This window comes from Pseudomonas sp. NPDC089392, from assembly GCF_044749595.1.
Lineage (GTDB): Bacteria > Pseudomonadota > Gammaproteobacteria > Pseudomonadales > Pseudomonadaceae > Aquipseudomonas.
On sequence record NZ_JBIVIF010000051.1, the window covers coordinates 1 to 40,947 of the forward strand.

Below are 40,947 nucleotides of genomic sequence, written 5' to 3' on the forward strand. Positions count from 1 at the left end.
CCGGATTGCAAATCCGTCTACGCCGGTTCGATTCCGACCTCGGCCTCCACCATTCGAAAGCCCCGCAGCCATTGAGGTTGCGGGGCTTTTTTAATGCCTGCGGATTTTGTCCCGCGCTCGGTTTGGGACAAATTTGGGACACCGAAGAAAATTGCGTGTCCCAGTTGTCCCCGGCAAAATCCGGTGCATGGCCACTTACGAGCAGCGCCCAGGCGGCGCATGGCGGGCAAAGATCCGCCGGAAAGGATACCCGTCTCTCTCCGCGACCTTCGACACCAAGGCCGAGGCCCAGCGCTGGGCAGCGGAGATCGAGGGCGACATGTCGCGCGCCCGTTTCGTCGATATGCGAGAAGCGGAGCGAACCACCCTGACTGAAGCCTTGGATCGGTACTCCAGGGAAGTCAGCTCGACCAAGAAAGGCGCGAAGCAGGAGCAGACCCGGATCAACAAGTGGAAGAAGCATCCATTTGCCGGGAAAGGCCTGGCTGCTTTGCGGTCAAGTGATTTTGCGTCGTACAGGGATGAAGAGCTCAAGGCGGGCAGGTCCACGGCCACGGTCAGGCTCGACCTGGCGATCATTAGCCACCTGTTCACGGTAGCCATCAAGGACTGGGGTATTGAGGGGCTGAGCAACCCGGTGATGAAACTTCGAATGCCCAAAGGGGCAAAGGAGAGAGATCGCCGACCGAAGAGCTTCGAGCTGGCCGGCGTCATCGAGAAGGCGGGAGCGATTCACGCCGAGATGCCGGCGATCATCCAGATTGCGGTTGAAACGGCGATGCGCCGAAGCGAGCTGCTTGGGCTGCGCCGGGAGAATGTGAAAGCGAAGCATGTGCTGCTCGAGGACACCAAGAACGGTACCCGGCGCCTGGTCCCACTTTCTACCAAGGCGCGGGCGCTCCTTGACGGGTTGCCGGCGCGCCTGGACGGCAAGGTGTTCTCTCTTGCACCCCACTCGGTGAGCCAGTACTTCCACCGGGCCTGCAAAGCGGCCAAGGTTGAAGACTTGCACTTCCATGACCTGCGCCATGAAGGTACATCCAGGCTTTTCGAGAAGGGCCTGTCGATCATGGAGGTGGCCTCGATCACTGGCCACAAAACCATGAGCATGCTCAAGCGATACACCCACCTTTGCCCGGACGCGCTGGCAGACAAGCTGGGTTAGCGGACACTGGCCAGCGTCGGTGGAGCCTGGCGCTTCCGGCCGGGCTTGGCCGGCGTGTGCAGGCCCTGTTCGAACTCCTGCAGGAACTCGCGCACTGTGCTGACCCTCCAGCAGACGCGCGCGCCTTGTTTGAAAAAAGGTGGCAGCCACGCTGCACCGGCCTGCCGGGCACTGCGTATAGCTGATTCAGACCGACCCAGCAGCTTGGCCAGTTCGGGGATGTGGATGATCTCTGGTTCCATTTAGGGCTCCTGCCGTACCCGGCGGTGATCAGTAGGATGCAACGATCTTCTTCCGCTGCTCGTGCAGCGCGTTTTCTTTGGCAAGCTGCGCGTCGCGGTCAGCCAGCCATTTCCTCGCTTTGTCCTGCGCAGCCTTGGCGCTGGTGAAAAGCTTCGGCTTCGGGTGCTTCACGCCTTGGCTGTCCAAGCAGAACAGCCCGTTGCGCACGATGGTGACCTCCCGTACGGCGAAATCCTCGCCCAGGGTGTAGGCCTTGAATGGAGTGGTCATTGGTAATCCTCAGGCCGTGAAGTGGTGCCCGACCTTCGCCGCCCGGGCGGCTTCCTCGGTGCGGAACATGAGCCGTGTTGTGCTGGTGCTGCCCCAGCTGTCGTATTCGACGTCGACCCACCAGGCGCCGAACTTGCGGTACGGCTCGCCTAGGATCTTCGTGACGTAGCAGTCAACAAGGTTCATGGATGGTCTCCTGGCTCAGTCCAAGCTGAGCTTGGCGGGTGCGGGCGGGATGGTTTCGAGCGTGGCCAGGTTCAGCAGGGTGAAGTAGCCGCCGTCCTGCGGTCGCCAGCCCATGGTGTCGATATAAATGACGTTGCCGAGCGCCGCCGGCTTGTCCAGCGGGGTGTGGCCGACCACCAGCACCCGCAGGCCGTGCACGCCTTCTGTCTCGCCCAGTTCGATCCGGCTGCGCGACCACATGCAGGTGTTCTGGGTCAGCCGCAGCTGCTTGGCGGTTTCCGGCGCCTCAAGAGCAGCCCCCAACTGATCCCAGGACGGGAATGGGCAGTCGGCGTGCACGACCCCGATCAGACCGCCTGGCGTCTCCACCTCGATGGCAATCGGAAGTTCTCTGAACTGGGCGGCGAACTCACGTTGCTCATCCCAGGACAGGCCGGCGAACCAGGCGCCGCCGTTGTAAACCCAGTTGTCTACGTCGCAGGTATCGAAGCGGCAAACGTAGTCGTCGTGGTTGCCGCGCACTGGGTGGAACCATGGCTTGGCCAGCCAGTTGAGCACGTCTCGACACTCGGGCCCGCGGTCGACCAGATCGCCGACGCTGAATAGGCGGTCAACTGCCGGGTCGAAGCCGGCAGCGTCCAGGGCAGACTGCAGTCGGGTGAAGTGCCCGTGAATGTCGCCGACCGCGAAATCGCGGCCAGCCGTGTTTGCGGCGAAGCGCTTGATGCGCATCACCTCGATGTTTTCGAGCATGCAGAATCCTCGCCCGCGCATGTCGGCGGGCTTGAGTTGTAGGGGGAGGGGTTACTTCGGCTTGGGACTGGCTTTACGCTTGCGATCGGCCATGACGAACTCTTTCGACATGCTGGCGAGGCCGCCCACCACGTCCTCGGGCAGGAGCGCGTTATTGCAGTGAGGGCAAAGCGGAGCCATCTTTGTGCTGCGCCAGGCTTCATCCATAACCTTCGCGGCGCGGCTGCGGATCTGGAATTTCTCGGCCTCGGCCAGTTCGGCCGCGCGCCGATTGATCCTGTTCGTTCCGGCACTGAACACTTCCACCAGGCCGAGGAAGGCGTCGAACGGCTCGACTTCTGCTTCGCAGTCGCTGCACCAGACGCGCCGCTCCTTGTCGTCGTAAACCAGCTTCTTGTGTCGGCAGGCGCAGGCAGGTCGACGAGTGAGCCCTCGTGCAACTCGCAGGTCCTCAATCTGGACGACCTTCACGCCGTAGATGTAATCCTGCGGTTCGATTGGTGCGTCGCTCATCGCGGCCCCCTGTAGATCAGGTAGGCCATATAGGCGAGGGCGATCATGGCTTCCACCTCTTGCCGACGCGGTACACCATCATCATGTTGTGATGGAGTGGCACTTTCAGGACGTGGTCGAAGAACTCGCCCTTTCCAGAGATGAATCCGGTAGGCACCTTGGTTCCTCCGGCGCCGAATTCACGCCAGCATTCTTCGCCGCCGTTCTTTTCCCAGTAGGCGCGATCGCGCTTGGGGATCTCATCGTAGGTTTTTTCGAACACGGAGATATCCGGGATATCGCAGATCCGGCGCCATGCGGGATTGCGTTTGCACCATTCAGCAGCATGCTGAGAGGCTTGATCGACAGAGTAGAATTCCTTTGTGCTTTTTTCGGTCATGGCATCAGCTCCTGCGGCACTTTGACGGTCTGCCCGAACTTCGCATGGACCAGCGCTCGGCAGAAGGCGATAAGTGGAGTTGGGCCTGAAAGCCAGGTCGAGTTGAGTGGGCCCGCGCTCCAGCCACATGGCCCGCCTGACAAATACCGGTCATGGCTCAACCCTGCCTGGTGCTTTTCGAGCAGCGGCCCGCCGTGCTCCCAGTTGCTGGATGGGCGATAGCCGAAGCCATCAGCAGCGCCGCGGATGCTGACGGTGGTAGGGTCGGTCCGGGTGCGCCATATTGTGGTCCTGCACTCTGGGTCTGTGCCGAAGCCCTCGGCCATGGCCACCGCCCAGTCCAGAGGTGCGCCGATCAGGTTGGATACCCTCACTTCGATCAGGTCGGTCATGCCCGGCGCCTCTCTGGGTTGCCATAGATGTCGTACTCCGGGCGCTCTGGCGGGTATGCCTCTGCCGTCAGCGCCTGGTCGATGGCCGCGCGCAGGTTCTCGTTGTAGTTTTCACCGAGCACACGCCGGTTTGGCTTGCCCATGTAATGGCCGATGATCTCGATGCCGATGGTGTAGTCGCCGTCCATGCCATTCAAATGGCTTTCGAAGCTGACGTCCCAGCAGCAGGATTCCAGCGCGCTGAGGCGAGCCCGGTCTTGTCGCAGCTCATCCAGCTCGGCGCTGGATACGATGGTGAAGTGAGTTTTCTTCTTGCTCACAGCTGATACCTCTCATCAATCCAGCGCCCAGGCGCCAGTGCGGGTGTAGGTTCGGGTTGTGTTTCGTGCGTGGAGAGCTGGCGCTGGTTGCCGGCCTGCAGCTGGCTGTCGGGGATGCAGCTGATGCCGCCCTTGTAGTAGTAGCCGCTGTAGACCCAGCAGGTGACGGCGCGCTTGTCGTCGTGGATGACCTCGACATTGGGGGTGACCTGTTCTGCGTTGGCGCCGGTGGCCAGCAGCAGGAGGCAGAGGGCGAGGCGGATCATGGCTTGTACTCGACTGCTGGCGCGACCTGGCGGGCAAAGTCGAGCAGATCCCCTGACCACGACTTGCCTACGCCGTCGTCGAAAGCGAACAGCATGCCGCCCAGTGCTCGTCGCAGGGCTGTGCACTGGTCCTGCACCTCAGCCACATGGCCGTATTCGAAGTCTTCACGCTGGTTGTCGATGAGGCGCAAGTCGATGTGGACGCTGTCCGTCCAGCACCCCTCGTCATGGTCGAACCGATCGCACCAGAAGGTGCCTTGCTCATCACGTTGGGCGAGGGTGAAGCTGTCGTACGGCCCGCCGTAGGTTGGGACTTGGCCGCCATCGGAGCGCTCGATCCACATGAAGAACTTCCGCCCGGTGATCGGGCATTCATCCGGGCACCACGGTGCCGCCTGCTTTGACTTGGGCATAGCGCTTCCTTGGCCGCCATATCGCGGCAGTGAATAGAGGGGAGAGGGGTTACAGCTTGGGGGTACAGATGTTCTCTTTCGGGTCGCGGCCTTCCTCGCGCATGAAGGCCGCCATGTCGCCCATCTGTTCGACTATGGCGAGCTCCTCGGCGGCTGCGGATTTGGTGATCGTTTCCTTGCGCGCCTGGCACAGCCGGCAATCGACCCTGGCCCAGTCTCCTGACAGCTCGGAGGATTCCCCTAGCCAGGTGCCGCAGGGCGCTTGCTCAAGGTCATCCAGGTCGGTGAATGGTGCGAAGTGCGTCTTCACGACTTCGCCTCCGGCTCTGCACTGGCTTTGCGGCAATGCTCGTCGTAAATCCGCTGCGATTCTTCATCGCCCCTGAGGCATCCGCACCGGTATGGATGGGCCGTGTAGTCGATATGGCAAAGGCGATTCGGGTATGGGGCGGCAGGCGCGCTCGGATCTGCGCTGGCGGTGAGCATGTCGCGAAGCTCGGCGCGAGTTTTGGCGCGCTCTTCTGGATCAACCTTTGCCCAGTGATAGCCTTCAATCTTGCGCAGCAGCGCATCACGCTCGTTCAGTTGGCCGGAAAGCTCCATGGTACGAGCGATCATTCGGTCACGCTCGCCCTTCACCTGCTCCAATAGCTCTTCGCGCAGGCCATATGACCTCTCAATGGACTTCAGCCGCTCAACCTCTCCATGATCTGCGTGGGTGTAGAGCGGCGTTTCAACCTTGCAGCAAATGTCGAAGACATCGCCGCATTCTGCCTTGGTCAGCACGGTACCATTGGCGTACAGCACCGCCACCGGCTCGCCCTGGTGCTGCTCGGCTGGAGTGTAAGTGCCCGTCATCGGGCCGAACGGCGTCATAGGCTTACCAGTAGCCGCCGCATCCCGCTCTGCCTCTTCTTTGGTCCACCAGAAGGCAGTACCAACCATCCAGGCTATCGGCTCGGCGCGGGGCTGCGGGGCTGGCTTCCCGGTAACCCGCGCCTCGATGGCCGCCCAGGTTGGCTCGTATTCGGGCCAGTCGCGCTCGACCACCACGCAATCGACCAAGGCATCTTCATGTTCACGCTTGAGCGCGCTGAGGTGCTTTGCCCGGAAGGTTGGGTGAGGATGCATCTTGCTGATCTTGATGACGACATAGCGCTCTTCTCGCTGTAAGGGAGCGCTGACCATCTCTGTGTTGCTGGATCGATTTTCTGTGGGCATGGGGATATCTCGCTTCATGCGGCTTTCGACTCCGGCTGCCATTCGGTCCAGCCGATTCGCGGCATCTTGGTCTTTGGGTTCAGGATGGGATTGCCCTTCGCGTCAGTCATCGCGCAGCGGGCCCGAATTCGCAGGTCCCGGCAATCACCAGAGCGCTTGGCCAGATCCATGAACTGCTGGGCGTACTGGGGGGCGTCGAACATGTTGCTGAGTTGCTTCACCTTCTCGCCGCCCATGAGCTTGTCGACGTACTTGGCGACCGCTTCCTCCCACTGCGCCGGGGCCAGTTGAATCGAAGGGCCGCCCGGCTTGCCAGGTTTGCTGGTTTTGACGCGCTTCTTGGCCTCGGCCAGCGCTACATCACGGGTCATGCCGAACACTGCGAATGTGCTCATGGTGATCTCCAGGCAGGCGCCGCCCTCGCAGGGAGGCGATTCTCGAATCAAGAAGAGGTTAGGCGGCCAGTTCGACCAGGGGGATGCGGTTCATGTGCATGGTGTAGCCGGTGCGCTTCTCTAGCGCGTCGTACTTGGCAAGCAGTGCTGGATTGTTCGCCGCGCCATTCACCAGGTCGTTCTTGCTGGCCATGATGCAAAACACGCAGCTGAGTCGCTCATTGCCGAGTGCGTAGGCGTAGTGAGGCTTCTGGCCTGCCGCTTCGATAATGTCGAACACCTCGATCGTCGAAAGGTCGTGCACGGGTAGCCACTCGAACCAGGTATTCACGCTGTTGCTGATCCTCATGCGACTGAATGACTGCCGCTTGGCTCTGCCTGGGGATTCCTGCGCGCGCAGGCCCAGGCAGTTGACGATCACCTTGAAGCCATTTGCCTTTGCGTAGCGGCGAACCTCGCGCTGGATAGGCCCTCGCTTGAGGTCGCTGGTACACTGGCGATGGCTCGCCGATGGCCAGCTCGGAACCTCAGGGCGATTCTCGAAGCGCCGCTCGACCATGTCGAACAGGGTCTTGCTGGCCTTGGCCACAACGAAGGTCAGGCCGGCGTCGGCAGCCTGATCGCGGGCCAGCTCCAGCGCGCCAGGCCACTCGAGCTCGCCAAGTGAGGCGTGAACGACGACGATCTGCGCAGGCGGAATCACCTCAAGTAGCTTGATCAGCTGGGCCTGGGAGTCTTTGCCGCCCGAATGGTTGGCGACAAACAGCGCGCCGGAGGCTACCAAGGCCTCAACGTCTTTGGGGATCTGCATGGATTCTCCACGCGCCGCCCTCGCCGGGGAGGCGTTATCGTTGAATAGGGGAAGGCGCTGGCGGGCAGCGCTGGAGTGTCAGGCCGCGCGGCGAATCTTTTCGGCGCGGCGCTCAGCCAGCTTGATACGAAGCGCTTCTTTGTAGCTGGCTTTGGCCGCTTTCATGGTTGGAGCCCATTCACCTGCGACCTCAAGAGTCTCGTAGGGCGACCAGTGCGCGAAACGGGTAGGCCGGCGATGCTCGCAGTAGGCGCTGCCGCGTGGGTAGCGCACCATCCGGTATTCATAGTCTCCCCAGGTGCCGCGCTGCTGGATCTGAGGCTGGTTGATCCCCAGGAAGTGAGCAAAGCCGTCATAGCACTCGCACTCGTCGAGATATGCATCGAACCTGGTGTACTTTCGCGGAGGCGGCGGCGGGGGCAGCTTGTCCAGCGCAAACTGCTTACCTTCAGGCGTTGCCCTGTACACCACGTCATTCGCGTCACAGAAGGCCGGCGCCTTGCCGCGCGTCATCAGGCCGGCCTCCACCAGAACATCAAGGTTGTTGGAGTCGTCATAGCCTGGGCTGGTGAGGAAATGGTTTCTACCGCCAGTTCGGCAGCCTGGATTTAGGCCCAGGGTGTGCCAGAGCAGGTTGAGCTGCTTCTCTGTGGCTTCGATCATGGCTTTCTCCATGCATGCGCCGCCCTCCGTGGCCGGATGCGGCATGGTGTAAGGTGGGTTAAAGGTCGGGCGGTAGGATTTCGTCGCCGGGGTCTCGGCGGATGTCGCGCAAGCTCTGTTCTTCGAACTGACGCGCTAGTTTTGGTGAGATGTAAAAAGCTGGCGCGTCAGGTCGTTCAAGACGACGCGCCCGCTCCTCAGGATCCTGCGCAATCCACGACAAGGCCAGGTCCTGCCAGAGCTCCTGCACCTGGTCGTACCCGTGGTGCTCGATCTCGACAGCCATGGCAGCCTTGATCCCGGCGGGCATATTGAAGAACACCTTCTCGATGCCCAGCTTCTCGGCCATAGCCTTCTTCCGGGCCCGGTAGTCCGCAGAGTGCTTTGCGACACCGGTCTTTTCCTCGGCCATCGCTGGTACCTCCCAAGCCGCTGGGCGGCAGATTGATGTGCTGCTGGCGCCGCCGATGCTGTGTGAGTTTTCGGATCGTTCTCACGGGTTGCAGGTCTCGATGGGCTTTTTCTTGGTCGAATCCGACGGCATGATCACCAGCAGGTGCCGGGTGCCGCGGTACACGCCCCAAGGCTTACCGGTTGACCTGGCCATGGCCGCTGCATACTTCACGGCAGCGACAGGCTGCGACATGGTTGCGATCATGGCTACGCACCGGCCAGGTGGTGGAGGGGCGCGAACGGTATGTCGTCGTCGAAGCTGTCGTGATCAGGTGGCGCCGCCTGCTGGTTCTGCTGCTGCCGCGCCGGGCGCTGTTGTTGCCTTGGCTGCCGATCTGGCACTTGCCCGGGCTGCTGACCTTGCGGCCGGCTGCCGAGCAGCTGCATCGTTCCGTTGATGTCGACCACGATTTCCGTGGTGTAGCGCTTGATACCGTCCTTCTCCCACTCGCGGGTCTGCAGCTTGCCCTCGATGTAGCACTGGGCGCCCTTGCGCAGGTACTCGCCGGCGATTTCTGCGACCTTCCCGAACAGCGACACCCGGTGCCACTCGGTGCGCTCGACCTTCTCGCCCGAGCGCTTGTCCGTCCACTGCTCGCTGGTGGCCAGGCTGAGGTTGGTGACGGCATTGCCATTGGGCAAGTAGCGCACCTCCGGGTCTTGGCCGCAGGTGCCGACCAGGATGACCTTGTTTACCCCGCGGCTCATGACGACGCCGCTCCGGCCAACAAGATCAGTGCCAAGGCAAAGAGCGCCATCCAGCGTGTGGCGCTTTCCCCGACCTGACGGACCTTCACCACAGCGACCACCGGAAGGGTCTTGGCATCGATAGCGCGCTCCAGGCTCTGCGCATAGCGAACCGCCTGGGCGTAGCTGGTATTGCGGCCGTACACGCGGTTGTTGCTGGCCGAGACGACGGCCCAGCCGTTGCCGCTTTGGGTGACAAAGAAGCGAGATTTGGCGCGGAATGCCTCGGTGGCCGTGATCACTTCCTGGCGCAGGGCTTCGAGCTTGTCCTGGCTTTGTTGGATGGCTGCTTGCATGGGTTGGTCCTCAGTGGGTCAGGCGTGGAGCTCGAAGGCCTCGGCCTTGCGAACGATTCGAACTTGGGCGGTGCGGCGCTCCGGCGCGCGGCGGTCGCGGCGCATTGGGTCGCTGTCGTCGATCACCGCGTGCATGGTGATGAGGGCAGCCAGGGCGATGCAGATGGGGCTGATGATCTGGCGGCGCATGGCTTCGGCCACGGCCGCAGCCCGCCGGGCAACACCCAGCTTCAACATGGCGTCGCCGATGCGCTTCTCGACACCGCTTTCGCTGATGCCGAAGTGCCGTGCGATTTCCTTGGTGGTGAAGCCCTGGGCGACATCGAGGATGCATTGCAATTCGCGAGGCGCCAGGCCACGGCCGAGGTGGCCGATCCATGCGCCGATGGTGATCGTGTCCATGATTTGCTCTTGCGGGGTGGCTGCATTGGTGTGCGATCTGGGGGACCGTCCAGGCGAGGCCAACAAGGCCCTGTAATCATTCCCCATTTACTCGGGGCGGCCTGCCATTCAGTTTCAGATCACACACCGATTCAGCCTGGTGATGGGGAGCCAGGTGAACCGGGCAGTTAAAGTCAGGCTGACTTGGAATAGGCTTCAAAGGCGGCTCGTTCCAGCTCGAGACATTGCTCGTAATGAGCCATCGCGATTGGCATGTGATAGCTATCCAGCGGCCATTTACTCACCTTGCAGCCTTGACCTGCCGGGCAGTGGAATACGAAGAGTTCGCCTTCGTTCTTGTCCATCTCCAGGCTGACCTGGGCACCGCTATCGAAGCGGTCTTGGATAATCGTGGTCATTCGAATTGCTCCAGTGGATTCCCCCTGATGCGCCCCGCTTGAGGCGCACCGGGGAATCGTCTGGCGTCACCGCCTCAGATGGCAGCTCTGCGCTCAATGCGTTGGCCTTGGGCTTCCCTCGCAACACCTTCAATCTGAATACGGCGATGGTCGTTGGGGATCATTTTGCTCCGCGCTTGAGTGCAGCCCTTTGGCCGGCTGAGTAGGGCACGTATGCGCGGATTGCCGACCCGTTTTGTCGGCTGGGCTTAATGCTTCATTGGCAGGTTCCTCCTATGGTTTTTGATCCTCACCATGCTCGTCGCCGGGTTTCCCCACCACTGCCTGCTGCAGCTACTGGCTACGCATCAGGTGGCTCGCATGGTTTGGCGTCCTCCCATGGGGGAGTCCGGCAGCTATCCAGAGGCTGCGTGGTCGACGACTTAGCTTGTCCCGACCCAGGTGATGGCCTGGGTGCGTCGAGGTGGTCACGTCTGGTTGTGTAAAGAGCGGTGGCTGCCGGAGCTGCCAGCTCGATGCAAATGCAAGCGAACTTGCATTTATAAAAGCATGCTTGTTTTTTAAATGCAAGCACGCTTGTGTAATTTTCTCTTACTGTATGGATGTCCAGTTTGTAGGAGCTTTCGGATGTCGGCGCAGGAAAGAGCAGTTCGTATGGAAGAGTTAACGAGCCTTGAGCGGCTGGGCTTGAGGGTTTCAGCGATGATCAACTCGCCGCTCGCGCAGCACGGCAGAAGGGTTCTCGTCCATCGCCTGGACACGGACAAGGATCAGGACTGGTGCGCGATCATGGACTTGCTAGCCGAGTCTGATGGGCTGGATATGAGTTTTTGCGATGATGGGTCGGTGCTTCTTCAGTGGGATGCGCCGACGGATGACGACCGAGTGATCGAAAGCGAAGAGGATGTGAGCCTGGTTGATAGCGAGGGGGAGGAGCCCCCCTTTTAGAAGTTAATCCAGCCCGCTGCGGTGGGCCGGTCAAGGTCTGGACTGGTCGCAAGCTTGCGATCAGTCAGACCTTGCGAGCATTCCAAACAAGTAGAACTTTTGCGTGAATGGTCACATCATCAATCCTGGCCTGTTGATCCTTGTTGTGAGGGTTGTCGGAGATCAGCCAGATGTGATCTTCATCTTTCCGCTGCAGGCGCTTAATCAGAAGGTCACCATGCCAGGTGAGCACGTAAACGCCTTCCCCCGCATAGTCATTCACACCTCGGTCAACGATCACAGGATCCTTATCATTGATCGTGCCTTCCATGCTCTGACCCCATCCTGTGATGATGGCCAAAGACTGGGCTGCCGTGTAGTTCACCCCTTTGTCACGCAGCAAATCCTCACTGATCACCACGTTCCTAATGATCTCGCTGTATTCAGCTGGAACCTGGCCGTGCCCCATCGCCGCACGAATATCGTACTGGGGTATGGAGATATCTCCCCTGGTAACAGGGTTGGCAGCAATCAAAAAGCCGCTTTCCTTCTCGCCCTGAGGATCATCCTCCACCGCACTAACAATCCGCTGCCTGGCCTCTGCGGTCAGCCCCTTTCCGTGCTTCTCGAGCATTTTTCGGACTGCGTCTGCGGCGGAGCTTGGAGCGCTGACTTCTTTAGGTTGCTCCTGCTTTGCGGCCCCTTTGCGCGGTGGCTCGCCCTTCCCCGACAAAAGCCAATCAACGGTCGTGTCGTAGCCTTCGGCTAGCGCGACAAGATTTTCGTTCTTGATGTTTTCGGTATCACCAGCGAACCACTGGCGGACAGCCTCATAGCTGATTCCGCAGGTGTTCGCGATGTCGCGTTTGACATTGCGAACGCCCAGTTCCGGGCGACGGGTCAAGACGAGTTTGGTGATTCGATCAGTAGTTTTCATTCGCGCAATCTACAAGGTTGCTTGTCAAGCATGCTTGTTTTGCATATGCAAGCATGCTTGAATGTCGAGACGAGCAGAGGAGGTCGCCATGACCAAAAGCCAGGCAATCCAACATTTCGGGTCTATTTCTGCCCTGGCGAAGGCGCTAGGGGTGACCTATGAGGCCGTCCGCCAATGGGCAGACGTTCCTGAGTTGCGCCAGTACCAAATCGAGCGTTTGACCAAGGGTGCGCTGAAGGCAGGAAAAGCGGATGCCGCTGCGTGACCTTGTAGAAATTCTCCCCTATCTGGCCTTGCGCCAGTAGTGGGGCCGTCCAGCTGTTCAGGCATCCAGTAGCCGATCAGCAGACGAAAAAAAACCGCCTGGCAGGGCGGCTTTCTCTACAGCTTCATAACGGGTTAAAGCATGACAAACATAGTCCCACTTGACAAGTCCAGGGGGTTCACCCGGATGGACAACCAGCTCATGGATGGCCTGCTGGCTATCGATCTCCCTGCTCGGGAGATGAAGATTGTGCTGTACGTGGCCAAGGCCACCATCAACTTCGGGGCGGGCGCTCAACGCATCCCGGCTACCGACATCGCGAAAGCCATCCACGCTCACCCTGACACCGTGTCGAAAGCGATCTCCAGCCTGTTGCGTCGTCGCGTGCTGTTCCGCGAAGGCGGTGCTCGAGGTGACATCGGCGTGAACGACCCCAAAGACTGGGCCTACGTCACTGAGCCGAAACAGACCAAAACAGCCGACTCGGCTCAAGTGGTCCGAATCGGCGAAGAGTCGAAACAGACCAAAACAGCCGACTCCCTTCTTTATTCTAAGAATCTAACCCCCTATGTAAATCTTCCTACGGAAGATATTACATGCCCCCCCAGCGACGAAGAGACGGCCCCAGCCAAGGTTGACCGCAAGGCGCCATTCGGGAAGGCCGCCATGCTGGCCGACAACCCGCACGACCTGGATGAGTCGCTGATCGCTGACTACCTGGTTGTCCGGAAGGCCGCCAAGGCCCCGGTGACTGCCCGTATCTGGTCCGCCCTGAACACCAAGCTGGAGCAGTGCAAGGCATTCGGTATCCAGCCAGCACAGGCCCTGGAGATCGCCGTCGAGAACGGATGGCGCGGCTTCGAGGTGGATTGGGTGACCAAGCGTATCGCCGCCCAGATTCCTGCCAAAGCTAACCCCAACAGCCGCCACCACGGTTTCAGTGACCGCGACTACACCGGCGGCCTGACCGAGCGCGAGGACGGTACCTATGCGATCTGAATCGGTGATCACCATGTCCGAGGTGCGAAACGCTGCCGGCTTCCGCGTCCAGCCTGCGCACTGCGAGCATCACGGCGACTTCGAGCAGCGGGTGACCATGCTCATGGGCCGTGAAATCGTTGGCCGCTGCCCAGAGTGCGAAAAGGCGGGCATTGCCGAGCGCCAGGCCAAGCAGCAGGCCGAGGAAATCCGGCTGAAGCGCGAGGCCATGACCCGCAAGCTGGGTTCTGCGTTGATTCCAAAGCGCTTCGTCGATCGCACCCTGGCCAACTACCGCGCCGAGCACGAAGGCCAGCGCAAGGCCTTGGCCTACTGCACGCGATACGTGGCTGCGTTCGAGGAGATCGAGCGCACCGGGCGTTGCCTGATGCTGCTGGGCAAGGTCGGCACCGGCAAGACCCATCTGGGTGCCGCCATGGCAAACGAGCTGATGCGCAACACCCCGGCCACCGCCGTCTACCGGACGGTTGGCGCGATCCTGCAATCCATCCGGGCGACCTACGACCGCCACAGCGAGCAGTCCGAGGCCGACATCCTGGCCAGCCTGATCGAGCCGTCATTGCTGGTGCTGGACGAGGTCGGGGTCAGCAAGGAGCAGCCGAGCGAGTTCGAACTGACCACCCTGTTTTCGATCATCAACGGGCGCTACGAGCAGATGCGCCCCACGGTGGTGATCTCCAACCTGGAGGCCGGCCAATTGCGCCACGCCATGGGCGAGCGGTGCTACGACCGCCTGCGCGAGGGCGGTGGGGTGGTGGTGCCCTTCGAGTGGGAATCTCACCGCGGCAAGGAGTCCTGACCATGCGGCAGACGAAGTTGACCAAGGCCGCGCGCGGCCGGGAGTGCCAGGTGCGCATTCCCGGCGTGTGCAACGGCAACCCCGAGACCACCGTCCTTGCGCACTACCGCCTGGCGGGCACCTGCGGCGTCGGCAAGAAACCGCACGACCTGCAAGGCGCCTGGTCCTGCAGCGATTGCCACGACGCCTGTGACGGTCGCAGTCGGGCAGTGGATCGCGCCACCGCGCGCCAGTACCACGCCGAGGGCGTGATGCGCACCCAGGCCATCCTGATCAGCGAGGGGGTGCTGGTCGCATGACTATCGAAATTCTAAAGGCTTGCGCGCCAGTCTTATTTTTACTGGTCGCATGTCTGGCTATTCGAGCGGCAGGCCGACGTCGGCAGGCCTATTACGACGATGCCAGGCGCCGTTTTCGCGATCATCGCGAGCAGGTAGAGCGTGATGCGAGGAAGCGCCTGTGAAGCCCTTTGTTGCCAAGCCGGCCCGCGCCAAGCCAGTCGACCGTGAAGGGCAGGAGCAGGCTGCGTTGATGCGGGAAATCCAGCTGCGCCGCCCCGATGTGTACGAGCTGATCTATCACGTCCCAAACGGTGGGCATCGCGTGAAAGCGGTAGCGGCGAAGCTCAAGGCCCAGGGCGTGAAGGCCGGTATTCCCGACCTGGTCCTGCCGATGGCGCGCGGCGGGTACTTCGGCCTGTACATCGAGTTCAAGGCGACCATTGACCCAGCGCCTGTTTCGTCGAGCCAGCAGGCCTGCATCAAGCGCCTGAACGCCCAAGGCTATCTGGCCGTGGTGTGCCGTGGGCATTTCGATGCCATGGAGTGCCTGCGGGCGTACTTGGCCCTGCCAAAAACGGAGGTCGCCGCGTGAGCAAAACCCTACTGACTACCTTCTCCGACGCCGAAATCAAGCGGCAGGCTTCGGCCGGCACTGCTCGCGACCTGCGAGATGCGCGTTTTCCAGGCGTGTACTTCCGGTTCGGCCAGCGCCGCGAGCGCGGCACCTGGTACCTTGTCACCGGCTCCAAGTGGAGCAAGATCGCCGGTTATCCCGAGCTGCCAGTGAAGAACCTGATCAGCGCCTTGCCCGGTATCCGCGAGCGCTTGGCCGTCGACCCCGAAGCATCGACTGCCGCTGGCACCCTGCACACCGTGGGGCAAGTGCTTGATTGGTTTGCTGAGCGCCACGCTCGTGACCGCAGTCTGTCGGCCAAGCGCAAAGCCACCGCCGCCTCGGCGATCAGCTGCCACCTGAAGCCGCGCCTGGAGGGCCTGGCCGTGGCCGAGGTGTCCCGCTCGACACTGGACAAGTTGCTGATGTGGCCGGCCCAAGCCGAGGTGTCGCTTTCCTATGTGCGCCTGATGTGGGGCGTTCTGGTTGTGGCCTTTCGCCAGGCCGCCAAGTTGCGACTGATCACCAGCAATCCGATCGCGGGATTCAAGTTCACTGACTTCACCACTGCCCGAGTGGTGCCCAAGGCAGCCCGGCTGCGCGCGGTCCAGCTGGGAGAGGTGCTCGAGCAGTTGCGCGCTCGGTTTGATGAGTCGCCCGTGGACTGCACTCTGGCACTGCTGATGCTTTGCCATGGCACGCGGGTCGGCGAAACCCGGCAGGCGCGCTGGGCTCACCTGACCCAAGGCGCACAGGCCGAGTGGTTCATCCCGGCCGAGAACACCAAAACCCGCTGCGAGCACCGGCTACCGCTGACTCGTCAGGCCCTGGCGTTGCTGGAGCGGTATCGAGCCTGGCAGCAGGGCAGGGGCTACCAGGGTGCGTTCATCTTCCCGGCCAAGAACGGTCGACCCATGACCGAGAGCCAGGCCTGCGCCGTGTTCACCCGCTTGGGCCAGGGCGAATGGACCAGCCACGACCTGCGCAAGGTGGCCCGTACTGGGTGGACTGACCTCGGAGTGGACTACCTCATCGGCGAGATGCTGGTTAACCACACCCTGACCCGCAACGTGCAGACCTACATCCACACCTCCGCCGAGCAGCTGAAGCGTGATGCCCTGGAGAAGTGGCACGCGTGGCTTGATAGCAAGGGCTTCGCCGCCATTCACGGCTCGACAGAGGCAGGAATCGCAATTTCGCATATTACTCCCGAGGCCAATGGCGGCGCGGCCTGCGGGGCAAATTCGGAATCCGTAAAAAGCGAGGATTCGAAATGAACAACGGCGACAAGGTGCGCTCCGACCTTCCTTCGGTGCTCAAGCAGTCGATCACCGACCATCCTGGCTATCCGGACTTCGCTGCGTGGTGCGAGAGCCAGCTGATTCACCCTTACCCGATCTATTTCCTGATCTGGCAGGCCTCTCGCGAATCGCTGCGCATCAGGAACCCTTTCGAACTGATCATGGGTGACCCTGATGGGCAGTGGGCGCACGAGGTGGCTGAAAAGTCGCTGCGCGACCAAGGGCTGAAGGTGGTCGGCTGATGAAGAAGCACGGCCCAGCCTTCAAGAAGGCCGTGATTGAGCTGGATAAGTGCCCTTTGTGCCGTGGGAGAGCGGTCACTCAGGGTGTGTTTCACGAACTGCCATGCGACCACTGCAACGCCTCGGGCTTTGTGGCGGCCGCAACCGGCGAGGCTCTGCCCCTGGAGGAACTGGTTACCCAGCTCAGCATGAGACTCCGGGCAGCGCTCCGGCAGATCGAGCAGTTGAAGAACCCTCAGGCATCCGGGCCTGAGGCGGCATATCAGGGAAGCAACCGGCGCGGCGCCGGCGGCACCAACTACACCGGTGATTGAGGGGGAAGGACATGATCTACAACAGCGTATCGGGTGCAGTAGTTGCCGCTCTGGCGGCAGGAGAGAAAGGCGCTGCGAAAGGCCAGGCATGGCAGAAGCTCTACAAGTCGGCGGAAGAGGAGGGCGGCTGCCTGGCTTCGCTGGGGGGCCATTCAGGCGGCTTTGATCGGGCTCAGGTTGATTACTGGCTGGCTGCGCGCCTCCACCACCTGCTCATTCCCCGCCACTGGAACGCCCTTAATGCGAAGTACGCCACCAACAAGGCAAAGCGGCTGCAGGGGATCACGGCCATCGCGCCGCTGATTGCCAGCCCTGCGCCTCAGCTGTTCATCTACAAGGCCGTGACCACTTGGGCGATCCCGAAGCTCAAGGGCGCACGCCGCAAGGGGCCTCGCTCGGTTGCGGTTGATATCCCGCTGGATGCGCCTGAATGGCGCCGCGAGAACTTGGTCAACGCTGCCTTGGCCGCTGGCCAGGCAGAACGCAAAAAGGCAGAGGCGCTGGCCGAGGATCTCATCATTCTTCCGGACAGCTTTTACGACATGAACACCTGGGATCTGGATGCCACATCGGAGCCTACGCGCTACCGCTGGCGTTCCGGGATCAAGGAGAAGCTGGACGGCATGATCAACGATTCCTTGGCAGAGGTCCGGACGATTCTTGAGGCGGAAGGCCTTCTGATCAAAGACGCCGCTTAATTGCCTATTGACAGCAGTGAGAGAGTGAGAGAAATTAACGCCATCCTGTCATTCCTGCGCACGTTGAGGACTGACGATAAAAACCCGGCCCGAGAGCCGGGTTTTTTTATGGCCGGTACCCCTTCAGCGCGTCCAAAGATTTCGAGACATTCGCAGTCGATCGCGCTTTATACGCATCGCGAATTTTCTCTTGCGCCTCTTCGATGGCTTCGATGCCGGAAAGGCAGTCGTCCAAGTCGAACTTGATGGTTCCGTTTGCTACCAAGGCCATCGCGATGTGCCAAGATTTTTCTTTTAATTCCATGGGCGTGTCTCCTATTAATGGGAGGCAGATTCTAGCCCGCGTGGGAAGGAAGGGAAACGCCATAAATCACCGTCCAAGGGCCTCAGCAAGTGCTGGGGCTTTTTCGTATTCAGCTCCCCGCAACGGGAGGAACCGAGATGCCAAACATGCCCGAGAAGGATCCTGGCCTGTGGGCCGCTGTGCTCACCTGGGTGCTGGCCCATCAGCCTCAGCTGTATGCGGCTGGCTTGTCAGTCGCCATCGCCGTCCTCCGGGTGATTTATGGCGGTGGCACCCGCCGTCAGATGTTCTTGGAGGGCGCGCTGTGCGGCCTCATCACCCTGGCCCTGGTGCCTCTGCTCGAATGGATGGGCTTGCCGCAGGGCATGGCCACCTTCGTGGGCGGTATGGTCGGGTTCATGGGTGTTGAGAAGCTTCGAGGCTACTCCGACCTGTTCTTGTCTCGTAAGGCGCAGGGGTGATCAATGAATCGAAACCAGATTGCCACCGCCTACAGCCTGTTCTTCAAGCGTGACCAGGTGCAACGGCGCTTGGATACGGTGCTGAGTGGATCCGGGGTTGCATTGATGGTGACCGGTGATTATCAGGAGCCGGCTGTGCTGGCTGCTGTTGTTGATCCACTTGCAGATCACTTCCGGAAAGAGCTCGAGCACATTGATGCTCAGCTCAAGTTGATGGGGTGGAGCGGCGAGTAACTCAGCCGCGCCCCAAAGCCTAGATGCGCCGTTTCGTGGCGCGCCCACATGAGGATTCACCATGGACAACCAGCACAAGAAGATCACCGGCTACCGCGACCTCACTCAGAGTGAGATCGACGGCATGAACTCCATCAAGTCTCTGGAGGCCGATGCAGGCGAACTGTTCAAGCAGATCGGCCAGATCGAAGGCGTGGACCAGCGCACCCTGGCCCTGGCCAAGACCAACCTGCAGCAGGGCTTCATGTGGTTCGTACGCTCGATTGCCAAGCCCGCTGACCCCTTCGCCTAATGGCCTGCGGTGGGTGCGCCCAGCGGCGCGAGTGGATCAACAAGTGGATGAGGGTAGCCCGTGAACGAGCAAGCAATCTCTTTGCTCCAGCAGATCCTGGATCAGCAGCAGAAGCAGACCAGCCTTCTCGAACAGATCGCGACCCAGAACCTGGCGTTGATCGAAGTCCTGGCGGATGAAGGTGGAGTAGATCCTGATGCGCCGCCCCAGACTTACCTGAGTGGTGCGCCATGCCGTTGAGACCTCAGCGGCCATGCCGGGCCCAAGGCTGTCGAACCCTGCACCGGAATGCCAATGGCTACTGCGATGACCATGCTGACAAGGTCAAGAGCTACGTGCGTGAGAAGCCGCGAGAGAGCTCAACGGCGCGCGGCTATGGCTACAAGTGGCAGCAAGCCCGCGCTGGATATCTTGCTAAGCACCCGCTGTGCGTCAAGTGCCAGGCCCGCGGCCTTGTGGTGATAGCCACAGATGTCGACCACATCCAGGCGCACAAGGGCGACATGACTCTGTTCTGGGATCGGAACAATTGGCAGGCGCTATGCGCGCCGTGCCACTCCGCCAAGACCGCATCTGAAGACGGCGGGTTCGGCAATGCCCGGCGCGAGATCTTATAGCGCTATAAAAATCTTGTTTTTCTAAGATTTTTTTCATGACGAGGGCTGTAGCGACCCTCGATCTCAGGGTGATGCACCGGTTTGGTGCCAATTCGCAGTCGAGTTATGAGAAATCGGCCAGAAACGGCGTAAATGAGACGAATTCTCGGCTATGGGGAGGGGGAGGGTCAAAAGTTCAGGCCCTTTCGTTTCTAGACCGCGCCCTCAGTCATTTTTTTACACCCGCGAAATATAAAGTTTAGTGGAGGCGCCGATGCCAGGGGTTGCCGGGCGCTCCGGCCGTCGCCCAAAACCCACGGCCCAGAAGGCGTTGGCCGGCAACCCCGGCAAGCGCAAGCTGAACAAGGACGAACCAGATTTTGCCCTCGTGACCAACGTCGACGCGCCCGAATGGCTGTGCGAACACGCCACCCGGGTATGGGAAATGCTGGTTCCGGAACTGCTCCGGGCAAAGGTTCTTGCCCTGACCGACATGCACAACGTCGAGGCGTTCTGCTCTGCTTACGGCAACTGGCGAAGGGCACAAGAATCGGTTATCGCCCACGGCATCGTGGTGGCAGGAGCCACTGGCGGGCCGGTGAAAAATCCGGCGCTCACTGCAGCTAACGAAGCTATGCGCCAGATGGTCACCTTCGGTTCGATGCTGGGCCTGGACCCGGCCAGCCGCACGCGGATCATCGGCGGCAACAAGCAGAAATCCACCAACGAGTTCGCAGCCCTACTGAGTTCCTGATGGCCAGAGCCAAGTACACCAACGTCGACAAGGCGATGGCGTGGGCGAAGTCCGTCCTGAAGGGAAAGTTTCCCGCTTGCCGCTTCATCCACCAGGCGATCGAGCGCCACTTCGATGATGTAGCGTCCAGCCGCTCGAAGGACTACCCGTACAAGTTCGACCCGGCCAAGGCCGAGAAAAAGCTGCGCCTCATGCAGCTGCTGCCCCACACCAAGGGTGAATGGGCGTTCAAGCGGCAGCTGATAACGCTCGAGCCGTGGCAGCTTTTCGGCTTGGCCTGCACGTTTGGCTGGGTCAGGAAGAAGGGCGGGTACCGGCGCTTTCGCGAGAGCTACTGGGAGGTGCCGCGCAAGAACGGAAAATCGGTGATCGCCGCTGGCGTCGGCATCAGCATGTTCACCGCCGACAACGAGTTCGGCGCTGAGGTCTACTCCGGTGCGACCACCGAGAAGCAGGCGTGGGAGGTGTTCCGGCCAGCAAGGCTGATGGTCAGCCGGTCGCCCATGCTGATCGAGGCGGCGGGGATCGAGGTCAACGCCTCGAACCTGAACATCCCGTCGAACGGCAGCCGATTCGAGCCGCTGATTGGCAACCCAGGTGATGGTGCGTCGCCGTCCTGCGCGATCATCGACGAATACCACGAGCACGACAGCGCGGCCCAATACGACACGATGCTCACCGGCATGGGCGCTCGCCGCCAGCCGTTGATGTTTATCATCACCACGGCCGGCGCGAACATCGAGGGGCCGTGCTACGACAAGCGCCGCCAGGTCATCGAGATGCTGAATGGCACCGTCCCTGACGACGAACTGTTCGGTTACATCTGGACCCTGGACGAGGGCGATGACTGGACCGATCCGAAGAACCTGGCCAAGGCCAACCCCTGCATGGGCGTGTCCGTGTTTCAGGAGTACCTGGAGAGCCAGCTGGCCCGGGCGATCCGCTCGGCGCGCTTCACCAACACTTTCAAGACCAAGCACTTGAACCTGTGGGTGAGCGCCAAGTCCGGCTTCTTCAACATGGAAAGCTGGAAGGCCTGCGAGGACAAGACGCTCACGCTTGAGCAGTTCGAGGGGCAAGAGTGGATGGCGGGGTTCGACTTGGCGCGAAAGCTCGACATGAACTCCAGGGCCAGGCTGTTCTGGCGAGAAATCGATGGGAAGGTCCATTACTACAGCGTGGCTCCGGCGTTCTGGGTTCCCGAGGACACCGCGAACGACGTGGACAACAAGCGCATGGCCGAGCGCTTCCAGGCTTGGGTCAATACCGGTCACCTGACCGCCACACCTGGCGCCGAAGTGGACTACCGCGAAATCCTCGAGGACACCAAGGAAGCCAACAAGCTGGCTCCGATCAGGGAGAGCCCGATCGACCCGCACGGCGCCACGGGCCTGAGCCATGACCTGGACGACGAGGGTTTCAACCCGATCACCATCACCCAGAACTACACCAACATGTCCGACGGCATGAAGGAGTTGGAGGCCGCAATCGAGGCGGGCCGTTTCCACCACGACGGCAATCCGATCATGACTTGGTGTATCGGCAACGTCATCGGCAAGAACCTGCCCGGCAACGATGACGTTGTGCGACCAATTAAGCAGGGCGAAGACAACAAGATCGACGGGGCAGTGGCGTTGATCATGACGGTTGGCCGGGTGCTGGCCAACGCAAACCCGGAGGAAACGCTCTCCGACCACATCTCCAAGCACGGAATCAGAACTCTATGACCTCTCACAACGAGGCGCCCCGCATAGGTGGGGCGTCCGCGCTCGCTCGCCTGCGCGAATCCTTGCCGGATGCGGTAGGCCTGGCTGGGTTTGCGCTGCTTGCACGGGGCCTGTGGATCGGCATGGGCGAGGCCGTGGCACTATCGGTGTGCGGCGTGATCCTCATGGCACTTTCGGCCTATGCCGTCGTGCGGGGAGGGCGCTGATGTTCAAGGCCCTTCTAGGAAGAAAAAGCAATCCGCTGATCATCGATACGCCTGAGAAACTGGCGCAGGCGCTTGGCTCCGGCTACGAAAGTGCATCAGGTCAGCGCGTGACCACGACCAGCGCCTTGCAGCAACTGGTGGTGTTCAACTGCGTTCGGGTCTTGGCGGAATCCATCGGCATGCTGCCCTGTCGGCTGTTCAAGCAAGAAGGGAAAAACCGACTGCCTGCCACAGCGCACCGCCTCTACCCCCTGCTGACGATGGCGCCGAATGGCTACATGACGGCACAGGAGTTCTGGGAGCTGCTGGTAGCCTGCCTGTGCCTACGCGGTAATTTCTATGCGTACAAGGTCAAGGCTCTAGGTAACGTCGTTGAGCTGCTTCCAATCAGCCCGGACCGCGTCCAGCCAAAGCTGAAGGACGATTGGTCTGTCGAGTACAACGTCACGTTCAACAGCGGGCAGGAGACGCTGACCCAGGACGAAATCTGGCACGTTCGGCTATTCACCCTCGATGGGCTCATCGGATTGAATCCGATCGCATATGCCCGTCAGGCTCTCGGCCTGGGTCAGGCCATGGACGCTCATGCGGCCAAGCTGTTCACGAACGGAGCTGTTGCTAGCGGCGTGCTTTCAACGACAGAGCAGCTCACCGAAGCAGCATTTGATCGGCTCAAAACCCAATTCCAGGGTGAGCACATGGGGGTGGCCAATGCCTACAAACCCATGATTCTGGAGATGGGGTTGGACTGGAAGCCAATCAGTCTAAATGCCCAGGACACCCAGTTCATCGAGTCCAAGCGCTTGACCAACGATCAGATCTGCGGCTTGTACCGCGTTCCGCCACACCTGGTCGCGAACATGGAGAAGATGACACTCAACAACGTCGAGCAGTTGGGCATGAGCTTCGTCAACTACTCGCTCGTGCCGTACCTGACCCGCATCGAGCACCGCATCCAGGTTGGGCTGTTGAACGAGAAAGACCGACTTATCCACTACGCCAAGTTCAACGCTGGCGCGCTGATGCGTGGCGACCTCAAGGGGCGTTACGACTCCTACGGCAAGGGAATCCAGTGGGGGATTCTCAGCCCCAACGACTGCCGGGAGCTGGAGGATCTGAATCCGCGCGAAGGCGGTGATATCTACCTGACCCCAATGAACATGACCACCAAGCCGGAGGGCGGCAACAGTGCTTAAGAAAATGCGTGTCCCTTTTGAGCTCAAGGCGCTTTCCGAGGCCGGTGAGTTCGAGGGGTATGGCTCCGTGTTCGGGGTCAAGGATCACGGCTCCGATATCGTCATGCCAGGAGCTTTCACTGACTCACTGATTGAGTGGCGGGGCAAGAACAAATTGCCTCCGGTTCTTTGGCAGCACAAGACGCATGAGCCAATCGGCCCTCATACCGACATGAAGGAGGACGACAAGGGCTTGTATGTGAAAGGCCAGCTGCTGATCGATGACGATCCTCTCGCTCGCCGCGCCTACGCCCACATGAAGGCCGGCAGCGTTACTGGGCTGTCGATCGGATACACGCTCGACGACTGGGAGTGGGACAGCGTCAAAGGCGCCTACCTGCTCAAAAAGATCACCCTTTGGGAGGTGTCGGTGGTCACGTTCGCCATGAACGAGGCGGCCTACGTCACCGATGTGAAATCTCTGCTGGAGCGCGGCGAAACCCCGCCACCCAGCAAAGTGGAGCGGGCCCTGCGCGAGGTAGGGTTTTCCGGCTCACAAGCCAAGGCCTTCATGGCCAAGGGCTACGGCGCAGTGTCACCGCGAGAGGCGGGTGCCGACGAAGCACTTCAATCCCTGAAATCCCTTTTGGAAAAAATGTAAGGAGCCTCTCATGGCTGTGGAAAAGAAAGACATCGAAGACGTCGCAGAAGCCCTGGGCAAGAAATTCGACGAGTTCAAGAAAACAAACGACAAGCGTATCGACGGCCTGGAAGAGGAGAAAGGCAAGCTCTCCGGTCAGGTCGACACCCTGAACGAGAAGCTGGGAGAGCTCGACGAACTCAAGTCGGCGCTCGAGAAGGAATTGGCCGACCTGAAGCGCCCTGACGGTAGCGGCACCAAGGCTGCTAGCGAACACAAGACTGCCTTCATGCAGTTCGTCCGCAAAGGGGTCGATTCCGGACTGGGTGACCTGCAGGCCAAGGCCTTGCAGATCGGCACCGATGCTGATGGTGGGTACGCTGTTCCTGAGGAGCTGGACCGCAGCATCATCGAGCTGCTGAAGGACACTTCCCCGATGCGCCAAGTGTGCAACCAGATCTCTGTTGGATCGCCGGATTACAAGCGCCTGGTCAGCCTAGGTGGTGCCGGCTCTGGCTGGGTCGGCGAAACTGACGCGCGCCCGGCTACTGGTACCCCGACTCTCGGTCAGGTCTCCGCTTTCATGGGCGAGATTTACGCCAATCCGCAGGCAACCCAGACCAGCTTGGACGACATCTTCTTCGACGCCGAAGGCTGGCTGAACAGTGAAGTCGCCCGCGAATTCGCCGAGCGTGAAGGCAATGCGTTCCTGCTGGGCAACGGCGACAAGAAGCCGAAGGGTATCCTGGCCTATGCGCTGAGCACGGCCAAAGACTCGACCCGCCCGTTCGGCACGCTGCAGAAGCTGATCACCGGCGCGGCGGGTGGTTTCACCGGCGACAACCTGATCGATTTGGTCCATTCACTGAAGGCCGGGTATCGAGCAAATGCCCGCTTCATGATGAACAACCTGACCGTGGCCTACGCGCGCAAGCTGAAGGACAGCGACGGCAACTACCTGTGGCGCCCTGGTCTGGAGCTCGGTCAGCCGTCGACCCTGTTGAGCTACGGCATCACTGAGAACGAGGACATGCCGGATGTCGCGGCCGACGCCAACGCAGTCACCTTTGGCGACTACAAGCGCGGCTACACCATCGTGGATCGCATCGGTACTCGCGTGCTGCGCGACCCTTACACCAACAAGCCGTTCGTTGGCTTCTACGCCACCAAGCGCGTTGGCGGCATGCTCGTCGACTCCCAGGCAATCAAGGTCATGACCCTGAGCGCTGCGTGATCCTGTGGGCGCCTGCGGGCGCCCATGCATCGGAGGATTTATGCCAATCATTATCGTGAAGAAGCCGTTCCCGTTCGCTGTGGACGGCAACCAGGTGGTTGAGGTTCAGGTCGGTGAGCAGGACGTGTCGGAGCGCTGCGCACTGGTGGCGGTCGATCACCTTGGCGTTGCCGAGTATCTCAATCGCCAGAGCGCGCCCGTGCTCCGTGAAGATGGCCCGACTGTTGCCGAATGGGTGGAAGCAGGCTATCTGGCGGCGAACTATCCACCGGATGGTTATGTCTCGCGCAGTTCGCAGGAGGAGATCGACGCGGCCATCGAGCAGCAGAAGGCAGCCGAGAACGAAACCGACCCGCTGAAAATGAGCGCTCCCAAGCTGAAGGAATGGCTAACCGCTCAAGGCATCGAGTTCGCGGCTGACGCGAAAAAGCCTGCGTTGCAGGCCCTGGTGCCGAAAAATGATTGACCTCGACACCGTGAAATCGCATCTGCGGGTTGACGGTGACGAGGAGGACAGCCTGATCCAGGGGTACACCGACGCTGCGTTCAGCACTTTCGAGCAGTGGACCAACCGCAAGCTGATCGCCGAGGGTGAGCCGCTACCTGATCCCGTTGGGAGCACGCTCGTTATCACCAAGGCAATTCGCCAGGGCGCGTTGTTGCTGGTCGGTCACTGGTACGCGGGGCGGGAAGCTGTAGTCACCGGAACTATCGCGACCGAGATGCCGATGGCCACCCAAGCTCTCTGGGGGCCTCACCGCTGGGTGAATCTATGAAAGCTGGTGACCTGAGGCACCGCGTTGAACTGCAGCATAAGGTCACATCTCGCGACCCTGATTCAGGCGAATACGGTGAGCCGGAGTGGCAGAAGCTGGTTGCGGTATGGGCTCAAGTCTCGCCCCTGTCAGCTCGCGACCTGATCGCCGCCCAGGCAGCCCAGTCGGAGGCCACAGCCCGGGTTGTCATTCGGTATCGGCCTGACGTGCTCTCCACCATGCGCATTGTTCATCGCGGCCAGATCTACAGCATCGAAGGGCCGCCCCTGGAGGACGACAAGTCTGGCCAGGAGTACCTGACCATCCTCGTATCGAAAGGGGTGAAAGATGGATGACGGCGTCGAGTTCAGCATCACCGGCTTGGATAGCCTGCTAGGGAAGCTGGACTCGGTCAGCTATGACGTTCGCCGAAAGGGTGGCCGGGCTGCGTTGCGCAAGGCTGCCCAAGTGGTCATGCAGAAGGCAAAGGACGGCGCCGAGCGGATCGACGACAAGGCAACCGGTCGCTCGATCTCGGACAACATCGCCCTGCGCTGGAACGGCAAGTTGTTCAAGCAGACTGGTGACCTCGGCTTCCGGATCGGTGTGCTGCACGGCGCCGTGCTCAAGGATGGCGGTGACCTCAGCCCGAACTCACCAACGCCGCACTGGCGCCTGATCGAGTTCGGTACCGAGAACATGGCAGCTGTTCCTTTCATGCGTCCAGCCCTGGCCAACAGCATCAGTGAGGTGACGGCCACCTTTGTCAGTGAATACGAAAAGGCTATCGACCGCGCCATCCGGCGCGCTGCGAAGAAGGCTGCATACTCATGACACCACCTATTTTTCAGATCTGCTCCCAGGCCACAGGCGTCACTGCGCTGCTCGGTGCTGGCGCGAATCTGCGGCTCTACTCATTTGGCGAGGCCCCGCAGGATGTGGCCAAGCCCTACGCAGTGTGGCAGCTGGTCAATGGAGAACCGGAGAACTACCTGGCCGGCCGGCCAGATGCTGACGGTGTAACGCTGCAGATCGACATTTACGGCACTACCGGCACTTCAGTGCGACAGGTGCGCGATGCCATACGAGACGCCATCGAGTTGCGTGCCTACGTCACCCGGTGGGGCGGCGAGGGTCGCGACCCAACCACAAAGAATTACCGAGCCAGCTTCGATGTGGACTGGATCGTCCACCGGTAGCTGATCAATACCCCAATAGCCCGCCCAGTGCGGGTTTTCTTTTGCCCGCAATTGGAGAAACCCATGGCGATTCTCGCTCAAGGCACCCAGATCTATGCCCTGGTGCCCAAGGTAGGTACCCCATCCCAGTTTGAAGTCATGGAAGTGGAGTGCGCGACCGCCTTCAACCCGGGCGGTAACCCTGCTGACCAAGTCGAGGTTACCTGCCTCAGCGACCGCGTTCGCAAGTACCTGCGCGGTCTGCGCACCCCAGGCCAGGCTTCGCTGACCCTGAACGTCGACCCGCGTAACGCCTCTCACGTGCGCCTCCACCAAATCTCGGAAGATGACTCGATCGAAAGCATCCGATGGGTTGTGGGCTGGTCGGACGGCACCGACATTGCTCCGACTGTTGGCGTTGCCGGCGCACTGGCTGCGATCGAGTTGACCAATGGCGGTACCGGCTATACCACGGCCCCGACCGTCGCGTTCTCGGGGGGTGGAGGCACTGGCGCCGCAGCAACCGCAATCATCGAGGATGGCAAGGTGGTCGGCTTCAACATCACCAATGCCGGCTCCGGCTACACCAGCGCGCCGAGCATCACCCTGACCGGTGGCGCTGGATCTGGCGCGGCGGCCTCCGCAGTCCTGGGCGATGCGGATGATTTCGTCCTGCCCCCGACCCGCACCTGGTTCCTGTTCGACGGCTACGTCTCCGACTTCCCGTTCGACTTCGCGGCCAACGCGGCGGTTACCACCGCGGCGACCATTCAACGTTCGGGCGGTTCTGCCTGGATCCGTAAAACCACCAGCGCCTGAGGCAAGTGATGAAGCTGACGCTCGATTCGTTGAAGAAAACCGGCTCGTTCACTGGCCGGCCCGTGGCAAAGGAAATCACTTGGCGGCAAGGCGACGAGACCTTTACCGCGACGGTGTATGTGCGTCCGTTGGGCTACCAGGCAGCGGTGAGCGATGTTCTGGCGGCTGGCGGCAAGCAAGACAACATTGCCGGCCGCATCGCCGCGGCCATCTGCGACGAGGAAGGCAACACTGTCTTCACTGTGCTCGACATCACCCATGGGCCGCTTGATCCGGTGGAGCTCGCCAAGGATCCAGATAGCACCAAGCGCCTGGGGGCCTTGGACGGCAATCTCACTGTCGCCCTGATGGTGGCGATCAATGAGGTGACCAACATGGGAAAGACACCGAGCTCAGCGACCTCGACGAGTTCTGGCACGAGTTAGTCCTATGCGGCGTCGGGGGCAGGACGATCGCCGAGGCGAAAGAGCGGATCAGCATCCACGAGTTTCGCTCCTGGATGAAGTACCGCAGCCGCCGCGGATCCCTGCACTTGGGAATGCGCTTCGAGCGTGGCACGGCTCTGTTGGCCACGCTTTACGCGAACACCCACACAAAGGACGGCGGCTACACCGTTTACGACTTTATGCCTCACGAGTCCGCGCCTGCGTTGACGCTTGAGGAGGCCATGAAGACATGGGCGTAGTCGAACTCTGAGCCAGCGATCAGCAGGAGAAAGGCATGGCAAGTAAATCGCTGGGTACGCTGACCCTGGACTTGATCGCCAAGATTGGCGGTTTCACAGGGCCGCTTGACCAGGCCAGCCGTGAATCGCAAAAGCGCATGGCTGAGATCAAGAAGTCGGCTGAGAACCTCGGCAAAGGCATCGGTACCGCCTTCGCCGCGGTGCCGGCCATTGTTGCTGGCCTGGTCACCAGTTCGGCCATGGCGGCGAAGGAAATCACCAACCTTTCGAACCTGGCAGGCCTCACCACCACCGAGTTCCAGCGTTACGCTGCCGGCGCTGCTTCAGTCGGAGTAGAGCAGGACAAGCTGTCCGACATCTTCAAGGACACCAACGACAAGATTGGCGACTTTCTGGCTACTGGTGGCGGCGAGCTCAAGAACTTCTTCGAGACCGTCGCGCCAAAGGTCGGCGTGACCGCTGAGCAGTTCCGCAACCTGAACAGCGCCGACGCGCTGCAGCTGTATGTGACCAGCCTGCAGAAGGCGAACGTGAGCCAGGCTCAAATGACCTTCTTCATGGAGGCGATCGCCGACGAAGCCACGGCTTTGGTGCCGCTCCTGGCTGATGGGGGCAAGAAGTTCAAGGAGTACGGGGATGCCGCGCAGCAGGCCGGCATGATCATGGACGAGCAGACCATCGGCGCTGCTCAGCAATTCAGCACAGAGCTTACGGTTATCGGCCAGTACGCCAATTCTGCGAAGACAGCCCTGGCGGCCGAGTTCATGCCGGTACTGGCCCAACTCGCAAAAGACCTTGCCGGCACCACGAAGGAGGCCGGCGGGCTTCGGAAAGTTGTTGGCGAATTCGCCAACGATTTCATTGAGGTGACCGCCGTTACTGCCAGCTTGGCTGACGGCATCGGCCGGACCTTCAAGGTGGTGGCCGCCGGTATTGTGAGTGGGTTCTCCACCACCATGGCCTATCTGCAGAGCATCGGCGCAACGGCCAACACTTTGCTCGGTGCTGTGACCTTCGGCGACATGTCGAAGGACTTCAAGGCCAACGCTGACAAACTGACAGCGGATGCCATTGACCATGCTCGCACAGCCAGCACCGTCATGGAGGAGGTTGCTGAGGCGTTCAACAAGCCTTGGTCTGGCGACACGATCCGCGCCTATGTGAAGGAAGCCCGAAAGGCTGCCTCCGAGCTTCCCAAGATCGTTCCACCTGGTGGGCAAGGCGCCGGCTTCGTCGGCCAAACGGACGAGCAGAAGGCAGCTCAGAAGGCGGCTGAAGCAGCAGCCAAGAAGCTGAATCAGTCCTTCGAGACCGCTGAGGAGAACCTGAAGCGGCAGATTACGCTGATCAATACCAGCACTGACGCCCGGAAAAACGCTACTGAGGTGGCAAAGCTGCAGTTCGAAATCGAATCTGGGAAGCTGGTCGGGATCAACGCCAAGCAGCAGGAGCGCCTGAACGGTTTAGCGGCTGAGCTTGACCGATTGCAGCAGCTAAAGAAGGCGAACGAGGACGCAGCGAAGGCCCAGGCCTTCGCCGATACGCTGTCTCAAGCGAACAGGACCGCCCGTGAAGGGTTCGACCTCGAGTTAGCGGGCGCTGGGAGCGGTGACAAGCTGAAGGAGCGGCTGAAGGCTGACCTGGCTATCCAGCAGGATTACCAGAGCCAGCTGGCGGACCTGCAGAAGCAGTACAACGGCGGCGATATCAGCGAGGAGCTATACAAGCAGGAAACCGAACTGCTGCGCCAGGCGCTTGAAGAGCGCATGGAGATCCAGCAGGACTATTACGCTCGGCAAGACGAGGCGCAGAACAATTGGCTGGACGGTGTCTCATCTGCCTGGGAGAACTACCGAGATGCCGCGGTAGATTACCAGCAGCAAGCCGCTGATTTCACGGCCAGCACTCTGGATACCATGACCAGTTCGGTTGGCGACGGCATAGCCTCGATGATCTTGGAGTCGCAGAGCCTGGGAGACGCTTTCGTCAATGTCGCTTCGACCATGGCCAATAGCATTATCAATGCCTTAGCGCAAATGGCCGCGGAATGGCTGGTTTATCAAGCGGTTCAGATGGTGGTAGGCAAAGCAACTCAAGCCAGCGCGGTGCCCACCTTGATTGCGAACGCTCAGGCCACGTCTTTCCAGGCTCAGCTGGCTGCGTTCGCAAGTACTGCGGCCATCCCAATTGTCGGTCCAGCGCTTGCGCCTGGCGCGGCATTTGCAGCCGCTGCGGCCACAGCGCCGATGGTCGCGGGCGTGGCCAGCGCAGCGCTGGCAGGTATGGCGCACGACGGTATCGATTCCATTCCGGAGGATGGCACCTGGTTCCTGCAGAAGGGCGAGCGTGTAACTACCGCCGAAACCAGCGCCAAGCTCGACAAAACCCTTGAGGACGTACGATCCAAGCAGGGCGGCAGTGGAACAGTGGTTAACCTGATCGGAGATCGCAGCAAGGCAGGATCCGTAGAGACCCGGACGCGCCCTGATGGCCGCGAGCAGGTCGACGTGTTTGTGGCAGATATCTGGGGCGGCGGTGAGCGGGCCCAAGCCATTGAAGAAGCCTATGGGCTGACAAGGCGAGGCAGTTGATCAATGGCTTCCATCGACTATCCGAAACAACTGCCGATTCCGCTACAGGATGGCTATGCACTTGACACTCAGGACCCGGTGTCCAGAACGCCCATGGTTACTGGTCGTGTCAGGTCACGGATCATGCACCGCAGCGTTCCGCTGTATGTCAATGCGACGCTGATTTTCAATGCGAAACAGAAGGCTTTCTTCGAGGCCTGGTATTCGAGGGTGCTTAATGAAGGCATTGAGTGGTTCAACTGCCCACTGCAGATCGACGGCACGGTCGAGATGCATGAAGTCCAGTTTGGTCAGATCTACAGCGGGCCGACCCTGGTGCAGCTGTCATTCTGGCGTTATTCGTTCCGGCTGATGCTGAAGCGTAAGCCGCTTATTCCAGAAGGATGGGAGTTGTTCCCGGAGCTCTGGTTCGGGATGAATATCATCGACCTGGCCGTGAACAAGGAGTGGCCTGAAGTATGAGCCTGATCGAGGAGTGCTACGCCTCGGGCAGGGGTGAATTGGTCGTTACCGTAGAGGGTCGCGAGGAGGGAAGCCCCACCTCGCACCTTTATTGCTCTGGCTACGAGGATCGGATCTGCACAACAGAGGATGGTCGCACACTCCTGTTTATCGCCATGGCAATGGATCTGGCTCTGCCCCGGAACGACAACAGCGCGTTTCAGAGTCTGGTTCTCGGCCTGGACAATGTCACTGGAGAGGTGCAGGAAGTCGTCGAGGCCGCCAAGGCGGCTGACAATCGCTTCATCATCACCGTCCGCATCTACCTGGCTGAAGATCTCTCATTCCCGCAAGAGCGTTATCGCATGACGCTGCTGAGCCGTGAATACGACGGCGGAGTGGCAAAACTAACCGCCGGATTCTTCGACCTGCTCAACACCAACGGTCTGCGCACCATCCTGACCACCACGCTGGCACCTGGCCTGAAGTACGTCTGACTATGATCGAAAAATTTATGCGCGCCCCGTATCGCGAGGGTGCACGGGGTCCTATTGCCTTTGATTGCTGGGGGCTGTGCAGGGCGATCCGTCACGACCTATTTGGCCTGCCATGGCTCCCGTCCTTGGGGGCGGTTGGAAAGGACAAGATCCGCGAAAACACCAAGGCTTACCGCAGCCTCCGCAGCGCAATGGAGGAGTGCCCTCCTGAGCCGGGTGCCATTGCTGCGGTGCTGCGAGGAACAGCGCTTCTGCATGTTGGCACGGTCCTGGTGAGCGAAGGACGGCTGAAGGTGCTGGACACAAATCCCGGAGGCGCCTGCCTCCGGACAACCGGCGAGTTTGAAGCCGCTCACCCTAAGGTGGTGTATTACCGTGACCGTCGAGTTCTATCCGAACAAGCTTTCTGATACGGCGCCGATCTGCACCTGGACGACCGACCGCCGCATGACGATCGAGGAGTGGCTAAAGTCGCAGGCCCCGTCCTACGAACGCCGGGAAAGCCCGCCGATCAGTGTTGTGCTCAACGATGAGGTAATCGAGCAGGCGGACTGGCACAGGGTGACGTTCAAACCCTCGCACCTGGTGCAGATCTACCGGGAGCCCAAAGGGACGGACCCAGTGTCCATAACCTTCGCGCTGTTCAAGGGGGGGCAGGCCGCGCTCAAGGCCATGATGCCGAAGATGCCAGGTATGCCGTCCACTGCTGGATCGCAGCAGGGTGATCCATTGATGGAGGCCAGCGCTAAGGGCAACAAGGTGAAACTTGGCGACCCGGTTCGTCAGATCGCCGGTCATCAGCGGGTATATCCAGCCTACCTGTCTCAGCCTCGGCGATACTTCGCCGGCCCTCGTGACCAGCGCGTGGAAATGCTGCTGTACGTAGGCGAGGGCGAGTACGACTTGCCGGCGGCCAAGCGGAAGGTCGGCGAGACGCCTCTGATCTCGCTTGGGGCTGATGCTGTTGTGCGCGTGTATGGTCCCGGGGCTGATATCTCTGGCGACCCTGCCCACATCAACTGGTTCAACGCACCAGAAGTTGGGGCAAGTTCGAGCGGATCGTCGGGCCTCGAATTGACTATGGCCACGGACCTCACTAGGTCCGCCACCGCTTCTGCGTATCAGTTCGTGGGTGACACGATCAGCGTTCCTGCGGGTGCCGGGCAATTCCCGGAAGACTGGGCCAGTGGAGTCATCATTCGCGCTGTGGCGCCGTACACCTACGAGGTGGTCGACGGCGGCTCGGACCGTGACATCGTCCGTGGCCCGTTGGAAATGCTGAACCCAAGCCCTGGCATGTTGATCGAGGTGGCAGGTGCGAACGCCGGCATGTATGTGGTGCACAGCTTCACGCCGGCCGTTCCTGCTGTTCCAGCTGACCCGGGTTCAGCGTCGACGTTGACGGGCTCTGCAGCACCCAGCCGTTACGACTTCAACGTCACGCCTCTCGGCTTCACGATTTCGCATGCAGGTACGACCTACCCAGTGACGCTGAACACCGCTACGACGGATTTGGCTGGCCTGGTGACCGCACTGAATGTGCAGCTCACTGGGGTCCCGATACTAGCTCAGCAATCGTCGGGTGTGGTTCGTTTCGTAGAGCTCACACCGTTCTTCGGCATGCCTATAACGGCATCCGGGGCCTCGACTGTTCTTGGGTCTGCGCCAGTTGGGGTGACGGGAACGCCTACGACTGGTGGCACGCCGGCTCAACCAGCGGAGATGACGCTGAACTACGACGGCGGATCCCCCGTGGTAGGACTCGCGCTTGGGCAGGGCATGGCTACTATCGGCCCGCGCGGCCTTCGGTACCGTATCACCACATTCAGCAGCACCTTAGTAGAGGTCGAACGCCTGACTTCTTCAGGCGCCGCCGACACTGCTTGGCCTGGCTTTGACAGCATGCAGACCGTCAATGGCCTGATTACGCTGGATGCCTCAAACCTGCAGGGTGGTTACCGAGGGCCGATCGCATGCTGCCCGGAAGGCGAAAAGATCACCGAAATCGAGTGGTCTGTGACCTACTCGAGCGGCCTTTGTGGCATCGGTCGAGAGGGGCAGATCTACGAAATTCCGACCTACTACGTCTTCGAGTATCGAGATATGGACGTGGCCGGGGCGTGGACGGTCATCGAGAAGATGAACGTCGGTGGCTCCTTGGATGCCCAGGGCTTTACCGAACGGGTGACTCTTCCATACCCAATGCGCGCCGAAGCACGGATTCGCAAGCAGTATGTTGACCGTCCCGGACGAATCAACGATGAGGCCCGAGACGATGCGACCTGGACCGATCTGCGCGGGAAGATGCAGAACTCTCCCACAAGCTATCCAGGCTTGACTGTCATGACTTGCGTGATTCGGGGTGGTGACAGGCTGTCGGCTCAGTCAGAGAGCCAGGTCAGCGTCGAAGCAACTCGCATTCTGCCGCTTATGGAGGGCGGTACCGGGCCAACCCGTGACATCGTGCCATGGTGCATTTACCAGTTAAAGCAGCGCGGCTACACCGACGATGACCTGGATCTGCCCGAGTGGCAGGCCTTCCACAGTATCTGCGTGGCCCGTGGCGACACCTACGACGAGACACTGGATTCGACGATCACCGTCAAGGACATGATCAACAATGCCCTGGCGTGCGGTTTTGGTGAGCTGGTGACCTTCCGGGGCCTACTGCGCCCCGTGCGTGACCAGGCCAGGCCGATGTATGAGGGCATTCGCTACGGTCCTAAAACTCAGACTTACTCCCCGCAAAACATGACCAAGATGATCAGGATCAGCGGCCCTATGCCGTCGATCAACGACTTCGACGGCGTGGATGTGGAGTATTTCTCTCGCGAGACTTGGGCCTGGGAGACAGTACCGTGCCGGTGGCCTGGAGACCTTGGCCTCAAGATCGAGAAGGTCAAGATGCCCGGCTTCAGTGATGAAACCAGGGCTTGGCGTTTCGGCATGCGCCGGCGTGGCCACCAGAAGTTCCGCACCGACACATACACTTGGGAAACCGAGATGGATGGCCGGAATAGCGGATACCTTGGGTTCGCGGTGGTGGCGGATGACGCTCCAAAGCGATGCCAGAGCGCGATCCTAGTGGATTTCCAGGTAACTGGCACCGGGACATACCTGCACTCATCCGAACCGCTCGACTTCAGCGCAGGCGGAGAGCATTGGCTTGGCCTGCGGATGCTTGACGGCGAACTGTCTGGACCTTGGGTTGCTACGCAAATCGACGACTACACCGCCAGGGTCGACGCAATCGACTTCACGCCACTGGTCAACGGCCCGCTTGAACCGCCGCACATCCTGTTTGGACCGGCAGTGCGCTGGGCGTACCCGGTGCTGATCACCAGCTCTGATCCAGCCAGCGGCAATGTGGCGATGAAGGGCATGCCCTACGACGCCCGCGTCTACACCTACGATGACCAATTCCCGGACTGACCGGAACTTATCGAGCATGCCCGCCTAGCGCGGGCTTTTTTGTGCCCGGAGAAACTATGCCTTACAACACTCGAAATCCGGTCGGCCCGAACGGCTCGAGCGATCCGCGCGATCTCTTTGACAACTCTGCGGTGGTCGACGTCTGGGCCACAGATCGCGACAAGAAGAGCCATCCCGACCGGATGGGTGTACCCAGGAAGACCTGGGCCGGCATGGAGCAGGCATTTGATGCCAGTCAAATTGAGCGCGATCTTCGGTTTCTTGCTGCTCAGGGTGACCGCACTGAACGCTTCAATGCGCTCATGCTATCCACCGGCTACCAGTATATGGGGCCATTCGCAGCCGGACTGACCTTCACCGAGCCGAACCAGTTCACTCTTGAGTCCGGGGTGTACTGGCGCCCGGCTCCTGGCGTTGCTAGACCATTCACGACTACCGGCGTGTGGGCGACAGATTCTGCGAAGTTCACTCCGTTGGGTGACGACATTCTGCGCTCTGACCTTGGTAGCACGATTGACCCCGCTTTGGGGGCTTCACTGGTCTTCGCCAAGTCCGCGCTGGCGGGTGCCGTCGCCCGTAATGTTGCAGTAATGTCGCTTGAAGTGCTCAACATCAAAAACTATGGTGCTATCGGGGATGGTAACAGCCACCAGCTCGGTGAATACTACTCAACGCTTGCCGCAGCACAGTTGCACTACTCGAATATCACCATCACGTCGCTAACCGAGGAGGTGGACTGGGCAGCCACGCAATGCGCTTTTGAGCATGCTAGGGCGGGAGGCCGGTATGTGTTTGGGCCTGCAGGTACCTATATCTCGACCACTACCGTAGTGCAGCCGCAGGGCGTGAAGTACGTGGGCGAGGGTCCGCTGAAGAACCCTTCAACCCCGCAGGACCCAATTCGCGAGTTCCGCCTTATAGGCACCAACTATCTATTCAAGGGCACTGGGCCTCGCGTTCATGTTGCCAATCTAGCCGCCTGCGCCGGTGCGACCGATGGTGACCAACGCACCAACGTGTCGACGTTTGAGCCAGGGTATGACAGCACGTACCGCAAAACTTCGTTCTGGAACAACGATGCGAACCCTGTGACCGGTGCACCTGCCACGCAGAAGCTATTTTCGTGCGGCTGGAAAGTAGAGCAAGGCGGTTTCGCTCAGCTGCGCGATGTCGGCTTGTTGCCCTACTACGACGGTATTAACGGTTACAACACAGATGCGGCGACTTGGGCTGATGACTGGGATATCGGTCTGTGGGTCGACAACCACCACGATTTCACGGCAGTCAACGTTTCCGTGGTTGGCTTCTGGCGCATGGCTGGGTGTTTTGGGCGAACCGCCCTAACAGGTGGCGATACGCTTTCGCCGGACTGGGAACGCAACAAGTTCTTGCACTGTAACTTCCAAGGGTTCGCATCGTTCTTGGTGCGCGGCTCGGACCTCTACGACATTAAGGCGGTCGGCGCAGACTGGATCGAAATTGAATGGTTCGACTCACACCCGTTCGACCCGTCATTTGACAACACTTTCCGCACTCAAGAGTACGGTGGTCTGTTCTGTACTTACACGGGCACGCAGAAAGTTGGCGCTAATCTGCGCATCACCGGTGTCACCCCATCACCTGCCTCGATCGATCCAGCCAATACCGCCAACAAGGTAATCCTGGGTGAACGCACAAATGGCGTGGCGGATGCAAACTGGGATAACTGCTACTTCTATGGCATGAACCACCGGAAGTACCGTGCGACCTCGGCTGCATTCAGTGTGCATCGCTATTCCACGCCGTCGCGCTGCATTGAGATCAGCGGGGCAAATATCCGTGGCCTGAAGTTTAACGATTCGTGCAAGATCATGAGCTGTGATGACATCGCCCTATATTTGGGTAACGTCCTGCAATTGGAGTACAACGGGTCATTCGAGAGCAAAGACGTCGAAGGTCGCGGCACTGGCATACGCAACGTTGCCGGTTCAAGCTCTTACCAGATTAGACTGGGCCAGAGAGTTCGTGGTACGTCGGGCTTGGACAACCGTCCAGCGTATCCTACTACTGACGGAAGATTTACGACTCCGGGTGATCCGGGCATGTTCAGCCCTAACCAAGTCATGTGGGACGGTTGGTCCTACGGTCTGAGCGGTCACGTCGACATTCGACCAGGTGCAGGTCAGAGAGTTGGGTTCACGGATGCCACAGGTGTTCCTGTTCTTTATCGGACTTCCGCAGGTGAATATGGATATCTGGATGGCAACGGAGTTCGCATTAAGCGGTACAATCCTTCGTTGGATCAGTGGACCACCACAGGAGACGTTCATACCTATGTGAACCGAGCAGGCGTAAAGCGAGCCGAGTTCACGCTCAATGATGCAGCCCTTTATGGCGCTGTGACTCGCCTATATAACGCGGATGGTTCCGTTGTTATGTGGCGGAACGACTACTCGTCAGCTACCTGCGATCACTATGGTCGCTTGCGCCCCGACACCGATGGCACGCGTAACCTGGCGGATGTAGCGAAACGGTACAACGTGGTATTTGCCGTCACCGGCACCATCAACACCTCCGATGGCCGCGAGAAGACCCCGATGCGCACCTTCACGGACGCGGAGCTGGCGGCGTCCCGGGACATCGCGGCAGAGATCGGTGCCTATAAGTTCCTGACCGCAGTGGAGGAAAAGGGGGATCAAGCCCGGGAGCACATCGGCATGTACGTGCAAACGGCTATCGAGATCATGCAGCGTCATGGTCTTGACCCATTCAACTACAGCTTCATCTGTTACGACCAGTGGCCGGATGAGTACCAAGAAATTCCGGCCGAATACGCTGAAATTGACGGCGAGATAGTTGAGGTGGCTCCGGCCTATCAGCAGCTGGTGACAAAAGCCGGTGACCGATACAGCTTCAGGTATGACGGGCTGAGCCTATTTATTTCGGCGGGGCAAGAACAAAGACTTAGAAAGCTTGAAGATCTTCTTTCACAGTAGTTTTTTCGAACCCTTTCAGAACACCTACATAGCCCGCCAAGCGCGGGCTTCTTTTTGTCTGGAGAAAGCCCATGACCCAATCCCAGCCACGCGGCATACGCAACCGGAACCCCGGAAACATCGATTTCAATCCCCGCAACGCCTGGCAGGGCCAGCTCGGCCTGGAGGTTGGCGTGACCAGCCCGCGCTTCGCCCGCTTCGATCAAGCAGAGAATGGCATCCGAGCCTTGGGCAAGCTGCTGCTCAACTACCGAGGCAAGGACGGCATGCCCGGCGTGGGCCGCCCTGGCATCGACACCCCACTGGAGTTCATCAGCCGCTGGGCGCCGTCCAGCGAGAACAACACCTTGGCCTATGCGCAGGCCATCGCCAAGCGCCTCGGCGTGGGCGTGCGCGAATCCATCGACATTTCCAAGCCGCAGGTCCTGCGTGAGGCCGTGCTGGGCATCATCATCCACGAGAACGGCGGCAACCCCTACAAAGCCGAAGTGATCGACGAGGGTGTGCGTCGAGCCCTGGCATCATGAGCCCGTGGGTTGTGGCTGCTGCTGGGTTGGTGCTGCTGGTTTCCCATTGGGCGGCCTACGAGCACGGTCGCTCGGTGGAGCTTGCCCAGGCCGGCCAGCAATCAGCGAAGCGGGACAGCGGCGATCGACTCGCCGAAGTGATTGGCGAACGTGCGGCGCGTAAAGAAGAACACCGGAGCGCAAATGCGCAGCAAGAGGCGAGGCTAAAGGCCCATGAAGAAAGAACGATTGCTGATGCTGGCGCTGCTGACGCCGATGCTGCTGGCCAGCGGCTGCGCACTGACGCCAGCCAGCTCGCTGCCGCCGTCAGTTGCCCCAGCACGGATACCGCCGCTGTCGCCCGAGGCGAGACAGCCACCCGCGCCGCCATGGTGCTCTCCGACCTGCTCGCACGGGCTGATGCTCGAGCGGGAGAACTGGCGAAAGCTTATGACCAAGCTACGATTGCCGGTCAGCAATGCGAGCGCGAGTACGACGCCTTGAGAGGTCCAACTGAATGGAGTCATAGATCGGGGGAGGTAGCGTCGTTTTGAGCCTTGGCGTGATAGTGGTAGATTTCCGGCATTCACAAGGAGGTCTGCATGACTACCACGGCAACTGTCACATCATTCATCTCCCTCGGCGTTTGCGCCATCCTGTATCTGCTGCCAGCGATCAACGCCAAAAGCCGGAAACACCCCAGCACTGGCGCAATATTCCTCCTGAATCTTTTTTTGGGATGGACGGTGATCGGATGGCTGGCCGCTCTGATTTGGTCGGCTACAGCCACATCTACACATGTCACCACCGTAACAAACCCGAGCGTTGTTAATCCAGGTGAAGACAAGTACCAGAAGCTTGAGCGGCTTGGAGGGCTAAAAGATAAAGGCCTCATCACGGCGGCGGAGTACGAGGCTGAAAAGAGCAAAATTCTCGGAAGCTGACCCGACGAGTCTTGACAGGTCATCAGCAGCTGGTTGCTAAAATCATTCGGCACGGACTACGATACTGTATCGATATACAGTATTGGTGCCTTATGTATTTCCTCCTTGTGCGCCGCCGCGCGAATGGCGTGGCCATCCCTTCGAGTCAGCTTGGGAAGATCACCCCTCTGCGGGCCGACATTCACATCGGCGACCACCACAGCGAGCCGCTGGGCCGGGTATCGACACAGGCTTGGGTGTTCAACCCTTCGCCTGGGCCGGACATCATCCCGCGGCTGCACGATGCCAAGGTCAACGGAATGGCTCAGCTCGGCATCAACATCAACGGGGTGGAGGAGGTCGACGGCGTGCTGTACGCGCAGTCTTGGTGGTGCAGGGCAGAATGATGGTGGGAATACCACAGGCCTGGGTGGCGGAACTGGACGACCAGACGGCCCTGATAACTGACCCAGATGGGCGAGCGGCTGTGCTCAGTGAAATGGCCTATGCCGCGCACCGACGGCAGGAAGTCGACGATGGCGACCTGGTCGACATGCTGGAGATCGTCGAGTCGGCCAGGCTGTGGGCGCTGGATGGGGCAGCCCTATGAGTAGCTATATAAAGGAAGGGAAACGGTCGGCAGAACGCCGGTAGAGGGGAGCAGGAGGCGTGGGACAAAACTGGGACATTGAATGTCCCAAATGATGATGAATCAAGATGCAGGAAAATGACGCTAAACCCAATAGATACAGGGGCTTGAGCGATTGCACCTAGCAAAATAGCAGGTTCGTACCGGATTGCAAATCCGTCTACGCCGGTTCGATTCCGACCTCGGCCTCCACCATTCGAAAGCCCCGCAG

At 60.4% G+C, this 40,947-nt stretch carries 62 protein-coding genes and 1 pseudogene; 40 read left to right on the forward strand and 23 right to left on the reverse strand.

The features are described from left to right. The first annotated feature begins 187 nt into the window (after nt 1–187). Complete coding sequence (locus tag ACIP1G_RS27815; protein WP_400742871.1) at nt 188–1,165, forward strand: tyrosine-type recombinase/integrase; 978 nt, start codon at nt 188–190, stop codon at nt 1,163–1,165. On the opposite strand, the gene ACIP1G_RS27820 is transcribed toward ACIP1G_RS27815, so the two are convergent. From ACIP1G_RS27820 to ACIP1G_RS27920, 21 genes are all read right to left on the reverse strand, one after another. Further along, nucleotides 1,162–1,407: an AlpA family transcriptional regulator gene (locus ACIP1G_RS27820; RefSeq protein ID WP_064590544.1), complete on the reverse strand. Its 246-nt coding sequence runs from the start codon at nt 1,405–1,407 to the stop codon at nt 1,162–1,164. The two genes, ACIP1G_RS27815 and ACIP1G_RS27820, sit on opposite strands and share 4 nt — an antisense overlap. A 28-nt stretch (nt 1,408–1,435) precedes the next feature. After that, nucleotides 1,436–1,678, reverse strand: a complete 243-nt coding sequence (locus tag ACIP1G_RS27825; protein WP_400742873.1) for a hypothetical protein — start codon at nt 1,676–1,678, stop codon at nt 1,436–1,438. A 9-nt stretch (nt 1,679–1,687) separates the two neighbouring features. Further along, nucleotides 1,688–1,864: a hypothetical protein gene (locus ACIP1G_RS27830; RefSeq protein ID WP_400742875.1), complete on the reverse strand. Its 177-nt coding sequence runs from the start codon at nt 1,862–1,864 to the stop codon at nt 1,688–1,690. Nucleotides 1,865–1,879: 15 nt separating this feature from the next. Then, nucleotides 1,880–2,617 (reverse strand): metallophosphoesterase, encoded by a 738-nt coding sequence (locus tag ACIP1G_RS27835; protein WP_400742877.1) that lies wholly within the window; start codon nt 2,615–2,617, stop codon nt 1,880–1,882. A 51-nt stretch (nt 2,618–2,668) separates the two neighbouring features. After that, complete coding sequence (locus ACIP1G_RS27840; protein WP_400742879.1) at nt 2,669–3,130, reverse strand: hypothetical protein; 462 nt, start codon at nt 3,128–3,130, stop codon at nt 2,669–2,671. A 43-nt stretch (nt 3,131–3,173) separates the two neighbouring features. After that, a complete protein-coding gene (locus ACIP1G_RS27845) occupies nt 3,174–3,509 on the reverse strand; it encodes a hypothetical protein (protein WP_400742881.1) in 336 nt (111 codons plus the stop codon). Further along, nucleotides 3,506–3,901, reverse strand: a complete 396-nt coding sequence (locus ACIP1G_RS27850) for a phage protein NinX family protein (RefSeq protein ID WP_400742883.1) — start codon at nt 3,899–3,901, stop codon at nt 3,506–3,508. Before ACIP1G_RS27850 ends, ACIP1G_RS27845 begins: the two co-directional genes overlap by 4 nt. Further along, nucleotides 3,898–4,221, reverse strand: coding sequence for a hypothetical protein (locus ACIP1G_RS27855; RefSeq protein WP_400742885.1), 324 nt, complete (start codon nt 4,219–4,221; stop codon nt 3,898–3,900). Before ACIP1G_RS27855 ends, ACIP1G_RS27850 begins: the two co-directional genes overlap by 4 nt. Continuing rightward, a complete protein-coding gene (locus ACIP1G_RS27860; RefSeq protein WP_400742886.1) occupies nt 4,218–4,487 on the reverse strand; it encodes a hypothetical protein in 270 nt (89 codons plus the stop codon). Before ACIP1G_RS27860 ends, ACIP1G_RS27855 begins: the two co-directional genes overlap by 4 nt. Then, a complete protein-coding gene (locus ACIP1G_RS27865; RefSeq protein ID WP_400742888.1) occupies nt 4,484–4,900 on the reverse strand; it encodes a hypothetical protein in 417 nt (138 codons plus the stop codon). The genes ACIP1G_RS27860 and ACIP1G_RS27865 overlap by 4 nt, the downstream gene beginning before the upstream one ends. A gap of 49 nt (nt 4,901–4,949) precedes the next feature. Next, complete coding sequence (locus ACIP1G_RS27870) at nt 4,950–5,210, reverse strand: hypothetical protein (RefSeq protein ID WP_400742890.1); 261 nt, start codon at nt 5,208–5,210, stop codon at nt 4,950–4,952. Beyond that, the gene (locus ACIP1G_RS27875; protein ID WP_400742892.1) at nt 5,207–6,139 is read right to left on the reverse strand and encodes a hypothetical protein; all 933 of its coding nucleotides are present in this window, start codon (nt 6,137–6,139) and stop codon (nt 5,207–5,209) included. Before ACIP1G_RS27875 ends, ACIP1G_RS27870 begins: the two co-directional genes overlap by 4 nt. Then, the gene (locus ACIP1G_RS27880; protein ID WP_400742893.1) at nt 6,136–6,516 is read right to left on the reverse strand and encodes a hypothetical protein; all 381 of its coding nucleotides are present in this window, start codon (nt 6,514–6,516) and stop codon (nt 6,136–6,138) included. The genes ACIP1G_RS27875 and ACIP1G_RS27880 overlap by 4 nt, the downstream gene beginning before the upstream one ends. 58 nt (nt 6,517–6,574) lie before the next feature. Further along, nucleotides 6,575–7,327 (reverse strand): phosphoadenosine phosphosulfate reductase family protein, encoded by a 753-nt coding sequence (locus ACIP1G_RS27885; protein WP_400742895.1) that lies wholly within the window; start codon nt 7,325–7,327, stop codon nt 6,575–6,577. Between the two features lie 78 nt (nt 7,328–7,405). Continuing rightward, nucleotides 7,406–7,990: a hypothetical protein gene (locus tag ACIP1G_RS27890; RefSeq protein ID WP_400742898.1), complete on the reverse strand. Its 585-nt coding sequence runs from the start codon at nt 7,988–7,990 to the stop codon at nt 7,406–7,408. A 58-nt stretch (nt 7,991–8,048) separates the two neighbouring features. Continuing rightward, nucleotides 8,049–8,402 carry a hypothetical protein gene (locus ACIP1G_RS27895; RefSeq protein ID WP_400742901.1) on the reverse strand — a complete coding sequence of 118 codons (354 nt, stop codon included), beginning with the start codon at nt 8,400–8,402 and terminating at the stop codon, nt 8,049–8,051. A gap of 81 nt (nt 8,403–8,483) precedes the next feature. Further along, nucleotides 8,484–8,636 carry a hypothetical protein gene (locus ACIP1G_RS27900; RefSeq protein ID WP_400742904.1) on the reverse strand — a complete coding sequence of 51 codons (153 nt, stop codon included), beginning with the start codon at nt 8,634–8,636 and terminating at the stop codon, nt 8,484–8,486. Between the two features lie 14 nt (nt 8,637–8,650). Continuing rightward, nucleotides 8,651–9,151: a single-stranded DNA-binding protein gene (locus ACIP1G_RS27905; RefSeq protein WP_400742906.1), complete on the reverse strand. Its 501-nt coding sequence runs from the start codon at nt 9,149–9,151 to the stop codon at nt 8,651–8,653. Continuing rightward, nucleotides 9,148–9,486: a hypothetical protein gene (locus ACIP1G_RS27910; RefSeq protein ID WP_400742909.1), complete on the reverse strand. Its 339-nt coding sequence runs from the start codon at nt 9,484–9,486 to the stop codon at nt 9,148–9,150. The genes ACIP1G_RS27905 and ACIP1G_RS27910 overlap by 4 nt, the downstream gene beginning before the upstream one ends. Nucleotides 9,487–9,504: 18 nt before the next feature. Beyond that, nucleotides 9,505–9,888 (reverse strand): LuxR C-terminal-related transcriptional regulator, encoded by a 384-nt coding sequence (locus ACIP1G_RS27915; RefSeq protein ID WP_400742912.1) that lies wholly within the window; start codon nt 9,886–9,888, stop codon nt 9,505–9,507. 173 nt (nt 9,889–10,061) lie between these two features. Beyond that, entirely contained in the window at nt 10,062–10,286 is a 225-nt protein-coding gene (locus ACIP1G_RS27920) for a hypothetical protein (protein ID WP_400742915.1), read from the reverse strand. Between the two features lie 654 nt (nt 10,287–10,940). Here ACIP1G_RS27920 and ACIP1G_RS27925 point away from each other — a divergent pair. Beyond that, nucleotides 10,941–11,234 (forward strand): DUF1654 domain-containing protein, encoded by a 294-nt coding sequence (locus ACIP1G_RS27925; RefSeq protein ID WP_400742918.1) that lies wholly within the window; start codon nt 10,941–10,943, stop codon nt 11,232–11,234. A gap of 64 nt (nt 11,235–11,298) precedes the next feature. Here the strand turns inward: ACIP1G_RS27925 and ACIP1G_RS27930 are convergent, their stop codons facing one another. After that, complete coding sequence (locus ACIP1G_RS27930; protein WP_400742921.1) at nt 11,299–12,150, reverse strand: XRE family transcriptional regulator; 852 nt, start codon at nt 12,148–12,150, stop codon at nt 11,299–11,301. 88 nt (nt 12,151–12,238) lie between these two features. Here ACIP1G_RS27930 and ACIP1G_RS27935 point away from each other — a divergent pair, with 88 nt between their 5' ends. The 9 genes from ACIP1G_RS27935 to ACIP1G_RS27975 all read left to right on the forward strand — a co-directional run bounded on the left by ACIP1G_RS27935 (nt 12,239) and on the right by ACIP1G_RS27975 (nt 17,662). Then, on the forward strand, nt 12,239–12,415 hold the full coding sequence (locus tag ACIP1G_RS27935; protein WP_279855947.1) for a Cro/CI family transcriptional regulator: 177 nt from the start codon (nt 12,239–12,241) through the stop codon (nt 12,413–12,415). A gap of 141 nt (nt 12,416–12,556) precedes the next feature. Continuing rightward, entirely contained in the window at nt 12,557–13,414 is an 858-nt protein-coding gene (locus ACIP1G_RS27940; RefSeq protein WP_400742925.1) for a replication protein, read from the forward strand. After that, a complete protein-coding gene (locus ACIP1G_RS27945; RefSeq protein ID WP_400742928.1) occupies nt 13,404–14,213 on the forward strand; it encodes an ATP-binding protein in 810 nt (269 codons plus the stop codon). Before ACIP1G_RS27940 ends, ACIP1G_RS27945 begins: the two co-directional genes overlap by 11 nt. A gap of 2 nt (nt 14,214–14,215) precedes the next feature. After that, nucleotides 14,216–14,512: a DUF1364 domain-containing protein gene (locus tag ACIP1G_RS27950; protein WP_400742931.1), complete on the forward strand. Its 297-nt coding sequence runs from the start codon at nt 14,216–14,218 to the stop codon at nt 14,510–14,512. A gap of 160 nt (nt 14,513–14,672) precedes the next feature. Further along, nucleotides 14,673–15,086, forward strand: coding sequence for a VRR-NUC domain-containing protein (locus ACIP1G_RS27955; protein ID WP_400742934.1), 414 nt, complete (start codon nt 14,673–14,675; stop codon nt 15,084–15,086). Further along, nucleotides 15,083–16,384, forward strand: coding sequence for a tyrosine-type recombinase/integrase (locus tag ACIP1G_RS27960; protein WP_400742937.1), 1,302 nt, complete (start codon nt 15,083–15,085; stop codon nt 16,382–16,384). The genes ACIP1G_RS27955 and ACIP1G_RS27960 overlap by 4 nt, the downstream gene beginning before the upstream one ends. Continuing rightward, nucleotides 16,381–16,650, forward strand: coding sequence for a hypothetical protein (locus tag ACIP1G_RS27965; protein ID WP_400742940.1), 270 nt, complete (start codon nt 16,381–16,383; stop codon nt 16,648–16,650). The genes ACIP1G_RS27960 and ACIP1G_RS27965 overlap by 4 nt, the downstream gene beginning before the upstream one ends. Next, nucleotides 16,647–16,964: a hypothetical protein gene (locus ACIP1G_RS27970; RefSeq protein WP_400742994.1), complete on the forward strand. Its 318-nt coding sequence runs from the start codon at nt 16,647–16,649 to the stop codon at nt 16,962–16,964. Before ACIP1G_RS27965 ends, ACIP1G_RS27970 begins: the two co-directional genes overlap by 4 nt. 11 nt (nt 16,965–16,975) lie before the next feature. Then, nucleotides 16,976–17,662, forward strand: coding sequence for a hypothetical protein (locus ACIP1G_RS27975; RefSeq protein WP_003251001.1), 687 nt, complete (start codon nt 16,976–16,978; stop codon nt 17,660–17,662). Between the two features lie 106 nt (nt 17,663–17,768). Here the strand turns inward: ACIP1G_RS27975 and ACIP1G_RS27980 are convergent, their stop codons facing one another. Continuing rightward, on the reverse strand, nt 17,769–17,966 hold the full coding sequence (locus tag ACIP1G_RS27980) for a hypothetical protein (RefSeq protein ID WP_003250998.1): 198 nt from the start codon (nt 17,964–17,966) through the stop codon (nt 17,769–17,771). Between the two features lie 137 nt (nt 17,967–18,103). Here ACIP1G_RS27980 and ACIP1G_RS27985 point away from each other — a divergent pair, with 137 nt between their 5' ends. From ACIP1G_RS27985 to ACIP1G_RS28125, 29 genes and pseudogenes are all read left to right on the forward strand, one after another. Beyond that, the gene (locus ACIP1G_RS27985) at nt 18,104–18,427 is read left to right on the forward strand and encodes a phage holin, lambda family (RefSeq protein ID WP_400742943.1); all 324 of its coding nucleotides are present in this window, start codon (nt 18,104–18,106) and stop codon (nt 18,425–18,427) included. A gap of 3 nt (nt 18,428–18,430) precedes the next feature. Next, on the forward strand, nt 18,431–18,661 hold the full coding sequence (locus tag ACIP1G_RS27990) for a hypothetical protein (RefSeq protein ID WP_400742946.1): 231 nt from the start codon (nt 18,431–18,433) through the stop codon (nt 18,659–18,661). 61 nt (nt 18,662–18,722) lie between these two features. Further along, a complete protein-coding gene (locus ACIP1G_RS27995) occupies nt 18,723–18,953 on the forward strand; it encodes a hypothetical protein (RefSeq protein WP_400742948.1) in 231 nt (76 codons plus the stop codon). Between the two features lie 60 nt (nt 18,954–19,013). After that, complete coding sequence (locus ACIP1G_RS28000; RefSeq protein WP_400742951.1) at nt 19,014–19,193, forward strand: hypothetical protein; 180 nt, start codon at nt 19,014–19,016, stop codon at nt 19,191–19,193. Between the two features lie 95 nt (nt 19,194–19,288). After that, complete coding sequence (locus ACIP1G_RS28005) at nt 19,289–19,570, forward strand: HNH endonuclease (RefSeq protein WP_400742954.1); 282 nt, start codon at nt 19,289–19,291, stop codon at nt 19,568–19,570. A gap of 253 nt (nt 19,571–19,823) precedes the next feature. Continuing rightward, nucleotides 19,824–20,303 carry a phage terminase small subunit P27 family gene (locus ACIP1G_RS28010; RefSeq protein WP_108078152.1) on the forward strand — a complete coding sequence of 160 codons (480 nt, stop codon included), beginning with the start codon at nt 19,824–19,826 and terminating at the stop codon, nt 20,301–20,303. Then, entirely contained in the window at nt 20,303–22,030 is a 1,728-nt protein-coding gene (locus tag ACIP1G_RS28015; protein ID WP_400742957.1) for a terminase large subunit, read from the forward strand. The genes ACIP1G_RS28010 and ACIP1G_RS28015 overlap by 1 nt, the downstream gene beginning before the upstream one ends. A 205-nt stretch (nt 22,031–22,235) precedes the next feature. Beyond that, on the forward strand, nt 22,236–23,432 hold the full coding sequence (locus ACIP1G_RS28020) for a phage portal protein (protein ID WP_400742958.1): 1,197 nt from the start codon (nt 22,236–22,238) through the stop codon (nt 23,430–23,432). Beyond that, on the forward strand, nt 23,425–24,072 hold the full coding sequence (locus ACIP1G_RS28025) for an HK97 family phage prohead protease (RefSeq protein ID WP_400742961.1): 648 nt from the start codon (nt 23,425–23,427) through the stop codon (nt 24,070–24,072). The genes ACIP1G_RS28020 and ACIP1G_RS28025 overlap by 8 nt, the downstream gene beginning before the upstream one ends. A 10-nt stretch (nt 24,073–24,082) precedes the next feature. After that, nucleotides 24,083–25,285 carry a phage major capsid protein gene (locus tag ACIP1G_RS28030; protein WP_400742963.1) on the forward strand — a complete coding sequence of 401 codons (1,203 nt, stop codon included), beginning with the start codon at nt 24,083–24,085 and terminating at the stop codon, nt 25,283–25,285. 40 nt (nt 25,286–25,325) lie between these two features. Beyond that, a complete protein-coding gene (locus ACIP1G_RS28035; RefSeq protein ID WP_400742966.1) occupies nt 25,326–25,751 on the forward strand; it encodes a HeH/LEM domain-containing protein in 426 nt (141 codons plus the stop codon). Further along, nucleotides 25,744–26,061: a head-tail connector protein gene (locus ACIP1G_RS28040; RefSeq protein ID WP_400742968.1), complete on the forward strand. Its 318-nt coding sequence runs from the start codon at nt 25,744–25,746 to the stop codon at nt 26,059–26,061. Before ACIP1G_RS28035 ends, ACIP1G_RS28040 begins: the two co-directional genes overlap by 8 nt. Beyond that, nucleotides 26,058–26,396, forward strand: a complete 339-nt coding sequence (locus ACIP1G_RS28045; protein ID WP_400742971.1) for a phage head closure protein — start codon at nt 26,058–26,060, stop codon at nt 26,394–26,396. Before ACIP1G_RS28040 ends, ACIP1G_RS28045 begins: the two co-directional genes overlap by 4 nt. Next, nucleotides 26,389–26,874 carry an HK97-gp10 family putative phage morphogenesis protein gene (locus tag ACIP1G_RS28050; protein ID WP_400742973.1) on the forward strand — a complete coding sequence of 162 codons (486 nt, stop codon included), beginning with the start codon at nt 26,389–26,391 and terminating at the stop codon, nt 26,872–26,874. The genes ACIP1G_RS28045 and ACIP1G_RS28050 overlap by 8 nt, the downstream gene beginning before the upstream one ends. Next, the gene (locus tag ACIP1G_RS28055; RefSeq protein WP_274139305.1) at nt 26,871–27,239 is read left to right on the forward strand and encodes a DUF3168 domain-containing protein; all 369 of its coding nucleotides are present in this window, start codon (nt 26,871–26,873) and stop codon (nt 27,237–27,239) included. The genes ACIP1G_RS28050 and ACIP1G_RS28055 overlap by 4 nt, the downstream gene beginning before the upstream one ends. Nucleotides 27,240–27,302: 63 nt before the next feature. Beyond that, nucleotides 27,303–27,644: pseudogene (locus ACIP1G_RS28060) on the forward strand (phage tail tube protein); the annotation flags it as partial. 120 nt (nt 27,645–27,764) lie between these two features. Further along, entirely contained in the window at nt 27,765–28,037 is a 273-nt protein-coding gene (locus ACIP1G_RS28065) for a phage tail tube protein (RefSeq protein WP_274139337.1), read from the forward strand. An 8-nt stretch (nt 28,038–28,045) separates the two neighbouring features. Then, complete coding sequence (locus ACIP1G_RS28070; protein WP_392510431.1) at nt 28,046–28,462, forward strand: phage tail assembly chaperone family protein, TAC; 417 nt, start codon at nt 28,046–28,048, stop codon at nt 28,460–28,462. Nucleotides 28,463–28,757: 295 nt separating this feature from the next. Further along, entirely contained in the window at nt 28,758–31,313 is a 2,556-nt protein-coding gene (locus ACIP1G_RS28075; RefSeq protein ID WP_400742977.1) for a phage tail tape measure protein, read from the forward strand. 3 nt (nt 31,314–31,316) lie between these two features. Continuing rightward, complete coding sequence (locus ACIP1G_RS28080; protein WP_274139308.1) at nt 31,317–31,775, forward strand: transposase; 459 nt, start codon at nt 31,317–31,319, stop codon at nt 31,773–31,775. Continuing rightward, nucleotides 31,772–32,251, forward strand: a complete 480-nt coding sequence (locus ACIP1G_RS28085; RefSeq protein ID WP_274139309.1) for a DUF1833 family protein — start codon at nt 31,772–31,774, stop codon at nt 32,249–32,251. Before ACIP1G_RS28080 ends, ACIP1G_RS28085 begins: the two co-directional genes overlap by 4 nt. Nucleotides 32,252–32,253: 2 nt before the next feature. Beyond that, complete coding sequence (locus ACIP1G_RS28090) at nt 32,254–32,661, forward strand: hypothetical protein (protein WP_400742980.1); 408 nt, start codon at nt 32,254–32,256, stop codon at nt 32,659–32,661. Nucleotides 32,662–32,698: 37 nt separating this feature from the next. Continuing rightward, nucleotides 32,699–35,683, forward strand: coding sequence for a host specificity factor TipJ family phage tail protein (locus ACIP1G_RS28095; RefSeq protein ID WP_400742997.1), 2,985 nt, complete (start codon nt 32,699–32,701; stop codon nt 35,681–35,683). 56 nt (nt 35,684–35,739) lie between these two features. Beyond that, nucleotides 35,740–38,658, forward strand: a complete 2,919-nt coding sequence (locus ACIP1G_RS28100) for a tail fiber domain-containing protein (RefSeq protein WP_400742983.1) — start codon at nt 35,740–35,742, stop codon at nt 38,656–38,658. A gap of 71 nt (nt 38,659–38,729) precedes the next feature. Beyond that, entirely contained in the window at nt 38,730–39,185 is a 456-nt protein-coding gene (locus ACIP1G_RS28105) for a structural protein P5 (RefSeq protein WP_400742985.1), read from the forward strand. Further along, nucleotides 39,182–39,718 (forward strand): DUF2514 domain-containing protein, encoded by a 537-nt coding sequence (locus tag ACIP1G_RS28110; protein WP_400742988.1) that lies wholly within the window; start codon nt 39,182–39,184, stop codon nt 39,716–39,718. Before ACIP1G_RS28105 ends, ACIP1G_RS28110 begins: the two co-directional genes overlap by 4 nt. 48 nt (nt 39,719–39,766) lie before the next feature. Next, nucleotides 39,767–40,108: a superinfection immunity protein gene (locus ACIP1G_RS28115; protein ID WP_234547466.1), complete on the forward strand. Its 342-nt coding sequence runs from the start codon at nt 39,767–39,769 to the stop codon at nt 40,106–40,108. A 92-nt stretch (nt 40,109–40,200) separates the two neighbouring features. Then, nucleotides 40,201–40,494, forward strand: a complete 294-nt coding sequence (locus ACIP1G_RS28120; RefSeq protein WP_400742991.1) for a hypothetical protein — start codon at nt 40,201–40,203, stop codon at nt 40,492–40,494. Further along, nucleotides 40,491–40,697 carry a hypothetical protein gene (locus tag ACIP1G_RS28125; RefSeq protein WP_041166533.1) on the forward strand — a complete coding sequence of 69 codons (207 nt, stop codon included), beginning with the start codon at nt 40,491–40,493 and terminating at the stop codon, nt 40,695–40,697. Before ACIP1G_RS28120 ends, ACIP1G_RS28125 begins: the two co-directional genes overlap by 4 nt. Nucleotides 40,698–40,947: the final 250 nt, after the last annotated feature.

What these genes read in the sequence shown, in the direction of transcription:
- ACIP1G_RS27815 (WP_400742871.1), top strand. Translation starts at nt 188, where the DNA reads ATGGCCACTTACGAGCAGCGCCCAGGCGGCGCATGGCGGGCAAAGATC.
- ACIP1G_RS27820 (WP_064590544.1), bottom strand. Translation starts at nt 1,407, where the DNA reads ATGGAACCAGAGATCATCCACATCCCCGAACTGGCCAAGCTGCTGGGT.
- ACIP1G_RS27825 (WP_400742873.1), bottom strand. Translation starts at nt 1,678, where the DNA reads ATGACCACTCCATTCAAGGCCTACACCCTGGGCGAGGATTTCGCCGTA.
- ACIP1G_RS27830 (WP_400742875.1), bottom strand. Translation starts at nt 1,864, where the DNA reads ATGAACCTTGTTGACTGCTACGTCACGAAGATCCTAGGCGAGCCGTAC.
- ACIP1G_RS27835 (WP_400742877.1), bottom strand. Translation starts at nt 2,617, where the DNA reads ATGCTCGAAAACATCGAGGTGATGCGCATCAAGCGCTTCGCCGCAAAC.
- ACIP1G_RS27840 (WP_400742879.1), bottom strand. Translation starts at nt 3,130, where the DNA reads ATGAGCGACGCACCAATCGAACCGCAGGATTACATCTACGGCGTGAAG.
- ACIP1G_RS27845 (WP_400742881.1), bottom strand. Translation starts at nt 3,509, where the DNA reads ATGACCGAAAAAAGCACAAAGGAATTCTACTCTGTCGATCAAGCCTCT.
- ACIP1G_RS27850 (WP_400742883.1), bottom strand. Translation starts at nt 3,901, where the DNA reads ATGACCGACCTGATCGAAGTGAGGGTATCCAACCTGATCGGCGCACCT.
- ACIP1G_RS27860 (WP_400742886.1), bottom strand. Translation starts at nt 4,487, where the DNA reads ATGATCCGCCTCGCCCTCTGCCTCCTGCTGCTGGCCACCGGCGCCAAC.
- ACIP1G_RS27865 (WP_400742888.1), bottom strand. Translation starts at nt 4,900, where the DNA reads ATGCCCAAGTCAAAGCAGGCGGCACCGTGGTGCCCGGATGAATGCCCG.
- ACIP1G_RS27875 (WP_400742892.1), bottom strand. Translation starts at nt 6,139, where the DNA reads ATGAAGCGAGATATCCCCATGCCCACAGAAAATCGATCCAGCAACACA.
- ACIP1G_RS27880 (WP_400742893.1), bottom strand. Translation starts at nt 6,516, where the DNA reads ATGAGCACATTCGCAGTGTTCGGCATGACCCGTGATGTAGCGCTGGCC.
- ACIP1G_RS27885 (WP_400742895.1), bottom strand. Translation starts at nt 7,327, where the DNA reads ATGCAGATCCCCAAAGACGTTGAGGCCTTGGTAGCCTCCGGCGCGCTG.
- ACIP1G_RS27890 (WP_400742898.1), bottom strand. Translation starts at nt 7,990, where the DNA reads ATGATCGAAGCCACAGAGAAGCAGCTCAACCTGCTCTGGCACACCCTG.
- ACIP1G_RS27895 (WP_400742901.1), bottom strand. Translation starts at nt 8,402, where the DNA reads ATGGCCGAGGAAAAGACCGGTGTCGCAAAGCACTCTGCGGACTACCGG.
- ACIP1G_RS27900 (WP_400742904.1), bottom strand. Translation starts at nt 8,636, where the DNA reads ATGTCGCAGCCTGTCGCTGCCGTGAAGTATGCAGCGGCCATGGCCAGG.
- ACIP1G_RS27905 (WP_400742906.1), bottom strand. Translation starts at nt 9,151, where the DNA reads ATGAGCCGCGGGGTAAACAAGGTCATCCTGGTCGGCACCTGCGGCCAA.
- ACIP1G_RS27910 (WP_400742909.1), bottom strand. Translation starts at nt 9,486, where the DNA reads ATGCAAGCAGCCATCCAACAAAGCCAGGACAAGCTCGAAGCCCTGCGC.
- ACIP1G_RS27915 (WP_400742912.1), bottom strand. Translation starts at nt 9,888, where the DNA reads ATGGACACGATCACCATCGGCGCATGGATCGGCCACCTCGGCCGTGGC.
- ACIP1G_RS27920 (WP_400742915.1), bottom strand. Translation starts at nt 10,286, where the DNA reads ATGACCACGATTATCCAAGACCGCTTCGATAGCGGTGCCCAGGTCAGC.
- ACIP1G_RS27925 (WP_400742918.1), top strand. Translation starts at nt 10,941, where the DNA reads ATGGAAGAGTTAACGAGCCTTGAGCGGCTGGGCTTGAGGGTTTCAGCG.
- ACIP1G_RS27930 (WP_400742921.1), bottom strand. Translation starts at nt 12,150, where the DNA reads ATGAAAACTACTGATCGAATCACCAAACTCGTCTTGACCCGTCGCCCG.
- ACIP1G_RS27935 (WP_279855947.1), top strand. Translation starts at nt 12,239, where the DNA reads ATGACCAAAAGCCAGGCAATCCAACATTTCGGGTCTATTTCTGCCCTG.
- ACIP1G_RS27940 (WP_400742925.1), top strand. Translation starts at nt 12,557, where the DNA reads ATGACAAACATAGTCCCACTTGACAAGTCCAGGGGGTTCACCCGGATG.
- ACIP1G_RS27945 (WP_400742928.1), top strand. Translation starts at nt 13,404, where the DNA reads ATGCGATCTGAATCGGTGATCACCATGTCCGAGGTGCGAAACGCTGCC.
- ACIP1G_RS27950 (WP_400742931.1), top strand. Translation starts at nt 14,216, where the DNA reads ATGCGGCAGACGAAGTTGACCAAGGCCGCGCGCGGCCGGGAGTGCCAG.
- ACIP1G_RS27965 (WP_400742940.1), top strand. Translation starts at nt 16,381, where the DNA reads ATGAACAACGGCGACAAGGTGCGCTCCGACCTTCCTTCGGTGCTCAAG.
- ACIP1G_RS27975 (WP_003251001.1), top strand. Translation starts at nt 16,976, where the DNA reads ATGATCTACAACAGCGTATCGGGTGCAGTAGTTGCCGCTCTGGCGGCA.
- ACIP1G_RS27980 (WP_003250998.1), bottom strand. Translation starts at nt 17,966, where the DNA reads ATGGAATTAAAAGAAAAATCTTGGCACATCGCGATGGCCTTGGTAGCA.
- ACIP1G_RS27985 (WP_400742943.1), top strand. Translation starts at nt 18,104, where the DNA reads ATGCCAAACATGCCCGAGAAGGATCCTGGCCTGTGGGCCGCTGTGCTC.
- ACIP1G_RS27990 (WP_400742946.1), top strand. Translation starts at nt 18,431, where the DNA reads ATGAATCGAAACCAGATTGCCACCGCCTACAGCCTGTTCTTCAAGCGT.
- ACIP1G_RS27995 (WP_400742948.1), top strand. Translation starts at nt 18,723, where the DNA reads ATGGACAACCAGCACAAGAAGATCACCGGCTACCGCGACCTCACTCAG.
- ACIP1G_RS28010 (WP_108078152.1), top strand. Translation starts at nt 19,824, where the DNA reads ATGCCAGGGGTTGCCGGGCGCTCCGGCCGTCGCCCAAAACCCACGGCC.
- ACIP1G_RS28015 (WP_400742957.1), top strand. Translation starts at nt 20,303, where the DNA reads ATGGCCAGAGCCAAGTACACCAACGTCGACAAGGCGATGGCGTGGGCG.
- ACIP1G_RS28020 (WP_400742958.1), top strand. Translation starts at nt 22,236, where the DNA reads ATGTTCAAGGCCCTTCTAGGAAGAAAAAGCAATCCGCTGATCATCGAT.
- ACIP1G_RS28030 (WP_400742963.1), top strand. Translation starts at nt 24,083, where the DNA reads ATGGCTGTGGAAAAGAAAGACATCGAAGACGTCGCAGAAGCCCTGGGC.
- ACIP1G_RS28035 (WP_400742966.1), top strand. Translation starts at nt 25,326, where the DNA reads ATGCCAATCATTATCGTGAAGAAGCCGTTCCCGTTCGCTGTGGACGGC.
- ACIP1G_RS28040 (WP_400742968.1), top strand. Translation starts at nt 25,744, where the DNA reads ATGATTGACCTCGACACCGTGAAATCGCATCTGCGGGTTGACGGTGAC.
- ACIP1G_RS28045 (WP_400742971.1), top strand. Translation starts at nt 26,058, where the DNA reads ATGAAAGCTGGTGACCTGAGGCACCGCGTTGAACTGCAGCATAAGGTC.
- ACIP1G_RS28050 (WP_400742973.1), top strand. Translation starts at nt 26,389, where the DNA reads ATGGATGACGGCGTCGAGTTCAGCATCACCGGCTTGGATAGCCTGCTA.
- ACIP1G_RS28055 (WP_274139305.1), top strand. Translation starts at nt 26,871, where the DNA reads ATGACACCACCTATTTTTCAGATCTGCTCCCAGGCCACAGGCGTCACT.
- ACIP1G_RS28070 (WP_392510431.1), top strand. Translation starts at nt 28,046, where the DNA reads ATGAAGCTGACGCTCGATTCGTTGAAGAAAACCGGCTCGTTCACTGGC.
- ACIP1G_RS28075 (WP_400742977.1), top strand. Translation starts at nt 28,758, where the DNA reads ATGGCAAGTAAATCGCTGGGTACGCTGACCCTGGACTTGATCGCCAAG.
- ACIP1G_RS28080 (WP_274139308.1), top strand. Translation starts at nt 31,317, where the DNA reads ATGGCTTCCATCGACTATCCGAAACAACTGCCGATTCCGCTACAGGAT.
- ACIP1G_RS28085 (WP_274139309.1), top strand. Translation starts at nt 31,772, where the DNA reads ATGAGCCTGATCGAGGAGTGCTACGCCTCGGGCAGGGGTGAATTGGTC.
- ACIP1G_RS28090 (WP_400742980.1), top strand. Translation starts at nt 32,254, where the DNA reads ATGATCGAAAAATTTATGCGCGCCCCGTATCGCGAGGGTGCACGGGGT.
- ACIP1G_RS28095 (WP_400742997.1), top strand. Translation starts at nt 32,699, where the DNA reads ATGACGATCGAGGAGTGGCTAAAGTCGCAGGCCCCGTCCTACGAACGC.
- ACIP1G_RS28100 (WP_400742983.1), top strand. Translation starts at nt 35,740, where the DNA reads ATGCCTTACAACACTCGAAATCCGGTCGGCCCGAACGGCTCGAGCGAT.
- ACIP1G_RS28105 (WP_400742985.1), top strand. Translation starts at nt 38,730, where the DNA reads ATGACCCAATCCCAGCCACGCGGCATACGCAACCGGAACCCCGGAAAC.
- ACIP1G_RS28110 (WP_400742988.1), top strand. Translation starts at nt 39,182, where the DNA reads ATGAGCCCGTGGGTTGTGGCTGCTGCTGGGTTGGTGCTGCTGGTTTCC.
- ACIP1G_RS28115 (WP_234547466.1), top strand. Translation starts at nt 39,767, where the DNA reads ATGACTACCACGGCAACTGTCACATCATTCATCTCCCTCGGCGTTTGC.
- ACIP1G_RS28120 (WP_400742991.1), top strand. Translation starts at nt 40,201, where the DNA reads ATGTATTTCCTCCTTGTGCGCCGCCGCGCGAATGGCGTGGCCATCCCT.
- ACIP1G_RS28125 (WP_041166533.1), top strand. Translation starts at nt 40,491, where the DNA reads ATGATGGTGGGAATACCACAGGCCTGGGTGGCGGAACTGGACGACCAG.